The organism is Achromobacter sp. MYb9, assembly GCF_002975275.1.
Classification (GTDB): domain Bacteria; phylum Pseudomonadota; class Gammaproteobacteria; order Burkholderiales; family Burkholderiaceae_B; genus Achromobacter.
In genome coordinates this window covers 114,689-168,843 of sequence record NZ_PCOQ01000007.1, presented here as the reverse complement: position 1 = coordinate 168,843, position 54,155 = coordinate 114,689, and the positions used below count along the sequence as shown (strand labels likewise).

57 protein-coding genes and 1 pseudogene (2 of these 58 running past the window's edge) are annotated in these 54,155 nt (G+C 65.4%); 24 read left to right on the top strand and 34 right to left on the bottom strand.

The annotated features are described in order from the left end of the window. The 3 genes from CQ050_RS13125 to CQ050_RS13115 form a co-directional block, all read right to left on the bottom strand. Positions 1 to 171, bottom strand: the 5' end (the start) of a protein-coding gene (locus CQ050_RS13125; RefSeq protein ID WP_105557262.1) for a hypothetical protein. Its footprint begins 483 nt before the window's first position; 171 of the gene's 654 nt are visible here — the first part of the coding sequence; the start codon lies at positions 169 to 171; the stop codon falls past the left edge of the window. Positions 172 to 175: 4 nt separating this feature from the next. Continuing rightward, on the bottom strand, positions 176 to 1,030 hold the full coding sequence (locus CQ050_RS13120) for a hypothetical protein (RefSeq protein WP_233214015.1): 855 nt from the start codon (positions 1,028 to 1,030) through the stop codon (positions 176 to 178). 118 nt (positions 1,031 to 1,148) lie between these two features. Next, positions 1,149 to 2,363 (bottom strand): alpha-hydroxy acid oxidase, encoded by a 1,215-nt coding sequence (locus CQ050_RS13115; RefSeq protein WP_199196805.1) that lies wholly within the window; start codon positions 2,361 to 2,363, stop codon positions 1,149 to 1,151. Positions 2,364 to 2,509: 146 nt separating this feature from the next. On the opposite strand from CQ050_RS13115, the gene CQ050_RS13110 reads away from it, so the two are divergent. The 3 genes from CQ050_RS13110 (at position 2,510) to CQ050_RS13100 (ending at position 5,684) form a co-directional block, all read left to right on the top strand. Beyond that, positions 2,510 to 3,409 (top strand): LysR family transcriptional regulator, encoded by a 900-nt coding sequence (locus CQ050_RS13110; protein WP_105557260.1) that lies wholly within the window; start codon positions 2,510 to 2,512, stop codon positions 3,407 to 3,409. Between the two features lie 118 nt (positions 3,410 to 3,527). Further along, positions 3,528 to 4,583, top strand: coding sequence for a hydroxyacid dehydrogenase (locus CQ050_RS13105; RefSeq protein WP_105557259.1), 1,056 nt, complete (start codon positions 3,528 to 3,530; stop codon positions 4,581 to 4,583). A gap of 102 nt (positions 4,584 to 4,685) precedes the next feature. After that, on the top strand, positions 4,686 to 5,684 hold the full coding sequence (locus CQ050_RS13100) for a tripartite tricarboxylate transporter substrate binding protein (protein ID WP_105557258.1): 999 nt from the start codon (positions 4,686 to 4,688) through the stop codon (positions 5,682 to 5,684). Between the two features lie 45 nt (positions 5,685 to 5,729). Here CQ050_RS13100 and CQ050_RS13095 read toward each other — a convergent pair whose 3' ends face one another. Then, positions 5,730 to 6,539 carry a DUF4189 domain-containing protein gene (locus CQ050_RS13095; RefSeq protein ID WP_233214013.1) on the bottom strand — a complete coding sequence of 270 codons (810 nt, stop codon included), beginning with the start codon at positions 6,537 to 6,539 and terminating at the stop codon, positions 5,730 to 5,732. Between the two features lie 316 nt (positions 6,540 to 6,855). Between CQ050_RS13095 and CQ050_RS13090 the strand changes: the two genes are divergently transcribed. Continuing rightward, the gene (locus CQ050_RS13090; RefSeq protein ID WP_105557256.1) at positions 6,856 to 7,428 is read left to right on the top strand and encodes a hypothetical protein; all 573 of its coding nucleotides are present in this window, start codon (positions 6,856 to 6,858) and stop codon (positions 7,426 to 7,428) included. 16 nt (positions 7,429 to 7,444) lie between these two features. Here CQ050_RS13090 and CQ050_RS13085 read toward each other — a convergent pair whose 3' ends face one another. Next, complete coding sequence (locus CQ050_RS13085) at positions 7,445 to 7,843, bottom strand: RidA family protein (RefSeq protein WP_105557255.1); 399 nt, start codon at positions 7,841 to 7,843, stop codon at positions 7,445 to 7,447. Between the two features lie 152 nt (positions 7,844 to 7,995). Between CQ050_RS13085 and CQ050_RS13080 the strand changes: the two genes are divergently transcribed. Further along, positions 7,996 to 8,943 (top strand): LysR family transcriptional regulator, encoded by a 948-nt coding sequence (locus CQ050_RS13080; RefSeq protein WP_105557254.1) that lies wholly within the window; start codon positions 7,996 to 7,998, stop codon positions 8,941 to 8,943. A 67-nt stretch (positions 8,944 to 9,010) separates the two neighbouring features. On the opposite strand, the pseudogene CQ050_RS13075 reads toward CQ050_RS13080, so the two are convergent. Further along, positions 9,011 to 9,316: pseudogene (locus CQ050_RS13075) on the bottom strand (sulfite exporter TauE/SafE family protein); the annotation flags it as partial. Between the two features lie 226 nt (positions 9,317 to 9,542). Here CQ050_RS13075 and CQ050_RS13070 point away from each other — a divergent pair. The 5 genes from CQ050_RS13070 to CQ050_RS13050 all read left to right on the top strand — a co-directional run bounded on the left by CQ050_RS13070 (position 9,543) and on the right by CQ050_RS13050 (position 11,885). After that, positions 9,543 to 10,109, top strand: coding sequence for a GNAT family N-acetyltransferase (locus CQ050_RS13070; RefSeq protein ID WP_105557253.1), 567 nt, complete (start codon positions 9,543 to 9,545; stop codon positions 10,107 to 10,109). A gap of 14 nt (positions 10,110 to 10,123) precedes the next feature. Then, positions 10,124 to 10,483, top strand: coding sequence for an AraC family ligand binding domain-containing protein (locus CQ050_RS13065; protein WP_105557252.1), 360 nt, complete (start codon positions 10,124 to 10,126; stop codon positions 10,481 to 10,483). Positions 10,484 to 10,694: 211 nt separating this feature from the next. After that, entirely contained in the window at positions 10,695 to 11,138 is a 444-nt protein-coding gene (locus CQ050_RS13060) for an Hsp20/alpha crystallin family protein (RefSeq protein ID WP_105557251.1), read from the top strand. Positions 11,139 to 11,172: 34 nt separating this feature from the next. Continuing rightward, a complete protein-coding gene (locus tag CQ050_RS13055; protein ID WP_105557250.1) occupies positions 11,173 to 11,559 on the top strand; it encodes an Hsp20/alpha crystallin family protein in 387 nt (128 codons plus the stop codon). A gap of 56 nt (positions 11,560 to 11,615) precedes the next feature. Beyond that, positions 11,616 to 11,885, top strand: a complete 270-nt coding sequence (locus tag CQ050_RS13050) for a hypothetical protein (RefSeq protein WP_105557249.1) — start codon at positions 11,616 to 11,618, stop codon at positions 11,883 to 11,885. Positions 11,886 to 12,058: 173 nt separating this feature from the next. Here the strand turns inward: CQ050_RS13050 and CQ050_RS13045 are convergent, their stop codons facing one another. After that, on the bottom strand, positions 12,059 to 12,484 hold the full coding sequence (locus tag CQ050_RS13045; protein ID WP_105557248.1) for a bleomycin resistance family protein: 426 nt from the start codon (positions 12,482 to 12,484) through the stop codon (positions 12,059 to 12,061). 291 nt (positions 12,485 to 12,775) lie between these two features. Here CQ050_RS13045 and CQ050_RS13040 point away from each other — a divergent pair, with 291 nt between their 5' ends. From CQ050_RS13040 to CQ050_RS13025, 4 genes are all read left to right on the top strand, one after another. Next, positions 12,776 to 14,119 (top strand): MFS transporter, encoded by a 1,344-nt coding sequence (locus CQ050_RS13040; protein WP_105557349.1) that lies wholly within the window; start codon positions 12,776 to 12,778, stop codon positions 14,117 to 14,119. Positions 14,120 to 14,351: 232 nt separating this feature from the next. Next, positions 14,352 to 15,257, top strand: coding sequence for a hypothetical protein (locus CQ050_RS13035; RefSeq protein ID WP_199196804.1), 906 nt, complete (start codon positions 14,352 to 14,354; stop codon positions 15,255 to 15,257). Positions 15,258 to 15,299: 42 nt separating this feature from the next. Then, positions 15,300 to 15,803, top strand: coding sequence for a hypothetical protein (locus CQ050_RS13030; protein WP_105557247.1), 504 nt, complete (start codon positions 15,300 to 15,302; stop codon positions 15,801 to 15,803). A 152-nt stretch (positions 15,804 to 15,955) separates the two neighbouring features. Beyond that, positions 15,956 to 17,134 (top strand): hypothetical protein, encoded by a 1,179-nt coding sequence (locus tag CQ050_RS13025; RefSeq protein WP_105557246.1) that lies wholly within the window; start codon positions 15,956 to 15,958, stop codon positions 17,132 to 17,134. Positions 17,135 to 17,171: 37 nt separating this feature from the next. Here CQ050_RS13025 and CQ050_RS13020 read toward each other — a convergent pair whose 3' ends face one another. Further along, entirely contained in the window at positions 17,172 to 18,053 is an 882-nt protein-coding gene (locus CQ050_RS13020) for a LysR family transcriptional regulator (RefSeq protein WP_105557245.1), read from the bottom strand. Between the two features lie 245 nt (positions 18,054 to 18,298). Here CQ050_RS13020 and CQ050_RS13015 point away from each other — a divergent pair, with 245 nt between their 5' ends. Next, positions 18,299 to 19,285 (top strand): tripartite tricarboxylate transporter substrate binding protein, encoded by a 987-nt coding sequence (locus CQ050_RS13015; protein WP_105557244.1) that lies wholly within the window; start codon positions 18,299 to 18,301, stop codon positions 19,283 to 19,285. Positions 19,286 to 19,315: 30 nt separating this feature from the next. Here the strand turns inward: CQ050_RS13015 and CQ050_RS13010 are convergent, their stop codons facing one another. After that, complete coding sequence (locus CQ050_RS13010) at positions 19,316 to 20,041, bottom strand: GntR family transcriptional regulator (protein ID WP_105557243.1); 726 nt, start codon at positions 20,039 to 20,041, stop codon at positions 19,316 to 19,318. A gap of 282 nt (positions 20,042 to 20,323) precedes the next feature. On the opposite strand from CQ050_RS13010, the gene CQ050_RS13005 reads away from it, so the two are divergent. Both CQ050_RS13005 and CQ050_RS13000 read left to right on the top strand, forming a co-directional pair. Beyond that, positions 20,324 to 21,226, top strand: coding sequence for a dihydrodipicolinate synthase family protein (locus CQ050_RS13005; RefSeq protein WP_105557242.1), 903 nt, complete (start codon positions 20,324 to 20,326; stop codon positions 21,224 to 21,226). A gap of 23 nt (positions 21,227 to 21,249) precedes the next feature. Beyond that, the gene (locus CQ050_RS13000) at positions 21,250 to 22,206 is read left to right on the top strand and encodes a tripartite tricarboxylate transporter substrate binding protein (RefSeq protein ID WP_105557241.1); all 957 of its coding nucleotides are present in this window, start codon (positions 21,250 to 21,252) and stop codon (positions 22,204 to 22,206) included. Between the two features lie 22 nt (positions 22,207 to 22,228). Here the strand turns inward: CQ050_RS13000 and CQ050_RS12995 are convergent, their stop codons facing one another. The 3 genes from CQ050_RS12995 to araD all read right to left on the bottom strand — a co-directional run bounded on the left by CQ050_RS12995 (position 22,229) and on the right by araD (position 25,795). Beyond that, complete coding sequence (locus tag CQ050_RS12995) at positions 22,229 to 23,218, bottom strand: tripartite tricarboxylate transporter substrate binding protein (protein ID WP_105557240.1); 990 nt, start codon at positions 23,216 to 23,218, stop codon at positions 22,229 to 22,231. 59 nt (positions 23,219 to 23,277) lie between these two features. After that, positions 23,278 to 23,988 (bottom strand): ribonuclease activity regulator RraA, encoded by a 711-nt coding sequence (locus CQ050_RS12990; RefSeq protein ID WP_105557239.1) that lies wholly within the window; start codon positions 23,986 to 23,988, stop codon positions 23,278 to 23,280. Positions 23,989 to 24,064: 76 nt separating this feature from the next. Beyond that, entirely contained in the window at positions 24,065 to 25,795 is a 1,731-nt protein-coding gene (gene araD, locus CQ050_RS12985) for an L-arabinonate dehydratase (protein WP_105557238.1), read from the bottom strand. A 125-nt stretch (positions 25,796 to 25,920) separates the two neighbouring features. On the opposite strand from araD, the gene CQ050_RS12980 reads away from it, so the two are divergent. Continuing rightward, on the top strand, positions 25,921 to 26,610 hold the full coding sequence (locus CQ050_RS12980) for a GntR family transcriptional regulator (RefSeq protein ID WP_105557237.1): 690 nt from the start codon (positions 25,921 to 25,923) through the stop codon (positions 26,608 to 26,610). On the opposite strand, the gene CQ050_RS31315 is transcribed toward CQ050_RS12980, so the two are convergent. Next, the gene (locus CQ050_RS31315) at positions 26,555 to 26,833 is read right to left on the bottom strand and encodes a hypothetical protein (RefSeq protein WP_199196803.1); all 279 of its coding nucleotides are present in this window, start codon (positions 26,831 to 26,833) and stop codon (positions 26,555 to 26,557) included. The two genes, CQ050_RS12980 and CQ050_RS31315, sit on opposite strands and share 56 nt — an antisense overlap. A gap of 102 nt (positions 26,834 to 26,935) precedes the next feature. Here CQ050_RS31315 and CQ050_RS12970 point away from each other — a divergent pair, with 102 nt between their 5' ends. Both CQ050_RS12970 and CQ050_RS12965 read left to right on the top strand, forming a co-directional pair. Next, entirely contained in the window at positions 26,936 to 27,943 is a 1,008-nt protein-coding gene (locus CQ050_RS12970; protein ID WP_105557236.1) for a TerC family protein, read from the top strand. Next, positions 27,940 to 28,359 (top strand): universal stress protein, encoded by a 420-nt coding sequence (locus tag CQ050_RS12965; protein WP_105557235.1) that lies wholly within the window; start codon positions 27,940 to 27,942, stop codon positions 28,357 to 28,359. The genes CQ050_RS12970 and CQ050_RS12965 overlap by 4 nt, the downstream gene beginning before the upstream one ends. Before the next feature lie 76 nt (positions 28,360 to 28,435). On the opposite strand, the gene CQ050_RS12960 is transcribed toward CQ050_RS12965, so the two are convergent. Continuing rightward, complete coding sequence (locus CQ050_RS12960; RefSeq protein ID WP_105557234.1) at positions 28,436 to 29,755, bottom strand: hypothetical protein; 1,320 nt, start codon at positions 29,753 to 29,755, stop codon at positions 28,436 to 28,438. Positions 29,756 to 29,901: 146 nt separating this feature from the next. On the opposite strand from CQ050_RS12960, the gene CQ050_RS12955 reads away from it, so the two are divergent. Then, the gene (locus CQ050_RS12955; protein WP_105557233.1) at positions 29,902 to 30,471 is read left to right on the top strand and encodes a surface-adhesin E family protein; all 570 of its coding nucleotides are present in this window, start codon (positions 29,902 to 29,904) and stop codon (positions 30,469 to 30,471) included. A gap of 10 nt (positions 30,472 to 30,481) precedes the next feature. Here the strand turns inward: CQ050_RS12955 and CQ050_RS12950 are convergent, their stop codons facing one another. The 5 genes from CQ050_RS12950 to CQ050_RS12930 are packed head-to-tail and all read right to left on the bottom strand — an operon-like array spanning position 30,482 to position 35,053. After that, positions 30,482 to 31,357 (bottom strand): ABC transporter permease, encoded by an 876-nt coding sequence (locus tag CQ050_RS12950; RefSeq protein WP_199196802.1) that lies wholly within the window; start codon positions 31,355 to 31,357, stop codon positions 30,482 to 30,484. Beyond that, positions 31,354 to 32,544, bottom strand: a complete 1,191-nt coding sequence (locus tag CQ050_RS12945) for an ABC transporter substrate-binding protein (protein ID WP_105557232.1) — start codon at positions 32,542 to 32,544, stop codon at positions 31,354 to 31,356. The genes CQ050_RS12950 and CQ050_RS12945 overlap by 4 nt, the downstream gene beginning before the upstream one ends. Before the next feature lie 30 nt (positions 32,545 to 32,574). Beyond that, a complete protein-coding gene (locus CQ050_RS12940) occupies positions 32,575 to 33,372 on the bottom strand; it encodes an ABC transporter ATP-binding protein (RefSeq protein WP_105557231.1) in 798 nt (265 codons plus the stop codon). Further along, a complete protein-coding gene (locus tag CQ050_RS12935) occupies positions 33,369 to 34,499 on the bottom strand; it encodes an acyl-CoA dehydrogenase family protein (RefSeq protein WP_105557230.1) in 1,131 nt (376 codons plus the stop codon). The genes CQ050_RS12940 and CQ050_RS12935 overlap by 4 nt, the downstream gene beginning before the upstream one ends. Further along, positions 34,499 to 35,053: a carboxymuconolactone decarboxylase family protein gene (locus CQ050_RS12930; RefSeq protein ID WP_105557229.1), complete on the bottom strand. Its 555-nt coding sequence runs from the start codon at positions 35,051 to 35,053 to the stop codon at positions 34,499 to 34,501. The genes CQ050_RS12935 and CQ050_RS12930 overlap by 1 nt, the downstream gene beginning before the upstream one ends. Before the next feature lie 211 nt (positions 35,054 to 35,264). On the opposite strand from CQ050_RS12930, the gene CQ050_RS12925 reads away from it, so the two are divergent. Beyond that, complete coding sequence (locus tag CQ050_RS12925; RefSeq protein WP_233214011.1) at positions 35,265 to 36,188, top strand: AraC family transcriptional regulator; 924 nt, start codon at positions 35,265 to 35,267, stop codon at positions 36,186 to 36,188. A gap of 22 nt (positions 36,189 to 36,210) precedes the next feature. Here CQ050_RS12925 and CQ050_RS12920 read toward each other — a convergent pair whose 3' ends face one another. After that, positions 36,211 to 37,506: an O-acetylhomoserine aminocarboxypropyltransferase/cysteine synthase family protein gene (locus CQ050_RS12920; RefSeq protein WP_105557227.1), complete on the bottom strand. Its 1,296-nt coding sequence runs from the start codon at positions 37,504 to 37,506 to the stop codon at positions 36,211 to 36,213. Positions 37,507 to 37,542: 36 nt separating this feature from the next. Beyond that, positions 37,543 to 38,682, bottom strand: coding sequence for an aminotransferase class V-fold PLP-dependent enzyme (locus CQ050_RS12915; RefSeq protein ID WP_105557226.1), 1,140 nt, complete (start codon positions 38,680 to 38,682; stop codon positions 37,543 to 37,545). 169 nt (positions 38,683 to 38,851) lie between these two features. Between CQ050_RS12915 and CQ050_RS12910 the strand changes: the two genes are divergently transcribed. Next, a complete protein-coding gene (locus tag CQ050_RS12910; RefSeq protein ID WP_105557225.1) occupies positions 38,852 to 39,874 on the top strand; it encodes an amino acid ABC transporter substrate-binding protein in 1,023 nt (340 codons plus the stop codon). 60 nt (positions 39,875 to 39,934) lie between these two features. Further along, positions 39,935 to 42,163, top strand: a complete 2,229-nt coding sequence (locus tag CQ050_RS12905; RefSeq protein ID WP_233214009.1) for an ABC transporter permease subunit — start codon at positions 39,935 to 39,937, stop codon at positions 42,161 to 42,163. Here the strand turns inward: CQ050_RS12905 and CQ050_RS12900 are convergent. From CQ050_RS12900 to narI, 13 genes are all read right to left on the bottom strand, one after another. Beyond that, complete coding sequence (locus tag CQ050_RS12900) at positions 42,084 to 43,067, bottom strand: LysR family transcriptional regulator (protein WP_105557345.1); 984 nt, start codon at positions 43,065 to 43,067, stop codon at positions 42,084 to 42,086. The two genes, CQ050_RS12905 and CQ050_RS12900, sit on opposite strands and share 80 nt — an antisense overlap. 65 nt (positions 43,068 to 43,132) lie before the next feature. Further along, complete coding sequence (locus CQ050_RS12895; RefSeq protein WP_105557224.1) at positions 43,133 to 44,152, bottom strand: histone deacetylase family protein; 1,020 nt, start codon at positions 44,150 to 44,152, stop codon at positions 43,133 to 43,135. Next, positions 44,149 to 45,501: an MFS transporter gene (locus tag CQ050_RS12890; protein ID WP_105557223.1), complete on the bottom strand. Its 1,353-nt coding sequence runs from the start codon at positions 45,499 to 45,501 to the stop codon at positions 44,149 to 44,151. The genes CQ050_RS12895 and CQ050_RS12890 overlap by 4 nt, the downstream gene beginning before the upstream one ends. Positions 45,502 to 45,655: 154 nt before the next feature. Beyond that, on the bottom strand, positions 45,656 to 46,093 hold the full coding sequence (locus tag CQ050_RS12885) for an SCP2 domain-containing protein (protein WP_233214007.1): 438 nt from the start codon (positions 46,091 to 46,093) through the stop codon (positions 45,656 to 45,658). Next, entirely contained in the window at positions 46,090 to 46,983 is an 894-nt protein-coding gene (locus CQ050_RS12880; RefSeq protein ID WP_105557344.1) for a U32 family peptidase, read from the bottom strand. The genes CQ050_RS12885 and CQ050_RS12880 overlap by 4 nt, the downstream gene beginning before the upstream one ends. Next, entirely contained in the window at positions 46,980 to 47,996 is a 1,017-nt protein-coding gene (locus CQ050_RS12875) for a peptidase U32 family protein (RefSeq protein ID WP_105557221.1), read from the bottom strand. Before CQ050_RS12875 ends, CQ050_RS12880 begins: the two co-directional genes overlap by 4 nt. Positions 47,997 to 48,078: 82 nt before the next feature. Then, the gene (locus tag CQ050_RS12870) at positions 48,079 to 48,741 is read right to left on the bottom strand and encodes a response regulator transcription factor (protein WP_105557220.1); all 663 of its coding nucleotides are present in this window, start codon (positions 48,739 to 48,741) and stop codon (positions 48,079 to 48,081) included. 12 nt (positions 48,742 to 48,753) lie between these two features. Beyond that, positions 48,754 to 50,691, bottom strand: a complete 1,938-nt coding sequence (locus CQ050_RS12865) for a type IV pili methyl-accepting chemotaxis transducer N-terminal domain-containing protein (protein WP_105557219.1) — start codon at positions 50,689 to 50,691, stop codon at positions 48,754 to 48,756. A 46-nt stretch (positions 50,692 to 50,737) separates the two neighbouring features. Further along, a complete protein-coding gene (gene mobB / locus CQ050_RS12860; protein WP_105557218.1) occupies positions 50,738 to 51,235 on the bottom strand; it encodes a molybdopterin-guanine dinucleotide biosynthesis protein B in 498 nt (165 codons plus the stop codon). Next, positions 51,232 to 51,891, bottom strand: coding sequence for a carbonic anhydrase (locus tag CQ050_RS12855; protein WP_105557217.1), 660 nt, complete (start codon positions 51,889 to 51,891; stop codon positions 51,232 to 51,234). Before CQ050_RS12855 ends, mobB begins: the two co-directional genes overlap by 4 nt. Before the next feature lies 1 nt (position 51,892). Continuing rightward, on the bottom strand, positions 51,893 to 52,891 hold the full coding sequence (gene moaA, locus CQ050_RS12850; RefSeq protein ID WP_105557216.1) for a GTP 3',8-cyclase MoaA: 999 nt from the start codon (positions 52,889 to 52,891) through the stop codon (positions 51,893 to 51,895). Further along, positions 52,888 to 53,652 (bottom strand): peptidylprolyl isomerase, encoded by a 765-nt coding sequence (locus tag CQ050_RS12845; RefSeq protein WP_105557215.1) that lies wholly within the window; start codon positions 53,650 to 53,652, stop codon positions 52,888 to 52,890. Before CQ050_RS12845 ends, moaA begins: the two co-directional genes overlap by 4 nt. A gap of 25 nt (positions 53,653 to 53,677) precedes the next feature. Further along, positions 53,678 to 54,155, bottom strand: the 3' portion of a protein-coding gene (gene narI / locus CQ050_RS12840; RefSeq protein WP_105557214.1) for a respiratory nitrate reductase subunit gamma. 206 nt of this gene lie beyond the right edge of the window; 478 of the gene's 684 nt are visible here — the last part of the coding sequence; its start codon lies off the right edge, out of view; it ends in the stop codon at positions 53,678 to 53,680.

The window sequence follows — 54,155 nt, the reverse complement described above, 5'->3', positions numbered from 1 at the left end:
CTCGTAATCGGGGGCTTGCGCAAACGCGACGTCAAGCGTCAACGCCACATCGGCCGGGTTGGCGTCTTCGGCGCGGACGTGTTTCTCGTAGACATCGGCGCGGCCCGCGCACCCCGCAAGCAACAACATGCAGGCAAGCGCCAAGCCGCGCAATCCTTGAAATAGGGGCATCACGTCATCGCTCCTGACGGGGTTTGCCGGCAAGCGCGACGGGCTTCAGGCCCTGCCCGATGAACTGCCAGCCGTCCTGCGTTTGCTGCCATCGAAAATTCCGGTTGACCCACTCCGCCTTCAGATTGGCGTAGAGGCGGCGCTGGTCGATACGCTTGCCTTCGTGCAGCGCCTGTTTGGCCTGTGCATAGCTCTGGTCCCATGCCGCCTTGAACGCGTTCTGTTGCATCGCCTTGGTGAACGGCACGCTGGCATACGGGCCTTTGTCGGACACGCTCAGCCGGATCTCGTTGTCCAGCAGCAATGCGCCATGGCGGTTGTCCGGCGACACCGACACCAGGAGCGGAATGGAATGCACATATTCCTTGGGCAATGCGTGCTCGAACCACAGCACCTGCCCCGTGGACGTGACCAACGCGCGCGACCCCGCCGTGAACAGCAGCAGGTCCTGCCGCCCCGGCTGCGCCAGCCCCATGTCGGGGTCGCGGATATCGACGGTCGGGCTCAACACGCGCGCAAGCGGCGTGTCGTTCTGCACGGCGATCAGTATCGTGCCCACCCCCATGAAGTCGTTGGACACCGCCAACAGCATCGGCTGGCCGCCTTGCATCGGGCCCAGTGCCTTGACATAAATGAACTCGTACGCGTTCAGGGGCCGGTAGACCTTGCCGCGATACTTGATTTGCCGCAGGTTGGATTCGGGATAGCCTTCCAGCTCGAAGGCGCCGCCAAGCGGCTCGGTGGTCTTCAGGTAAGTCGGCGCGGGCGCCGCTGCCTGCGCATGCGCGGCCGTTGGCATCAACAAGGCCCATCCCAGCACGACGCCGGCGCACGCCCAGGCGCCGCGGCGATGCGCCAACACAGTTCTACGTAGATAAGGCAAGGCATCCTTGGCGGACAGCGCCGCATGAACGAGGTGCCCGCATTCTAGGCCAGGCCGGCGGGCGACGCAGGCGGCTACGCGCCAGACAGCCGCATCACGTAATCCGCATCACGCAATCCGCATCCAGCGCCTTGAGATCCACCACGCCCAGCAACCCCATATTGCGACGGACCTCTTCCACGATCAGGCCAATGGCATGCGCCACGCCGCGCTGCCCCGCCACCGTCGCCGCGTAGTTGAAGGGCCGCCCCACGAAGACGCAGCGCGCGCCCAGCGCCATCGCCTTCAAGACGTCCGACCCGCGCCGCACGCCGCTATCCAGCATCACATCCATGCCGCCCGCGGCGTCCACGATCGCCGGCAACGCCTGCAGCGGCGACAGGCTGCCGTCCAACTGACGCCCCCCATGATTCGACACGATCACGCCGTCCATGCCCTGCGCACGCGCCGTCCGCGCATCGTCGGGATGCAGAATGCCCTTGATCACCATCCGCCCCGCCCAGCGGCGCCGGATGGCCGCCACGTGCCGCCAATTCAGATGGCCCCGATCCGAGAAGTCGCGAAGCACATTGGCGGATAGGATCGGCGCGCCGCGCGTGGCATAGTTGTTCTCGAAATGCGGCATACCGTGGCGCCATAGCGTGCGCAAGAATGTGCCGAACAACCAGCGCGGGTGCGTCAACCCCTGCCATGCCAGCCCGGCGCTGGGACGCAGCGGCGTCGAAAATCCCGCGCGCACATTGTTTTCGCGATTGGCGGCAACCGGCGTGTCAACCGTCAGCACCAGCGTCGTCACCCCGGCCGCCGCCACGCGGTCGATCAACGCGGCGATCTGCGCGTCGTCGCCGGGCAGGTAGGCCTGGAACCAGGTGCCGGGCGCCGCCTGCATCACTTCCTCCAGCCGGATCAGCGACGATCCGCTCATGATGCAGGGCACGTCCGCATCGGCCGCGGCGCGGGCCAGCACAATATCGCCGCGATAGCTGGACAAGGCCGAAATGCCCATGGGCGCCACGCCTACCGGCGCGGCGTACTCGCGGCCCAAGACCGTGGCGCGCGTGCTGCGCCGGGACACGTCCACCAGCACTTTCGGCCGGAAACCGTACTGGGAAAACGCGTGCCGGTTGCCACGTTCGGATTGGCCGTCTTCCACGGCCCCGGACACATAGGCGTAGATCGGCTTGGGCAAGCGCTTCTTCGCGGCCGCCTCGAAATCGTGCAGGCTCAGCAGGTGGCGCAAGGGGTCGGGCATGGCATGGGCTCCGTGCGGGGGTCGGCCGGCCATGGCTGGGGCCGCCGCGTTGGTCATGGGATGGCGGATGACTATAGGCGGGGCGCCACTTTGAATAAAGTGACTTTATCGATATTGGTTATTACACTTTTATTCGCCCTAGCTATCGGCCGCCACCGTCTTTGCAGCCTTTTGCCCACCCGGACATCCACCCGACACCCGCCATGACGCTAAAGCAACTTGAAGCCTTCTACTGGGCCGCCACCTGCAAGAACTTCGCCATCGCCGCCAACCGGCTGAATATCTCGGTGTCGTCGCTGTCCAAGCGCATCGGGGAATTGGAAACCTCCATCGGCGCGGACCTGTTCAGCCGCAGCGCACGCAGCGCCACGCTAACTGCGCTGGGCGAGCAACTGGTGCCGCACGCCAAAGACCTGCTGCGCAACGCCGACCAGTTCATGCAGCAGGCCAGCAACAACCTTACGTATTCCGGGCGCTGCCGGTTTGGCGCGGGCGAACTCACGTCAATCACCTGGATGCCGCGCCTGATCGAGGAAATCCAGCGGGCGCATCCGAATCTGCTGGTGGAGCCCTACGTGGGTGTCGGCGAACTGGTGGAGCGCGGGCTGGAAGACGGCGACCTGGATTTCGCCGTGATCGCCGGCCCGTCGTCGCGCGCGTCCATCGCGTCGCACCTGATCGGCAGCGCGGACTTTGAATGGGTGGCGTCATCCCGCGCCGTGCCCGACCCCGCCGCCGTCACGCCCGCCGACCTGCCCGGGCTGACCCTGATCACGCAGCCGCAAAGCTCGGGCGTGATCCGCATGCTGGACGACTGGTTGACCGAACAAGGCGTGTCCCCGGGCCGCACCCAATGCTGCAACAGCTGGGGCGCCATCGCCGGCATGCTGCGCCAGGGCCTGGGGCTGGGTTTCCTGCCCACCGCCTGGGCGCGCATCCTGATCCAGCGCGGCGACCTGCACCGCTTGCCCGGCATGGCGCCGTTGCGTCCCCTGCCCTACACCTTCCAATGGCGGCGGGACGATACGCGACCCATGCTGGAAAGCCTGCGCACGTTGGCGCAAGACACGCTGGACTTCGACGCGCCGGCCGGCATGGTCTGACGGCGCTATCGTTTACTAAATTTCGCCCTTGGCTTAGAAAATTATTCGCTTTATCTCCGGTTTTGGCGCGCGTAGAGTCGCCTCGACACCCTACGCCCCTAGACGGAGACGACGCGCAATGCCGGATATCGGTTCCCCCCCGCAAGACTTCCCCAAACGCCTTTGCCGGCTGGACCTGTGGCTGAACCCCGTGTTCGACCAGCTCATTGGTGCGGCGCCCGGCATCGGCTTGTCGGTGCTGCCGGCGCGCGGCGACGATGCGCGCACGCTGGCAGGCCTGAAGACGGCCCACGCCTATCACGTGTCCGCCGCAAAAGACGAACTGCCGCCCCAATGGTTCGTGAACGCCGCGCTGATCGCCCAGTGTCCCGATCTGGTTTGCGTGTCGTCCGGCGGCGCGGGGTACGACACGGTGGACGTGCCGGCCTGCACGGCGGCCGGCATCGCCGTGGTGAACCAGGCGGGCGGCAACGCCGCATCCGTCGCCGAACACACCTACGCGCTGCTGCTGGCCGTGCAGCGCCGCGTGGTCGAATCCCACCAGCGCCTGCGCCACGACACCGGCTTTTCCCGTGAAGACCTGATGGGTCACGAGATCCACGGCACGGTGATCGGCCTGGTGGGGATCGGACAGATCGGGTCGCGGGTCGCGCGCATCGCGCAAGGCTTCGGCATGCGGGTAATCGCGCACGATCCGCTGCTGGATGCCGACACCATCCGCCAGCGCGGCGCCGAACCCGTGTCGCTTGCCGACCTGCTGGCGCAATCCGATGTCGTATCGCTGCATTGTCCACTGGACGCGACCACGCGCGGCCTGATCGATGCGCGCGCGTTCGCCGCCATGAAACCGGGCGCCGTATTCCTCTCGACCGCGCGCGGCGGCATCCATGACGAAGCGGCGCTGTACGACGCCTTGCACGGCGGCCATCTGCGCGGCGCGGGCCTGGACGTCTGGCAGCAAGAGCCGCCCCCGCGCGACGCGCCGCTGCTGGGCTTGCCCAATGTGGTCGCTACGTTCCATACCGCGGGCGTCACCCACGAGGCCCGTCGCAATGTCGCGCAGTCGTCCGCCACGCAACTGATCGCGATGCTGCGCGGCGAACGCCCCCCGCAACTGGTCAACCCCGAAGTCTGGCCGATCGCGGCCGCACGCATCGCCGCACTGAAGCCGTAGCCCCACTGAAATCGTGCAGTCCCCGCCGCGCCTTCCCCGCGTTGCGGCCCCTGATAAAACAGCGCGGCATCAAGCCGCCGACCCATCCCTTGAGGAGACAACATGCAACAACCCAACAAGCGCCGCACGCTGCGCGTCCTGGCGGCGTCCGCCGCCCTCCTGTCGGGCGCCGCGATCTTTGGCGGCACGGCCATCGCCGCCGGCTACCCGGAACGCCCCATCAACCTGATCGTGTCCTATGGGCCCGGCGGCGGCACGGACCTGGTGGCGCGCATGATGGCGCCGTTCCTGCAGAAGTACCTGGGCAACGATGCCCGCATCGTGGTGTTGAACCGCCCCGGCGCCGGCGGCGCCATTGGTTTCACGGAGTTGGCCCGCGCGCAGCCTGACGGCTACACCATCGGCTTCATCAACACGCCCAACATGCTGACCATCCCCATCGAGCGCAAGTCCAATTTCACATGGCAAAGCTACGACTTGCTGGGCAACCTGATCGACGATCCGGGCGCCTTCACCGTGCGCAGCGACAACGAGATGAAGACGCTGGCCGATCTGTCGGCCTATGCCAAGAAGAATCCGGGCAAAGTCACGGTGGGCACGACCGGCACGGGGTCGGACGACCATCTGGCCATGCTGCGTTTCGAGCGCGCCTCGGGCGTGAAGCTCAGCCACATCCCGTACAAGGGCGCCGGCGAAGTGCGCGGCGCCTTGGCGGGCGGAGAAATCACCATCGGCGCGATCAATGTCGGCGAGGCGCTGCAATATCAGAAAGGCGGTACCCCGCTGCGTTTCCTTGGCCAGATGGGCAAGGCGCGCTCAGCGGCGCTGCCGGATGTGCCCACCTTCAAGGAACAGGGGTACGACGTTGAACTGGCATCCCTGCGGGGCCTGGCCGCGCCCAAGGGCTTGCCGGCGGAAGTGCGGGGCAAGCTGGTGGACGCCGTCAAGCGCACGCTGGACGATCCGGAGTTCCAGACCAAGGCCCGGGACATGTTCGCGCCGCTGCGCTACCTGCCCCCTGCCGACTACGCCCGGGAACTTGCCGCGGGCGAAGCAGAATTCCAGACGTTGTGGAAGCAGGCGCCCTGGCTGGACAAATAAGCGGGGCCGCAGGCCGGCGCAGAGGCCGGCTTGCCCCGCAGACCCTTATTGCGACTTGGCGTCCTGGCCCTTGTAGCCGTCCATATAGGCACGGCCCGAGCACCGCACCATCGCCACGCAGGCAGGCGCGCCGGTCTTGGCCGTGCAGGTCTCGCGGGACGCTTCGCGCGCCGAAACGGAGTCGGGGTTCAACGCGGTAAAGCGCGTACCCCGGCCTTCGCTGCCCTTGATCCAGGCGATGCCGACGCAGGTGTCCTTATAAGTCAGGAGCTTGCGGCAGTCCTTGCAGTCTTCCCACTTCAGCAACGTATTGATCGCCTCGTCCTCGGAGGGATAACCATCCGAATAGACCGCCCCGCCATCAGCGTTTTCCGCCACGGCGCCCCAGTAGGCGCGGCTGTCCAGCTTGGCGGACAGCGCCTCTATGTCAGCGGGTTTGGCCCGCTTGGCGGCCGCCAGGTCTTCGGCGCTATAGCCCGGGCCCGCGCACACCGGCAGGGAAGTCAACCGGCAGTTGCCGTCCGGGCTGCCGGCCGTGCAACGGCGCATGGCCTTCTTGGCCGCCATTTCGGGCGCCACGCTATTGCCCGGGAACAGATCCTGGCGCGAATTGCGCGCATAAACCATGCAGCTGTCCCAGAAGGTGGTCAGCGTCTTGCACCCTTTTCCCCCCGCGCGCTTGCACTCCGCGATGGCCGCCATTTCGGCCCATTGCTTGTTTTTTTCCGGCGCCACCGAGTAGACCTTGGTGTGGTCGCCGTCTGTCGCCATACCGCCATAGGCGTTTTGCGCCTGCGCCGAGGCGGAGGCCAGGCCCGCCACCAAAGCAAGAGCAGCGAATGCAGCGCGGATCAAAGGAAAAAATCGAGCAGGCATCATCGTCGGTGTAAGGGGTCGAGTGGAGAGCGGGGACGATCTTAGCAAGAAGCCCTTGTGGTCCGTCCCCCTGGGAATCTCCCCAGTCGGCATATTACGTAACAAATTTCACACAGATCAAGGGCGATACTGGCCCCGATTTCCGGTAAAAATGTCGAACTTTTCGTAAGCGCGCCATCAACGTCCGTCCCCTGCACTCCCGGGCGTGCGCCGCAGACGGGCCAGAAGCCTGTCACGAAAAGAAACAAAACGCGTTGAGCCACCTTGACCTGCCACGGAGCATCGACAGCACGCCATGAAGTCGTCCCAGCCCTCTCCAACCCGCCGCACGCCGCTCTGGCTGCCGGCCAGCCTGATTGCCGCTGCGGCCGCGCTCTCGGGATGCGCGCCGATGCCCACCGGCGGCAGTTCCTCGCTTCCTTCGCTAGGCAATGTGTTCAAGTCGGGCCTGTCGTTCTCGCCCAGCGTGAACGTGGCCAAGAACATGGAAGGCCGCTCGATCAATGACGCCATCGCCGCATTGGGCGAGCCGTCGAAGACGCGCGTCGTGGGCAACGAAGTGGAGCTGGAGTGGTCCGACTATCAGACCGCCCCCTACACGGAATGGGTCACCACCGGCTCCAGCCAGCAGGTGGTCGGCATGATTCCCGCCACCAACACCAGCGCCGCCACGCCCGTTTTCCAGACCAACACCACCGGCCACTACCAGAACCGTTCGCGGGTCTACGAATGCACCGTGCTGATGCGGATGCAGAACAGCGTCATCGTCAGTTCCAGCGTCGACGGCAACGTATGCCCGGAGTTCATCGCATCGCTGCGCAAGTGGGCGGGCGAAAACGAAGCGAACAACTACGTGGTGAAGAAGTAAACGCGGCGGGTCAGCGCTACGCCGGCTCTGGCAATTTCGCGATCACCTTGATCTCGAAGTCGAACCCGTACAGCCACGTCACGCCCACCGCGGTCAAGGCCGGATACGGCGCCTGGCCCCAGTATTCCGGCACCACTTGCCAGAGCGTTTCAAACTTGGACTGCGGGTCGACCATGAAGACCGTCACGTCGACCACATCGTCGAACGTGCAGCCTGCCGCCTTCAAGACGGCGTTCAGGTTTTCAAACGCCCGCCTCGCCTGCGTTTGAAGCTCGGGTTCCGGCGAGCCGTCTTCGCGGCTGCCTACCTGCCCCGAGACAAACAGGAAGCCATTGGACCGGATCGCCGGCGAATAGCGGTTACGTTCATAAAGCGCCTGGCGGCCAGGCGGAAAAACGACGTCGCGGGTTGCCATCGGTCATCTCCATCAATGGGCCGGAAGCGGCCCGTGGTTAACGATGGGTTCACTGTAGAGATCCGCCGGGCGCCGATAAACGGGCAATACTGTCCATCACTGTTTGTAGAATCCAAACAGTCCGCAACCCCGCGCCACCTCCTGGAGCCGCTATGGACCGATTCGATGCGATGCAGGCATTCGCCCGCGTGGTGGAAGCCGGCAGCTTCACCAAGGCGGCGCAAACGCTGCACATGAGCAAGACCAGCGTCACGCAACTGGTGCAGCAGCTGGAAGCCCGCCTGCGCGTCAAACTGCTGAACCGCACGACGCGTCGCGTCGCCGTCACCGCGGACGGCGCCGCGTATTACGAACGCGTCGTCAAATTGCTGGCCGACATGGATGATGCCGAAACCGGCCTGTCCGCCGCGTCGGCCGCGCCGCGGGGCCGTTTGCGCGTGGACGTGCCCAGTCCGCTGGCGCGCATGATCCTGATCCCCGCCCTGCCCGCGTTCCACGCGCGCTATCCCGACATCCAACTGGACATGGGCGTCAGCGACCGCATCGTGGATATCCTTGGCGAGAACGTGGATTGCGTGGTGCGCGGCGGCGAGATCACCGACCGGTCGCTGATGGCGCGCCGCGTTGCCGATCTGCGGCTGGGCGTCTACGCCGCCCCCGCCTATCTCGAGCGCGCCGGTCTGCCGGCGCACCCGCAAGAACTGGAAGACACGCACCACCGCATCGTCGGCTATCTATGGTCGCGTCTGGGCCGCGCCTTTCCCTACGCCATGCACCGCGGTGACGAAAGCGTGAACGTGCACGGCCGCTATGTGCTGGCGGTGGATGACGGTAACGCCTACCTGGCAGCCGGGCTGGCGGGATTGGGCGTACTGTGGCTGCCGCATTACATGGCCGAGCCCTACCTGACACGCAGCGCGTTGGTGCCGCTGTTCGAGGACTGGCGCCTGGACCCGATGCCGCTGACCATCGCGTTTCCACCGAACCGGCACGTCAGCGCCAAGCTGCGCCTGTTCATCGATTGGGTCACGGAATTGATGGGGCCTTATGCACCCGCATCGACCGACGCCGTGACGGCGCAAGCGCCCGCAGCGCGATAACGCCGTCACGCCGGCGCCACGATGGCGAACATCGGTAGCATGTCCCGCGTCACGATCCCCGTCGCCCGCCCAGCAACGCCTTGAACCCGTCCATGTCCAGATGGGGCAGCACCGCCACGCCCAGTGGAATACCGGCCAGGCCGCCCAACACGAAAGGCAGCAGCAATTTCAAGTTGAACCCGCGCCGGACCGTAACGGCCGCCAACACCTGACCCACCAACGCGCCGAACACCGCAAGCGTGGCCGCCAGGCGCGGCTCCAACGCCCACGCCCAGAACGACATGGCCACCAGCCCGAAGGCAAACCCCGACAATCCCTGGACGAAACCGGCGACCACCGCGCCCAGCGCCACCACCAGATACACCGATTCCATCGTCGTCCTCTTCTGTTCTGTTTCCAGCTTCGCCCAGGCTTTGGGGCGGCCGGTATGAATTGTGGTTCATACCTATAAGAGAAAAACTCCGTTTCTTGATGGCCGAATAATGGTTTGCTTATGACCAGCCCGGGCCGGCGCCGCCCGGAACCGGGCGTCAGATGCTAACGTTCACCGCACCCCCGTCAAAACCCCGAACCGGCTCTCGGCCGCAGCAACACATGCCATGACCGCAACACCGCCCGCATTACCCAGCGCACTCGCAGCCTATTTACGGCCGCTTCAAATCCATGACGCTGCGGCGTGGTCGGCGTACCTGAATCGTCCCGGCGTTATTGCACATACCAGTTGGGGCGATATCAGCCCGGCGGCGCTCGCAACGCTAATCAACGGTTATGTCGAAGGCGGTGAAGGCCTCCGCTGGGCCATTGTGGAGGCAAATGGCAGCCTTTTAGGCACGGTGGGTTTAAACGAAATAGCTCGCGCGCATGGAAGAGCTGAACTAGCCTATGACCTTGACCCGCGTTACCAAGGCCGCGGCCTGGCAACGCACGCCGCGCGTGCCGTCGTGAATTGGGCGCACGATGCCATGGACCTCCAACGCATCCAGGCCACCGTCCTTGACAGCAATGCCTCGTCCATCGCCGTCCTGGAACGAATAGGAATGCAGTGCGAAGGCGTGCTGCATCAGTACCGCAAGGTGCGCGGCCAGGCGCGTGATTACTGGATGTACGCAGCGGTCCAGGCCCGTCAAGGCACAGCGCCCCCCCGACCAGCACATGAGGCAACCTGACTCCGGAGTCCCATATGGCACTGAAGCACGCGAACCCGCTGGAAGTCATCGACCTGTTTCATCGGCCAAGCCAGGAACCTGCCCCGCCCGTCAGCGTCAGTCTGCTGCGTACGACAGAACTGCAGATCATCCGGCTCGTGTTGCCCGCGGGGCACCGGATGCCCTCGCATCACGTCCAAGGTGTCGTGACGCTCCAGTGCCTGAATGGACGGGTCGACATCGATGCATCAGCGGGCCGGTGCACCCTGGCCGAAGGCCAACTGGTCACCCTTCCCGGCGACGAACCCCACAGCCTGCATGCAGAGGCCCCAGCTATCGTCCTCCTGACGTTGATACACCCTCTTCCGGGAAAATGGCGCCCTAGAGACGAATAGGGCCTCCCGCCGCGCCGTACGAAGGCGCAGACCCGGCATCGTTTTAAAAATCTATAGCATCCCGGACGGCCATTTTAAAAATCAAAGCATGCCGGCCTTGAATCAGCGCGGTTGGCTCCTATATCCGCATTGAAGCGATCGAGTGTGCGGGTCGCTCTTGCGGTGACGTAGCTCGGTCTCGATCCTTCCGGACAATTCTTTGGAGGTAATTATGGCCAACTACCCTTTCAGCGATAGCGGAGTCGATTCTCTCTTTGACGCGGTCCAGGAGCAGATGGACCGGATCTTTCGTAGCGCGGGCCTGCCGGCCACATTGCGGACGGTGCCACGCGGGCGCTTCCCTGCCGTCAACATTGGGGTTTCCGACGACGCCGCCGTCGTCGTCGGCTTCATTCCCGGCATCGATCCCGACACCTTGAAAGTGTCCATGGAGAAGGGGCTGCTCACCATCAGCGGCACGCGCAACATGCCGCCCTTGCCCGAAAACGGCCGCTACTACGCGCGGGAACGTGCCGAAGGCGAATTCACCCGCGTTATCGAGTTGCCCGGGGACGTCGATCCCGACAACGTCGAGGCGAAATACATCGACGGTTGCCTCTTGATATCCATCAAGAAAAAAGAATCGTCGAAACCGCGTCTTATCGCAATCCAGTAATGCAAGCGTCAAGCACGACTCAGGAGAAACGATCATGAATGAGCGTAACGAACTCGTTGTTGAACCGGGCGGCCGTTCAAAAGAGCAACGCCCCGCCAACCTGCCGGCGGTCGACATTTTTGAAGACGCAACCGGTGTCACCGTGGTGGCCGACCTGCCCGGCGTCACGAAAGACACGTTGAACATTAAAGTGGAATCGGAGGTGCTGGTCATCGAAGGACAGGCGTCGGTGCCGGTTCCCGCCGATGTTCGGCTGATCCACTGCGAACTGCGCGAACCACTGTTTCGCCGCTCGTTCAGGTTGGGGCCGGAGTTCGACAAGGACGCCATCAGCGCCAGCCTGAAGCACGGTGTGCTAACCCTGCAAGTTCCGCGCATCCGCGAGGCGCAGCCGCGTCAGATTCCGGTGACGGTGATGTGACCGTACAGCCCGTGCCGCAGCGGCGTAGCGCCGCTGCGGCGTGTCGGAGCCCATCCATGAACGATCTCGTCCTTACCGAACACAAAGGATTTCGCCTAGGGGTCCGTGCCGTGCCGTTGCGCTGCCTGGAGCAATTCGGCACGCTGCCCGAAGGGTTCCTGCCACTGGTTCAGGTCACATACTCAACGCTGGTGCTCCTGGATTGGTGCATTCCCTGCCCGCTGACGCCACGCGACACGCCCGCCCGCGCGATTTCCGAGGGCACGGCCTATTTGAAGCTGTTCATCGACTCGGGCAAGATCAATCAATACCTGCCCAGGTCGTAAGGCCGCCCTGGCAACGAAACGGCAACGGGCCATTCCCCGCCGCTCGCGACATTTCGTACTGCAAGCGAAGCCGACATCAATATCCAGGGCGAACTGCGCACAATGCAGGAACTGACGCAGGTCGGCTGCGGCAATGTCGCGAAGTGGGCGGATTGCCACTTACCTTGTGCCCCTCACCCGACCTGCCGCTCGCCCGTCCGCTCGGAAAACCGGATGAGATAGCCATCGGGGTCCTGTACCAGAAACTCCCGAACTCCTATTTCAGTATCACCACTTCGATACCATTTCTCTTCGGGCGCCTGGAACAGGGGCCGGCCCGCTGCCGCCAGCGCCGCCAGCAAAGGCGCGGCCGAAAGCACTTTGATTTCGAGATTCATGCCCCGCCCCAGCGGGGGATCCAGCGGCGCCGTTACCCAATAGCCCTCCCCGCGCACTTCCACCAGCATCACTTGCGCGCCGGCCAGATCCAGATAATAGAACCCCTCGCTTTCCCGGCTGTACATCACAGCAAACCCGCAGATCCCCACCCAGAACTCCAGGCTGGCCGAGATGTCGGTGACAAGCAGTTCAGGCACAAGCTGCGCTCGTTGGTGTTCCACGTACGGGTCTCCTTGTCGTTATTGGAATCGCGGAGAATCATACCCACGATCCGTTCCGCCGGCGATGCACCGGTATTCCTTCCCAGCAAGCCGTCTCAGCGCCATTCCTCCCCGGAACAGCCCGCCCGATGAACGGCGCTACAATCCCCGCCGGTTTTCGCCCTTGGGCACCCCTTCCCTCAGAAAAAACCACGGCGGGCCCGCCACGGCGCCGGTTGTGATTTCCCCTGACTTTTCATAGCAGTAATCCGGCCAGGCCGGATGGTTTCCGCTTTCGCGATCGAGGATGTCATGTCTCGGCAGTTGTTGGCCTTAGTCCTGGGGCCGCTTCTTGGCTTGTTCGTTGTCTGCATCGGCAACGCTTTCATTTCTTCCCTTACCACCTTGCGCCTGGATGCCGCCGGAGAGTCCGCCACCGTCATCGGCCTGATTTCGTCATCGTATTTCATCGGCCTGACGCTGGGCGCCATCTTCAATGACCGGCTGATCGTGCGCATCGGCCATATCCGCGCCTATAGCAGTTTCGCCTCGCTGATCGCGGTCACGGTGCTGCTGCAAGGGCTGATCTTCGGCGCCGAGGCATGGTTCGTGCTGCGGCTGATCAACGGATGGGCAAGCGTCGGGGTGTTCCTGGTGGTGGAAAGCTGGCTGCTGCTGGCGGGCGACCCGAAGATGCGCGGACGCTTGCTGGCGTTCTATATGATTTCCCTGTACGGCTCCGGCATGCTGGGCCAGATTCAGCTGGGCGCCCTGACGCAATTGGGCGACATGGCGCCTTTCATGGTGGCCGGGCTGCTGGCCTCGCTGTCAGTGATGCCGATGGTCATCATTCCGCGCATTTCCCCGCTGGTCGAGCGCGTCGAACCGTTGATGCCGCACCACCTGATCCGGATGACGCCCACCGGTGTCATGGGCTGCTTCGGTTCGGGAGTCGCTATCGCGGCGGTCTATACCCTGCTGCCGCTTTACCTGCAACGGATCGGGCTGGATGTGGCCGAAGTGGGCAAGATGATGGGCGCGGTGATCCTGGGCGCCATGGTGCTGCAGTATCCCGTTGGCCGCTGGTCGGATCTGCGCGACCGTCAGGTCGTGCTTATCGCGTTGGCCGTTTTCTGTACGGTGCTCAGCCTCTTGATCCTGCTGCTGCCCACCGGATCGCCGCTGCTGATCGTTCTGCTGTTCCTGCTGGGCGGCGGCGTGTTCGCCATCTATCCGGTCGCGGTGAGCCACGCCGCGGATCGGGCGCCCGCCGACGCCCTGGTGCGCATGATCCAAGGCCTGCTGCTGATCAATTCGCTGGGGTCGGCGTTGAGTCCGCTGGCGATCTCGCAAGTGATGGCCAAGTACGGCGCAGCCGGGCTGTTCTGGTGTTTTGCGGTGCTGAATGTCAGCTTGATGGCCTTCTTCATGTGGCGCCGCGGCGAACGCCCCGCGCCGTCGCCCGTCGCGCCGTTTGCCGCGGCCGCGCAGATGTCGCCCGTCGGCGTGGAGCTGCGCGTGACCGAAGACCTGGTTCAAGGCGCGTTGGACCACGAAATGACCGAAGACCTGACGAATGTCGTGCCCGGCACGGACGCGGCGGAACCGGTGCTGTCGGCCGCACAGGAAACGCCGCCCGCTTCCAGCGGTGGGTAAAGCGCCCATGACGGAACCCCGAGTCGAACCGGGCATATGTAACAGGCCAGCAATACCTGCAATATCGTGAAGCCTGGACGATAAATAGGGCCCGTATACTCGCTCCGCATCCCGAATCCGCCGGGCCGTGATGGCGTTTGCATGGCAGCCCGCGCCGGAAGATCGACCGTTCTATACCTACATCAACAATCAAAACGCTTTTATAGATATTCGACAGGACGTTTCCTAACTCATGAGAACCCTTATGAAGGTCAGCCCGAGTTTGCGCCGCTGGTGCGCCCGCAGCGCCATGGCAGGCCTGATTGCCGCGACTTTTGCTGCCTACAGCCACCCGACGCCCGCGCTCGCCGCCACGGACAGCGCACCTGCAATCCAAAGGTCCGCTGCCGCCGCCGTGAAGCCCCCGGATGCCGCCACGGTGATGTATTTCATCTATCAGATCGACGGCAAAGGCGAGACGTCGTATGAAGTGGCAAACGGCAGCATCGCCACGTATTGGTTCGGCCATGCCTTCGAATCCGAAGGCCAGCACTACTACACCGGCTTTGTGTGGAAAACCGCGCAACGGTACGGCAAACCGGGCGAAGACCAGGTCGGGCCCGGAACGCAGGTCAATATCGCCGAATCCACATTCGTGCTGAACGACCCGGCGTCCGAACGCCCCTGGAAATTCCTGGGCATGGAACCCGCCATCGGCGAATTCGGCGCATACGAAAGAGCCCCGGAGGTCGACACCCGCCGCAAGCCGGTCGAATACCGCACGCCCGCTGGCAAGCTGTTGCTTGCCGTGCCCGATACAAGCTTCGACAACGGCATCAATAGCGACGGCTATACCCTGCTGGTGTTCGATCCGCAACAGCTCAAGCCCGAGTCGGACAACAACGTCTGGACCTACGTCGGCAGCATCCTGACCGGCGAAGACAATAGCGCCGCGTGCTCGGACGGCGAAGTCATGCCGTGCACCAGCAGCGCCGGCGAACTGGTGTTCACGGCGGCCACAGGCAACGACATGCCGCGCGTGACGGTCAAGCCCAGCGGCACCACGATCTCGGGACCGAACAAGACCCGCCAGCTTGGGGCCGCCGACGTCACGCATTACACGTTCGACGCCAAGACCAAGCGGTACGTCAGCCAGTAACGTTGCGCCGCTACGCAAGTAGCGGCATTCAATTCTTGCGCCATGAACCTGCTCCTGCTCGTCCTTATCGCGCTGCTCGCCGCGGCAAGCGTCGTCTATCGGTGCATGCGCCAGCAGCCTGACGACACCGGCCGGTCGATCACGCGCAAGGTCGTGGGCGGCGCGTTGGCCTACGGGTTGATCGGCCCGGCGATCGGTTTGCCGGTCGTGATGGGCACGATGACGCTTCCGGCCAGCCTGTACAGCTTCGACGGATTACGCGCCGCGTATCTATTCGGCGCGGCGCCCGCCGTGCTGTGCGGCGTGATGGCCGGCGCGCTCAAGCTTGCGCACGCTTCCTGGCCCCGCATGGCGTGGGTATGCGCCGCCGGTACCGCATACGGATTTCTGTTCATGCTGGCGGTGTTCGGAACGGCGCGAATGGCGTATGTGATCGACGCCGTCAAAGTGGGCGCGTTGCCCAGCCTGGTCGCGGCCGTGGTCTGCACGCTGCTGTTCCACGGCGTGCCCGGGCGGCCGTTTGCAACGCCTTCGCAACAACCATGAAAGTCGCTTGAAACCACGCTGAAATACGGCTGAAAAATCACCTGAAAACGCTGGGAAACCCGCTAAATCATGCGGTTTCTCGACGGCTGCTTAAAGCTGATATTAAGCCTGCATGACTACAATTTCCGGATCGTATTCCCGGTTCGTCTGTCATGCCGTTCACTCAGTTTTCACCGATGCATCCGGACCGGGGCGGCGTTCGTATTGCACCGCCCGAGACACGCCAGACGGCCTGCCCGCTGCATGCCATTCAGGACTATCTTTCCGCGTTGGGCCTACGCGATGTGGCGAACAGTTCCGGCGTGGCCGGCGCGGCGCCAGGTGCGCAGGCATGGCTTAAGACCGCCTTCGCGGCCGCCTGCATGCCGGGCCACGACACCACCGGCGTCGCCCGCGCATTGAACCTGCGCACGGATGCCTACGACATCGATCTGGACCGCGAGATCGTGCTGGCGATGCTGGCCAGCCCGGTCGCGTTCACGTTTCCCAGCATCGCGGAACTGGAATCGGCGGTGCGCATCCGCCGCTACATCGTCCAGGCCGCGCGCAAGACCGCGCTGGCGTTCGACACCGAACATGCCGAGCGGCCGTCGGACTACTGGACTTACGACGAGGCGCGGGGCTTTACCGTGCGGCCAGGGCGATCGCTGATCGAAGGTTTGCGCAAAGCCACTCAACCCGAGGCGTCGGGCCAGTTGTATGCGTTCTCGTGCTATCGGGCGACCGAGTATGTGACGGTCCTTGGCATTGCGCAGGAGCTGCAACACGCCAACCCGGAGCTGGGCCGCCGCCTGCAACGCCAATGGGAAACGCGCGCGGTGATGTCCGGCCGCTTCCACGAAGCCTTCCTGCACGAATACGGTTCCCTTGCCGCCCCCCTCCCCCATCATTTCTACGTGCCGGGCGACCGGCTGTGGTTCCGCAACCCGGACGCGGCCTCGTCCGACGTCGAAGGGTATGAAGGTTCCTGGGTGTTCTATCTGGGTAGCGGCCAGTTCAACAACTTCTGGGAACGCGGCGCCCCGTTCACGCTGACGACGAAGTGCGTGGAGATCTTCCATTGGCGCCACGGCCTTCGAGTAAACGCCGCCGGTCAATCCTTCATCGACGAACAGATCGTCAAGGCGCGCGTGCGCCAGACCTTGGCCAGCCCCAAGGCGACCGCCGACGTGCTGGCGCGCATGTCGCGGATTCGCGACCCACAAGGCATTTACGACCAGGGCGGCTGCATCGACGCCACGCGCGAGCGGGTACGCTGGGTGTGCCCCGGGCATACGGACATCGCGCTGCCCGACGTGCCCGAGCAACCTCGGTGGTCCATCGCGGCCTGACCGCCCTGCCAATGCAACCTTGGGTGCACGCGCGGCGTCACTCGGCAAGCCCTGCCGCCAACGCCAACGCCCGCGCCAGGAACGGCGACTGATCGTCCTTGCGGTAACTCGCGATCACCGGCGACACGAACGCATCGGCCTCGATTCGCACATGGGCAACATCCTGCCGTTGCAAGCGCTGCACCGAGGCCGGCACCACCGACACGCCCAGCCCCGCCGCCACCAGGCCGATCGCGGTCTGCAGCTCGTTGGCTTCCTGCACGATCTGCGGCGCATGGCCCGCCGCGCGGAATAGCCCCAGCACATGGTCCGCGAAGTTGGGCCGCGGCCTGGCGGGATACAGCACGAAAGGCTCTTGCGCCAGGCGCTCTACCGACACGCCGCTCATCGCCGCCAGGGGATGCCGCAACGGTACGGCGGCCATCAGCGGTTCGGTCATCAGCACCCGGCGTTCGATCGCGGGATCATCCAGCAGGATCCGGCCGATTCCCAGGTCAATGCGCCCCGCCTTCAGGGCTTCGAGTTGCGGCAGCGTTGTCATTTCCGTCAGACCAACTTCCACCTGCGGGTCCGCGGTGCGCAATTGGCGGATCAGTTCCGGCACGAATCCGTACAGGGTCGACGGCACGAATCCGATGCCAAACCAACGCCGCTGCGTCTGCCCAAGACGACGCGTGCCTTCCAGCACTTCGTCCAGGCGCGCGGTCAGCAGCCGTGATTGCTCAAGCAGGAAGCGTCCGGCTTCGGTCAGCCGCAGGGCCCGGGTGGTGCGTTCAAACAATTGCACGCCCAGCGCTTCCTCGAATTGGCGGATCTGCCGGCTCAAGGGGGGTTGCGCCATGTGCAGTCGGGCGGCGGCGCGAGTAAAGCTGCCCTCTTCCGCCACGGCCTGGAAATATCGCAGCTGTCTGAATTGCATGGTTATTTAGACGATATGGGTATAGATAAGAACCCATATAGTCTTGGACCACAATGGAAAGCGCAAGCCATACTCGACGAATCTAGACACTTTCGGCAAGAAAAGTATGAATCTGGCAAACGTCTTTCCATGGGTCGGCCTGCTGACAGGCATGTAGGCGCGCCCATCGCATTACGCGACACGACACCGGCCGCGCCCGCCTTGAAGGGCGCACCCACAATAATTCAAGCACCACGGAGACAACCATGCACATGCGCCATGTACTCAAACCCTTTGCCCGCGCCGTCCTGGCGTTCTCGATGCTGAGCGGCGCGTCCGCCGCGCTGGCGGACAGCTATCCCGACCGTCCGGTCAAATGGGTCGTGCCCTTCCCGCCCGGCGGCGCGATGGACAGCATCGCCCGCACGCTGGGCGAATCCATGGGCAGGCAGTTGAACACGTCGTTCATCGTCGAGAACCGCGCCGGCGCGGGCGGCAACATCGGCGCGGCCACGGTTGCGCGGTCCAAGCCCGACGGCTACACGATCCTGATCGTCGCCAACGGCATGGCCGTCAATCCCGCGTTGTACGCCGATCTGAACTACGACCCCATCAAGGACTTCGCGCCGATTTCGCTCTTGGCCGTGGTGCCCAATGTGCTGGTCACCAACCCCGCCCGCACCGGCGCCACCAGCGTGCAGGACGTGATCGGCAAGGCGAAGGCCCAGCCCAACCATTACACCTACGCCTCGGCCGGCGTGGGCACGTCGATCCATTTGGCGGGCGAACTCTTCGTCTCGATGACCGGCGTCGAGATGCTGCATGTGCCGTATAAGGGCAGCGGCCCGGCCGTGGCCGATCTGCTGGGCGGCCAGGTCGACTACATGTTCGACAGCATCACGTCCGCCAAGCCGCACATCGCCACCGGCAAGCTGCGCGCGCTGGCGGTCACCACCGCCAAGCGCTCCGCCGCCCTGCCCGACGTGCCGACGCTGCAGGAAGCCGGCGTGCCTGGCTACGAGCTGATGCCCTGGTTCGCGGCCTTCGCCCCCGTCGGCACCCCGCCGGAAGTGGTCGCCAAGCTGAACGAAGCCATGCGCACCGCGCTGGCCGAGCCGAAAGTGAAGGCGACCCTGGATTCGATCGGAGCCGAATCGATCGGAAGCAGCCCGGACGCGTTGCGCGACCATCTGGCCAAAGAAACCGAACAGTGGAAGGCCCTGGTCAAGGCACGCAACATCAAGATCAACTGATGCGTCGGGGCGGCCTTGCCGCCCCGAGTCTCAGGCGGGCGAAAGGGTTGCCGAGGCATCCAGCAGGTGGTCGACGATGGCCAGGATCTGTTCGGCAGCCAGCCCGATGTGCTGCTCCAACGCAGCCTCTGCCTTCTCGGCCTGCCCCTGGCGGCTAAGCGCGATCAATTCCTTGTGCTCGTCATGGGCCTGCTGGCGGATCGGCGCGTTGACGATCTGAAAACGGAAATAGCGTTCGGATTTTTCGTGCAGCGCGCGCACCATGCCCAGCGCCGCCGGCCGTTGCGCGGATCGGTACAGCAACTCGTGAAGCTGCCAATTCAACCGCCCCCATTGCTCGGGCGCCGCCGTGTCCATCTGCGCCACCACCGCTTCGGCCCGGTCCAGATCGCCGTCGTCATGCTGCTGCACGGCAAGCCGGAACAGCCAGGGTTCCAGCCGCATGCGGATATCAAAGAACTCCTGCACCTCGGTGCGCGACAGCATCGACACGTAGGCGCCCCGGTGCGGGATCATGTCGATCAACCCTTCGGCGCTAAGCTGGCGGATGGCTTCGCGCACCGGCAGCCGGCTCACGCCCAGCTCTTCCGCGAACAATTCCTGGCGCAGCGCGGACCCCGGCGGGATCACCCCCGACAGGATGCGGTCGCGCAGTTCGTCCACCACCAGATCGACGGCAGTCTTGCGGACAAGCCGGCCGGCGGTTCCGGTCGAGGGACGGATCGGAGAAGCGGAAAGCGGCGAATTCTGGGACACGTGAGACCTGCCTGGTTAGGCCGCCCGGCAAACACCCGGCGGCATGGAGATGCCGGCGCCGGGTCTGGCGTGCCCAGGAAAACCCCGAGAGACAGCCGGACCCCGATGCCCGTTTAATGCAAGTATATTGGATCCATGATCCAGTAGGTAACAGCCACCGTGACACGCAGTACCCCGAGGCCAGCCGCCTCGATTTTTAAAGCCCTTATTTTTGGATCCAATATCCAATAACCAATATCCGCCTGTTGATGATGCAGGCGGGCACGCACCAGGAGCCGCAGCATGAGCATTCAATGGCAAGGCGTTTTCCCCGCCGTGACCACCAAACTGAACCCGGATTTCTCGCTGGATCTGGACGCCTTGCGCCAGGGCCTGGAACGGCTGATCGTCAACGGCGTGGGTGGCGTCGTGATGATGGGCATGGTGGGCGAAAACGCCCAACTGTCGCCCGACGAGAAGCTGACCGTCCTGCGCACGGCCGTGGAAACCGTGCGCGGGCGGGTGCCGGTGATCTCCGGCGTGGCTGAAACCGGTACCGCCCGCGCCGCCGCGTTCGCACAGGAAGCGGCCAAGATCGGCGTGAATGGCCTGATGGTGTTTCCCGGGCTGACCTACAAGTCGGACAATCGGGAAACGGTGGCTTTCTATCGGACGGTGGCGCAGGCCAGCCCCCTGCCCATCCTGCTTTACAACAACCCGCGCGGCTACGGCGTCGACCTGACGCCAGACCTGGTGGCCGAATTGCTGGAAGAACCGACCATCGTGGCCATCAAGGAAGAGTCTTACGACACCACCCGCGTGACCGACCTGATCACCCGTTTCGGTGACCGCCTGGCCGTCGTGTGCGGCGTGGACGACCTGATCCTGGAAAGCGCCGCCCTGGGCGTGACCGCCTGGGTATCGGGCATGGCCAACGCCGTTCCGAAGGCATCGGTCGACTTGCTGCGGCTGGCCGCAGAGGGCGATTTCGTGCGCGCCCGCAAACTGTACGCGGCATTGACGTCGCTGTTCCACCTGGACACCGTGGTCAAGCTGGTGCAGCACATCAAGCTGGCCGAGCACCTGATCACCGGCAGCGCCGAAACCGTCAAGCCGCCGCGCCTGGACCTTGCCGGCGCGGAACGCGAACGCACCATCGCCATCACCAAACAGACGCTCGCGGACCTGTCCGCCCTGGGCTACTGATCCCTGATTCCGGAACCGCCATCATGCGACTCATCCGCCTGCCCGCGCTGATTGTCAGCGCCCTGATTGCCCAGTCCGCCGCGCATGCCGCGGACTATCCCGCCCGCTCCATGGAACTGGTAGTCGCCTACCAGCCTGGCGGCGGCAGCGACAACACCGCCCGCGCCATCGCCGAAGCCGTGCGCCCGCCGCTGCTGGCGCAGCCCACCGTCGTAATCAACAAGCCCGGCGCAAGCGGTTCCATCGGTTGGTCGTATGTGGCCAACGCCCAGCCCGACGGCTACAAGCTTGTCCTGATGACGCCGGAAATGCTGGTCGTGCCGCTGATGGGCATCGGCAAGACAACGGTGAACGACTTCCTGCCCATCGCGCGCTTCACGGACGATCCGTCTTCGGTGACGGTGCGTGCCGATGCGCCATGGAAAACCGTGCAGGAGTTTCTGGAATATGCCAAGAAGAACCCGGAGCGGGTAGCGGTGTCCAACGCGGGCATCGGCACCGTGCCGCACATGGCGGCCGCGGCGCTGGGCGAGCAAACTGGCGTGAAGTTCGTGCACGTGCCCTATCAAGGGTCGGCGCCGGCCATCATGGGCCTGCTGGCGGGCGACGTGCAAGCCACGACGGTCGCCTATGCCGAACTGCAGCAGCACGTCGAAACCGGCAAGCTGCGCACGCTTGCCGTGATGGCGCCCCAACGGCTGGAAAACCTGCCTGCGGTGCCCACCATGAAGGAGCTTGGCGCCGACCTGCAATTCAGCGTGTGGCGCGGCATCGGCCTGCCCAAGTCCGCCCCTGCGGATGCCGTGGCGAAATGGCGTGCCGCCGCCAGCCACGTCGCGCAATCCAAGGAATTCCAGAGCCTCATGCGCAAGCAGAACCTGACGCCGTCCTATGCCGACCAACCGCAGTTCGCGGCTGACGTAGCCCGCCAGGAACAGGCCTTCAACACGCTGGTGCCCAAGCTGAACCTCAAACCGTAGGTTCAGCCGGGGCGCCCGCGCGTTACTCCACCGTTGCGCCGGACCGCTTCACCACTTCGGCCCAACGGGGGATCTCGGTGGCCATCAGCGCGCGCAGTTCGTCGGGCGTGCTGCCCACCAGTTCCATACCCATGGTCTTGCCCAGCTTTTCCTGGACGTCGGGCTCTTTCAGGATGATCGCGATCTCCTGGGCCAGCTTGTCCAGGATTGGCTTGGGCGTGCCCTTGGGCGCATAGACGGCCTGCCACGAAGCCATCTGGAACCCGGCCACGCCGGCTTCCTGCATGGTCGGCACGTTGGGCGCCAGCGAGATGCGGTCCTTCGTGGTGACGGCCAGCAGCTTCAGCTTGCCCGTCTGCAACAGCGGCAAGGCCGCCGTCATCTGATCGAACATGAAGGTCACGGCGCCGGACGACACGTCCACCATCGCGGGCGGCGTGCCCTTGTACGGCACGTGCGTCAGCGGCACGCCGATCATGCTTGAAAACAGTTCGCCCGCCAGGTGCGTCGACGTGCCCGCGCCCGACGATGCGAACGTGCGCTTGTTCGGATCGCGCTTGAGCAACGCGATCAGGTCGGCCACCGAATTCACGCCCAGGTTGGGATCCACCAGCAGCACGTTGGGCAGGTAGGCGATCAGCGACACCGGCTCGAAGTCCTTCACGGGGTCGTACTTCAGGTTCTTGTACAGGCTGGCGTTGATGGCGTGGGTGCTGATGGTGCCGCCGAACAGCGTGTAGCCGTCGGGCGGCGCCTTGGCGACATAGGTCGCGCCGATGCCGCCGGCCGCGCCGGGCTTGTTCTCGACGATGACGTTCTGGTGCAGGCGGTCGCCCAGCTTCTGGGCCAGCACCCGGCCCACCACGTCGGTCGAACCGCCGACGGTGAACGGCACCACGTAGGAAATCGGCTTTTGGGCGGGCCAATCGGCCGCGCTGGCCGGCATGGCCGCGAGGCCAAGGGCGGCGCCGGCCAGCAGCGCACCCAACGCACTGCGTCGTTGTGGGTTCATGTTGTCTCCTGCCTTGTTTTATGGGTATGGGTCGCCGGCCGGACGGCCGGCGGCAAGGCTCAACGGCCCTGTTCTTTGCGCCAGGCGGCGAATTTGTCTTTGGTGCCCGGATCGGTGGGCGGATACAGGCCCAGGATGGACGCGCCCTGCTGCACCTGGCTGGTCACGAAGTCTTCGAAGGCGGTCATTTCCACGGCCTCGACCGAGATCTCGTCGGCCAGATGCGCGGGAATCACCACGACGCCCTCGCGGTCGCCCACCACGATGTCGCCCGGCCACACGGCCACGTCGCCGCAACCGATGGGCGCATTGATGTCCAGCGCCTGATGCAGCGTCAGGTTGGTCGGCGCCGACGGCCGCTGGTGATACGCGGCAAAGCCCAGTTCGGCGATTTCGGGCGAATCGCGAAAGCCGCCATCGGTGACGACGCCAGCCACGCCGCGCTTCATCAGCCGCGTGACAAGGATGGAACCCGCCGACGCGGCGCGCGCGTCCTTGCGGCTGTCCATGACCAGCACCGCGCCTTCCGGGCAGGTCTCGACCGCGACGCGCTGCGGGTGCGAACGGTCTTCGAACACCTTGATGGTGTTCAGGTCTTCACGGGCGGGGATATAGCGCAGCGTGAACGCCGGCCCGACCATATTGGGCAGATTGGCGTTCAGCGGGCGCACATCCTGGATGAACTGATTGCGCAGGCCGCGCTTGAACAGGGCCGTGCAAAGCGTGGCCGTGCTGATGCCGGCCAGGCGGGCGCGGGTTTCGGGATTCATTTGGGACACGATGACTCCGGGGGTCGATACTCGATAAAAAAAGGCAAGCGCCAGGCGGGCCGCGCCCGCCCGGCATTTAGAAGATTTCGGGTTCGGGCACGGGCGCGCCGAATCCGGTTTCCAGGAAATCGAAATCGCAGCCGTCATTGGCTTGCAGGATGTGTTGGGAATACATCCAGCCGTAGCCGCGCTCGTAGCGCTTGGGCGGCGGCGTCCAGGCGGCGCGACGCGCGGCAAGCTCCTCGTCGCTGATGTTCAGGTGGATGCTGCGGGCCGGCACGTCCACCGTGATCATGTCGCCCGTCTTGACCAGCGCCAACGGACCGCCGATATAGGCTTCGGGCGCCGCGTGCAGAATGCAGGCGCCATAGCTGGTGCCGCTCATGCGGGCATCCGACAGGCGCAGCATGTCGCGCACGCCTTGCTTCACCAGCTTGGTCGGAATGGGCAGCATGCCCCATTCCGGCATGCCGGGGCCGCCTTGCGGGCCAGCGTTGCGCAAGATCATGATGTGTTCGGGCGTGACGTCCAGGTCCTCGTCGTCGACCGCGGCCTTCATGCTGGGGTAGTCGTCGAACACCAGCGCCGGGCCGGTATGTTGCAGGAACTGCGGTGCGCACGCGCTGGGCTTGATCACGCAGCCGTCCGGCGCGATATTGCCGCGCAGCACGGCCAGCGCGCCTTCGTCGTAGATGGCGGTGTCCAGTTTGCGGATCACGTCGTCGTTATAGACCTCGGCGCCCGCAATGTTCTCGCCCAGCGTCTTGCCCGTGACGGTCATCGCCGTGGGATCCAGATGATCTTGCAAGCGCGACATCAGCGCGGGCAGGCCGCCCGCGTAATAGAAGTCTTCCATCAGGTAGGTGTCGCCGCTGGGCCGGATGTTGGCAATGACCGGCACCTTGCGGCTGGCGGCGTCGAAGTCGTCCAGGCCAACCGCATGGCCGGCACGGCGCGACATCGCGACCAGGTGCACGATGGCATTGGTGGAACAGCCCATCGCCATGGCGACGTTGATGGCATTCTTGAACGACGCCAGGCTCAGGATGCGCTTGGGGCTAAGGTCTTCCCAGACCATCTCCACCACGCGGCGGCCGCACTCGGCGGACATGCGCATGTGGTTGACGTCCGCCGCCGGAATCGAGGATGCGCCCGGCAGCGTCATGCCAATGGCTTCCGCGATGGCCGTCATGGTGCTGGCCGTGCCCATCGTCATGCAGGTGCCGTAGCTACGGGCGATACCGCCCTCCACTTCGGTCCATTGTTCTTGCGTGATCTTGCCCGCGCGGCGCTCGTCCCACAGCTTCCAGGCATCCGAGCCCGATCCCAGGATCTTGCCCTTCCAGTTGCCGCGCAGCATCGGGCCCGCGGGCACGTACACGCACGGCAACCCGGCGCTGATGGCGCCCATGAGCAAACCCGGCGTCGTCTTGTCGCAACCGCCCATCAACACGGCGCCGTCGACCGGATGACTGCGCAGCAGCTCTTCCGTTTCCATCGCCAGGAAGTTGCGATACAGCATGGTCGTCGGCTTGACGAACGATTCCGACACCGAAATGGCCGGCAACTCCACCGGAAAACCGCCCGCCTGGAACACGCCGCGCTTCACGTCTTCGACGCGTTGCTTGAAATGGCTGTGACAGGGATTCAGGTCCGACCACGTGTTGATGATGGCGATGATGGGACGGCCGACCCAGTCGTCGGGGCCATAGCCCATTTGCATCATGCGGGAACGGTGGCCGAACGAACGCAGGTCATCCTTGGCCATCCAGGCGGCGCTGCGCAGACTTTCGTAGGTACGTTTCATAGGGGAATAGGGAGTGAAGCGTGGTAGGGATGGGATCATTTAAACACTAATACATTAGTGCGTCAGCTAGGTAAAAACCCGCTACACTGCGGGCTTCGACCACCGTACTCCCGACACGCCTTCGGATGCAAAGCCAGAAGCTCAGACTGGACCGTTCGCGCCACGCGGCGCCCCAGGTCTTTGAACACTTACGCGAACAGATCGTATCGCTGGAGCTCGCCCCGGGTACCGCGTTATCGCGCGTCACGCTGGCCGAAACCTACGGCCTGAGCCAGACGCCCATCCGCGACGCCCTGATGCGCCTGGCCGAAGAAGCGCTGGTCGAGATCTACCCGCAGCACACCACCGTCGTCAGCCGCATCGACATCCCCGCCGCCCGGCAGGCCCACTTCCTGCGCCAATCGCTGGAACTGGAAATCGTGCACCAGCTGGCGCAACGGCCCGACCCGATGCTGCACAAGCGCCTGCAAGCCAGCATCGACCTGCAACGCGTCAGCCATGCCAATGGCGAATACCAGCAGTTCATCGACGCCGACCAGGCTTTTCACCGCGACATGCATGCCGCGGCGGGCGTGACCAGCCTGTGGCAACTGGAGCAACGCTACAGCGGCCACCTGGATCGCCTGCGCCGCCTCCATCTGCCGGAAGCCGGCAAGGCCGAACGCATCATGGACGATCACCAACGCCTGTTGGATGCCATCGTGGCGCAAGCGCCGGAACGCGCGCAGCACGTGCTGCGCGAGCACCTGTCCGGAACACTCAGCCAGGTCGCCGAGATCTGCAAGCGCTACCCCGAGTACGTGCTGGCGGAGTAACGTCGCCCTGCCCGGAGATATCCTCCTGCGCGGCCTTGTTGAGCGCGATGATGGCGGGGTGCGCGGGCCGGTTGCGCAGATCGTCCAGCAATTCGTCGCCTAGGGTGAAGATGCGATCCGCATACTGCAGCGTGCGCTGCAATTGCTGCGCCGCACGGGCAATGCTGCCCGCCTTGGCGACCCTCCAGAAATAGCGCAGATGTTTGTAATTGAGAGAGACCATCGCGGATCCATCCAAAAAATCTGACTATCACTTCATGATATGCGAATTGTCCGAAGAATAAGCCTGTTCTAGACTGGCCTTGTACCTTGCAGGAGGCGGCAAATGGGTCAGATCGAGACTTTTGCCACAACGCCGATGTGGGTGGGATTCATCGGCTTCGTGCTGGCGGTGCTGGCGCTTGATTTATATGCGCTGGGCGGCCGTCGCGCGCACCGGGTGTCGTCCCGGGAAGCGCTGGGCTGGGTGCTGGCCTGGGCCACGCTGGCAACGTTGTTCGGGCTGTCGATGTGGGCGTTTCTCGACGCCAGCGCCGGCCGGGCCGTGGCCAACCAGAAAACCCTGGAGTACTTCACCGGGTACCTCATCGAACTGTCGCTGTCCGCGGACAACATGTTCGTCTTTTCCCTGATATTCACGTACTTCGCGGTGCCCCCCGAACTACAGCGGCGAGTGTTGCTCTACGGCGTGCTGGGCGCCATCGTGATGCGCATCGGGATGATTCTTGCCGGCGTCTGGCTGCTGTCGAAATTCGTCTGGCTGTTCTACGTGCTTGGCGTCTTCCTGATACTGAGCGGCGCCAGGATGCTGGCCACGGCCGCACGCCAACCCGACATCGCCCGGAACCCGCTGGTCCGCTTCATGCAGGCAAGGATGCGCATCACCCCCGACTATCACGGACAGTCGTTCTTCGTCCGCATCGACGGACTGCGCTACGCCACGCCCTTGTTCGTCGTCCTGCTGGTGATCGAAGCCACGGATGTGGTCTTTGCCGTCGACAGCATCCCGGCGATCTTCGCCGTCACGCGCGACCCCTTCCTTGTCTTCACCTCGAATATCTTCGCCATCATGGGCCTGCGGGCGCTGTATTTCCTGCTGGCGGACATGGTGGGCCGCTTCCACTATCTGAAGTATGGGCTGGCGATCGTGCTGATCGTCATTGGCGGCAAGATGCTGGCGGCGCAGTGGGTCCATGTGCCGGTGCACTGGTCGCTTGGCGTGGTCGGCCTGGTATTGGCCGCATCCATCGGCGCCAGCTTGCTGTTGCCCAGGCGGAAGGCTTCGACCGCCCGCCACAACGTGAAGAAGGCACACACCAAGGAGCTGCCATGAACACGATCATTCTCGCTACCGACGGATCGACATACAGCGATGAAGCCGCCCGCTACCTGGTCGCGAGCCCATTGCTGAACCGCGATTTCATCGTGCATGTGGTCCATTGCGAACCTCAGGTGTCGGGGGATGTCGAGTCGTTCATCGGCAAGGCCGACGTCGACGCCTGGCACCACGAAGAAAGCGGCAAGGCAATGCGCTCGGTGGTGGACATCCTGCGCAGCGGAAACGTCAACTACGAATGCCACGAACTGACCGGGTTCACGCCCGAAAAAATCGTCAATTACGCGGCCAGCGTCAACGCCACGGCGATCGTGCTGGGATCGCATCACCGCAGCCCGGTGGTCAACGCCTTGATGGGGTCGGTCAGCGGACGGATTTTGGCGCATGCGCCATGTCCGGTGCTGGTGGTTTAAATCGATCACCCAAGGTAATGCGAAGGAAGTCCTGCCTGTTTGCCTTGATTCCAGCGGGAAAAATCGTCCTGCCAGCTCAATCCAGAGGATACCGCCGGATCACCGTCTTTCCGTCCCGTTCGGCCAGCGACAGCAAGGCTTCCCCCGAGGCGTCCATGCCCAGTAGCCCGTTCTCCACGTCCTGCGGCATTTGGAATGGGCGCCACGTTTTGCCTTGGTCGCGCGTGGCGAAATAGGTTTTGGTGTATTCGCTGAACGAAAACAGATGGTCCGCGTAGGTCTTGATCACCCAAACTTTGCGGCCAAACCAGGCTTTGCCTATCCAGGTGGGTTCGCCGCGCACGGGGGGCGACGCCGAACGCCGATGCCATGTCCGTTCGGTCTTGTCCAATTCATAGATGGCGTTGCCCAACGTTTCGAACACGCGTTCGTCCCGGGTATAACGCGCGTCGGGCGCGGGCGCCGGGACGGACGACGCGTGGGGGGTGATGCGGAACGCAGGAGGCGCGCCGCTCTGAAGCTCCACTTCAAAGCGCCGGGTTTCCAGCACTTCGTTTTTTTCCGCCGCGTTCAAGCTGATCCGCGTGCGCCAACTCCAGCCCACGGCCCGCCTGTCGTCCAGGGGAAATAGCGACCAGTCGTAGGCCAATTGGCTGCCGTCCTTGCCCGCCTTTTCCTGGAAAGCGCGATCGAAGGCTTGCGCGTCGGGCCAGACCTGCTCATCAAGCAAGGTGGCCGACCAATGCCGGGCGCCGTCTTCACTGACCAATAGGCGTTGGCCAGCGTCGTGCCGTTCCAGCGCGATCACGCGGTCTTGCGTCAGGAACACGGTGTATTGCAACGGCGGACCCAGGACGGCGTCCGGATCATACGTCCAGGTCTTGCCCTGGTCGTCGGAGCGCAGCGTTTCCCAGGCGGCGGGCGGATCGCCGCCCCCGTTCTGGATGCCCGGGCTACGTGGCGTGCCCGTGACCAGGTACAGCGTGCGGCCTTCGGGGGAACCGATCAGCGTGACGCCGGTGTCGCCGCTGATGGACCCCAGCAGCTTGAATACGCCCGTGCCCTGCCCGCCGTAGATCAGGTTGCGCGTGTCGGCCAGTTGCCATGGATTCTGGGGCCGCGTGCCCAGGGCAGGCACCAGGGCGTCAAGCAGCGGCGCTTGTTCCAGGCCCGCCAGGTCTTTGCCGGTGACGAGGCGTTGCCCGACCAGCAATTGGCGTTCGCCGAACCGTTGCAGCGACACCCGGGAAGACGAGGCCAGCGGCGGGCCATTGAGTTCGCCGATGAGCTCGTTGCGCGCAAGCGGCTTGCCCATCGGCACCAGCTGATAGAGGCCATAGCCGATCACCCCCGCGACCACGATCGCGGCGCCGCTGGCAAGCAGTCTAAGGTTCATGGCTGCAGAGCATCCTGATGCATGGGCGCCCGCCATCCGGTCGGCGACTGTTGGGGAATAGGCGAAACTATAGCGTGTTGCGCGACGTTCTCTATACTGGCGTGACATACTCTCACGCTTCAACCGGCGCCACACGGAAACCCGACATGATCGCAAGGCACGCTCGCTTCGCTCTGGCCCTGGCTTTGCTGGGGGCAGCTGGCTGGATGCCACCCGCCTTGGCCGCGCCGCCCGACGTTTGCCAGGCGGTGACCGTGCGCGAAGGCGACCCGATTCCGCCGGACGCTTGCGCCGTGAATATCGTACCCCGCGACCTGGACGTGTCGCGCATCGTGTTTGGCGACGGCCCGGCCTGGACGCCGCTGGATCCCCGCGCCATGCCCGGCGTGTTCTACGACACCTCGTCCATTGCGCCAGTATCCGAAAGGCCGGTGGTGATGGCGGTGACGGTCGCGTGGTTCTATGCGCAACCCCGCGTGTCGGAGACGAACGGGCAGCCTTATGGATCGGTATCGCAGCCGGTGACGCTGAACTGCGGCGCCAACACCTATACGGTCACCGAGACCCGGCACTACGCCGGCAACGACGCGACCGGCGCGCTGGTGGAGTCGATTCCCGTGGCGGGCATCCACGATGCGCCGGTCGCGCGCGACCCGGTCCAGCGCAAGCTGCGTGCCATGGTGTGCCCGCCGCCGGGCAAGACCGTGCGCAAGTAGGCGCGGCGCCCTACCCGCGCCAATAGCGATACAGCGCCCGCGCCGCCGCATCCAGCAAGAAGCCCAGTACGCCGATCATCAGCACCATGGCCATCAGTTCGGAATAGGCCAGCCGGTCGCGTGTATCCAGGATGAAGTACCCCATCCCGGCCGACACGCCCAGCATTTCGCAGGGCACCAGCACAATCCACAGGATGCCGATCGCCAGCCGCACCCCGGTCAGAATGTGCCCCAGCACGCCGGGCAGGATGACGCTGCGCAAGGTTTCCCAACGGGTGGCGGCCACGCTTTGGGCCAGTTGCAGCCAGCGCGGATCCAGCTGCTGCACGCCTGCCGCGGTATTCAGCACGATGGGCCAGACGGCGGCGAACGTCAGCAGGAAATAGACGGGATCATCCCCCACACCGAACACCATGACGGCAATGGGCATCCAGGACAGCGGCGAGATCATCCGCAAGAACTGCATGGCGGGCGATACGGCGGCCTCAAGGCGGCGCCAGCTGCCGATCGCCAGCCCCAGCGGCACGCCGATCAACAGTGCAAACCCCAGCCCCACGGCAATGCGCCGCAGACTGACCAGGATATGCATGGGCAAGTCCGATGCGGTCAGCAATTCCGCCAGGCTCACGAAGGTGGCGCCCGGCGAAAAACGCCGCGCCATGCCGCCTGCTGGCGACAGGACGTCGGTGCCCAGCCACCATAACGCCAGCAAGGCCGCCAACCCGCCCAGCCCCAACAGGCAACGCCGCCCCAGGCCCAAGCCGCCGTTGCCCGGGCGGCGGACCGGCTTGGCGCTTGATCCGGCCGGATCGGCGCTTCCGGCGGATCCGCCAGGCGCGGCCGCTGCGGGCGCTTGCGAACCGGCAAATGACTCGCGTGCCGTCACGCCTGCACCATTTCAGTCCGCGTATAGGCGTCCGGGAAGCCAAAGCGGTTCAGACCGCCCACGGATTCGATGGCACGCTTGACGTAGCGGTCATCGACGAGCTCACGGGCCGCGCGCGCCGGGTCCAGGTCGGCCAGGAAACCCCGATCGGCCTCGATCACCGTATCGCGCAAGCGGCGCACCAGTTCCTCGGTGTAGCTGGGGAACGGATAAGGCTGGAAGTCGATGCGGCGCTCGTCCCAGTCGGCGTGGCGGATGGCGCCGCTGCCCAGGTAGCCTTCGCGGTCGGCGGCGGGCGGCGCCAGCACCTTGGTCAAGGCCGGCAAGCCGTGCGGCGTGTAGCGGTTGATGCCTTCCTTGGACAATAGCTGGGCCGTTTCGGCCCGGTGATCACGTATCCACAGCTGGGCCTGCACGATGGCATCGACCACCTTCTGCGACCACGCGGGACGCTGTTCAAGGTCGCGCTCATGCATGAAGACGACGCAGCAGGCATGGTTGCGCCAGATGTCGCCGGTGAAGCGCAGCACCTTGCCCACGCCCAGCGTTTCGGCGACGGCATTGAAGGGCTCGGCCACGATGTAACCGGCGATGCGGTTCTGCGCCAGGGCCGGCGGCATGTCGGACGGCGCCATGACGATCAGGTTGACCTCATTCGCGCCGACCGAGCCGTCCTTGCGCGCCACCGGCGTCAAGCCGTTTTCGCGCAGCAAATACTGCAGCATGACGTTGTGGATGGAATACCAGAATGGGATGGCAACCGTCTTGCCGCCCAGTTCCTTGACGCTATTGATGGCGGGGGCCACCGTCAGGCCCGATCCGCCCACGTGGTTCCAGGCCACGACCTTGGCCGGCACCTTGCTGCCGAAGCGCGCCCATACCGTCATGGGCGACAGCAGGTGCACTACGTTCACCTGGCCGGAAATGAAGGCTTCGATTACCTGCGCCCAGCTGCGCAGCAGCGTGGGCTTTTCCGCTTTGACGCCGGCCTTGTCGAACAAGCCATTGTTATGCGCCACCAGCAGCGGCGCGGCGTCCGTGATGGGCAGGTAGCCGATCCGTACCGGCGCGTCCGGCTCGCTTTGGGCGCGGGCGTTGAACGCCGACAGCAACGTGCTTGCGCCGCCTGCCGTCAGCAGGGCCGAGAGTTTCAACCAGTCGCGACGCGACATGTGTTCCAGGCACATCTATGAGCTCCTTGGTGGACGAACGTCCGTTCAAACCAGCGCGGGATCGCCGCGCACGACCCGCAGCGCGGCGCGCAGACGGGTCAGGATTTCCAAACGCAGCACGCCCATTTCGGGCAGCAGGTCGGCGCGTGGATGCGGCAGATCCACCTGCCATTGGCCCAGGATGCGCCCGGGCACGCCGCCCAGCAGGACGATCCGGTCGGCCAGCACCAGCGCTTCATCGATATCGTGCGTGATCAGGACGGCGGCGGTCCGGAAATCGGCCACCACTTTGCGCAGCAGCGTCTGCATGTCGCTGCGCGTGACTTCGTCCAGCGCGCCGAAGGGTTCGTCCAGCAGCAGCACCGACGGCTGACGCGCCAGGCAGCGTGCCAGCGCGGTGCGCTGCGCCATGCCGCCGGACAACTGAGACGGACGCAGGTGCCGGGCATGCGACAGGCCGACTTCATCAATGGCCTGATCAATCCGCATCCGGCGCTGGTCGTCCGTCAGCACGGGTTGATGGGTGAAATCCAGACCGAACGCGACATTGCGTTCCAGCGACAGCCAAGGCAGCAGGCTGGGATCCTGGAAAGCGACGGCCACGCGGGGGTGCACGCCGGTCAACGGCGCGCCTTCCATCAATAGCGACCCGGCCGTGGCCGACTGCAAGCCCGCCAGCACGCGCAGCAGGCTGGACTTGCCTGCCCCACTGGCGCCCAGCACCGCCACGACTTCACCGCGCGCCAGATCCAGATCCACGTCATGGAAAACGGGGCTGGCCGCGCCGGCGTAGCGCAGCGCCAGGCCGCGCGCCTGCAGAACCGGCGGCGCGCCGGCCGTCATGCGGCAGCCTCGGCAGCCAGTCTGGCTTGGCGTTTGGCCAGTTCGGTCTTCAACTGGACCAGGCTGGGCGTGACGATCGGCAGGAAGGCGGCTTCGCGCCAGCGCCGCGCGAAGCCGGCGCCGGCGGGCTTCAGATACGCCGCGCCGCCACTGGCCTGCAATTCCAGCTGCACCGCCTGATTCGCGGCTTCAGCCAGCGCGATGCGGATCTCGAACAGCGCCCACGGTTCGGCCACGAAGCGTTCGCTGCGCACGCCGGCGATCAGGCTGGCAGCCAGGGTATCGACCTGCTGGCGCAGCGCTTGCAGGGGTTCACCCAGGATGCCGCGCGACGCCTGGCCCTGGCCGGTTTGCGTTGCGGCTTGCAGCGCACGGCGGGCCAGCCCGATGGACAGGCCGCATTGCAGGCCGGCGAAGGCCGGACGTGCGCCGGGCAGGTACTGCCGGGCATCGGGATGGATCAGCCATTCCGGGCCGATGCGCACACCCTGCACGGTCAACGCCGCGGTGTTGCTGGATTGCAGGGCCAGCAGGGACAGGTCCGGACTGCGGACGAGGCCCGCGATGTCGTGCGGCAGCGCCACCACGGCGGGCGTGCCGTCCGGGGCGGTAACGGCAGCCGCGACCAGAAACCCCTGCGGCCGCAGGTTCGTCACCCACGGCATGCGGCCGTCCAACACCCATTCGCCGCCAGCGTCGCGGGCGCCGATCTGCAACGATTCGATGCCCGACAGGAATTTCATGGCGTTCGATAGCGCGGTGGCGCCGGCCTGTTCGCCCGCCAGCAGCCGCGCCATCCAGGCATCAGCCAGCCCGGTGTTCGGGCTGCGCAACAGGTATTCGATGAAGACGCGCTGGCTCCAGACCACGAAGGCGCTGGCAACCGAGCGTTCGGCCACCTGCGAGACGGCTTCGATCGCGTCGCCGATGTCGGTGCCGCGCAAGCCGCCCTGGGCCGCCGGCACGCCAATGCGGAACAGCCCGGCGTCAGCCAGCCGGGGCAGCACGGTGGCGGCGTCCAGGCTGCCGTCGTCCAGCGCGTCGGCGTGCTGATCCAGCCACGCCGCCAGATCCTGGGGCAAAGCCCAGCCTGCGGCGCGTCCTGCGCCGAGCGGTTGCCCCGCCATCACGCACCGCTCCAGGCGTAGTCGCGCAATTGATCGTTCAACGGCGTCTGGGCCAGGTTGTTGCCGAAGTTGCAGATCGTGGCCAGCCCGACGCCCACGATGACTTCCAGCGCATTGCCATCCGAATACCCGGCGTCGCGCAACGCCTGCAAGGCGTCGTCGCTGACGCGGCCACGCGTCTGGATGACGGCCTCCGTGAAGGCGGCCAGGGCCTGCAAACGTTCATCGGGCAGCACGCCCTGGGCGCGCAGCGCGTCCACCACTTCGGGCGAAAGCCGGGCCTTGTTGCGCGCAAGCGCCGTATGCCCGGCCACGCAGAACGTGCAGCCATGACGCGTCCCGGCCACCAGCTGGACCACTTCGCGCTCTTGCAAGGTCAGGCCCGCGCGGGCATTGATCTGCGATAGCGTCTGATACGCTTCCAGCGCGACCGGCGCGTTAGCCAGGACTCCCAGCAGATTGGACAGGTATCCCGAGGCCTGTTCCGCGGCGGCCAGCGCGGGACGCGTGGATTCGGGAGCGCTTTGCGCGGTATGGACGGGCAAACGAGCCATGAAGATCTCCTGGGGTATCGTAGAAAACCATATTGTGCGGGTGGCCGGCCGCAAGCGACAATGCACGAAGATCGCAACTTGATGCTAGATCTTATCGACTTTCAGCTATGCGCTTATAACCGGATTCGATCCGCGATCATCCTCCTAAACTGCACCGGCTTGCTGACCGGATCAGTTTCATGCCATCACCGCCTGCCTAATCACCTTGCCCTTGCATCCCGATCATACCGACCAGGCCGCCGTCGACGCGCTGCTGCTGTCCAGCCTGGAAGTCCAATCCAGCCTGTATCACCTGGGGCAGTACTGCGGCAATTGGTCCGCCAGCACCAGCGGGCGGGCGCGCGCCAGCTTTCATCTGATTCTGCACGGCCGCTGCCGGGTCGACCTGGGCGAAGACGAAGCGCCTTTGACATTGGGCGCCGGCGACGGCGTCTTCTTCCTGCGCGACATCCCGCATGCCTTGACGCCGCTGGACCCGCCCGCGCCGGGCGCCGCCCTGTGCACCGCCATGGAACCGCTGCTGCCACGGCAGGCTGACAGCACGGGCCTTGCCTGCGGGTTTTTCCAGTTTCGCCCCGGGTTGGCGGACCTGCTGGCCGATACCCTGCCCGACTACCTGGTGCTGCGCGCCGACGATGAACACTTCCGCACGGCGCGGGGCGTCTTTGAATTGATATTGGGCGAAACGGCGCGCGAACCCGGCGCGTCGCCCGTCGTGCTGGAACGGCTGACCGACCTGCTCATCTTCTTCATGCTGCGCCATCTGGCCATCCACGACCGGCAGGCCTATGGCCTGTTCGTGCTGGCACGGGATCCGGCCATGGCGGGCCTGCTCCAAGCCATTCTGGAAGCCCCCGCCGCCGCCTGGAGCATGCAGGACATGGCGGACCGCCTGCATATGTCCAAGGCAACGTTCCATCGGCGCTTCACACTGCAAAGCGGCACGACCCCTGCGCATCTGCTGCAACGGTTGCGCATGCGCGTGGCGCGACGCCTGTTGAGCCAGGGCGTAGGCATCCAGGACGCCGCCGAACGCGTGGGGTACCAATCCCAGGCCGCGTTCAGCCGCGTGTTCCAGCGCACAGAGGGCGTGGCGCCTTCGGCCTGGCGCAAACGCCGCGCGGCGCAAGGCTGAACGCGCAAGCGCCCCGCGAGGGTCACACCTGCGCCAGCGCCTGTTCCAGGTCGGCGATCAGGTCGTCGATGTGTTCGATGCCGATCGACAGGCGCACGGTCTCTTCGCGCACGCCGGCCTTTTGCAGCTCTTCCGGATTCAGTTGGCGGTGCGTGGTGGAGGCCGGGTGCGTGGCCAGCGACTTCGAATCGCCGATGTTGACCAGGCGCGTGAACAGCTGCAGGGCATCCTGGAAACGTGCGCCGGCGTCGCGGCCGCCCTTCACGCCGAAGGTGAACAGGCCCGGCACCTTGCCGCCCAGGTACTTCTTTGCCAGCGCGTGGTCGGGGTGGTCCGGCAGGCCGGCGTAGTTGACCCATTCCACCTTCGGATGCTCGCGCAGGTAGCTGGCCACCTTGACGGCGTTCTCAACGATGCGGTCGACGCGCAGCGCCAGCGTTTCGATGCCCTGCAGGATCTGGAAGGAATTGAACGGCGAAATCGCCGCGCCCGTATTGCGCAACGGCACGACCCGCGCACGGCCGATGTACGCAGCGGCGCCGAAGGCTTCGGTATAGACCACGCCGTGATAGCTGACGTCGGGTTCGCTCAGGCGCTTGAAGCGTGCCTTGTGCTGGGCCCACGGGAACTTGCCGGAATCGATGATGGCGCCGCCCAGGCTGGTGCCGTGGCCGCCCAGGTACTTGGTCAGCGACTGCACGACGATGTCGGCGCCGTGCTCGATCGGGCGCAGCAGGTATGGCGACGGCACGGTGTTGTCCACGATCAGCGGCAAACCATGGCGGTGGGCCACGTCGGCCAGCGCGGCGATGTCGGTGATGTTGCCCAGCGGATTGCCCACCGATTCCGCGAAGATGGCCTTGGTGCGGTCGTCGATCAGCGCTTCGAAAGCGGCCACGTCGCTGGGGTTGGCGAAGCGCGTGGTGATGCCGTACTGCGGCAACGTGTGCGCCAGCAGATTGTAGGTGCCGCCGTACAGCGTGCTGGACGACACGATGTTGTCGCCCGCTTCCGCGATGGTCAGGATGGAATAGGTGACGGCGGCCTGGCCCGAGGCCAGCGCCAGCGCGGCGATGCCGCCTTCCAGCGCCGCCACGCGCTGCTCCAGCACGTCGGTCGTGGGGTTCATAATGCGGGTGTAGATATTGCCCGGCACCTTCAGGTCGAACAGGTCGGCGCCATGCTGCGTGTCGTCGAACGCGTAGGCAACCGTTTGATAGATGGGCACGGCCACCGCGCGCGTGGTGGGATCAGGCCGGTAGCCGCCATGCACGGCAATGGTTTCCAAGCGCCAATTGGGCTGCTTCGGTTCAGTCATGTGTCTCTCCTGGAGATGCGTTATTGATGATTCAGGTCAGACGCCAAGCGCGCGCACGGCGCGCAAGATGCGTTCCACGTCTGCATGATTGTTATAGGCGCCGACGGACAAGCGTACGTAACCATACTCCACTACGCTGGCGATCACGCCGGCCTGATTCAGATGCGCCAGGGCAGCGGCGGGATCGGGCACGCGCAATGCCGTGGTCGTGCTGCGCAACGCGGCGTCAGGCGGCGACACCACCTGCGCGCCCAACGCACGCAGGCCGTCGCCAAGCGCCTGCGACAGTTCCAGCACCCAAGGTTCGATGCGCTCGGGTTCGGCGCCTTCGATCAAATCCAACGCCCCCGCCCAGCCGGCAATGCCGGGGTAGTTCAGATTGCCGGATTCCAGCCGGCGGGCGTCGCCCGCGTCGGAGACCCCCACCTGCCATTGCAGGCCGGACTTGTCCAGGGTAGTCACGCCAGACGGGCCGATATAAAGCGGGTCCAACGCGTCCAGCAGCTTGGGAGACACGTGCAAGAATCCCACGCCCAACGGGCCAAGCAGACCTTTGTGCGCGCCGCATGCGAAGGCATCCACCTGCCATGCGTCGACCTGGGCGCGCAACAGGCCTGCGCCCTGGATGCCGTCGACAATCAGCCAGATGCCGCGCGCCGCGCAACGGCGGCCCAGCTCGGCAATGTCGGTGCGCAAGCCCGTTCCGTACTGCACCCAGGACACCGCGATCAAGCGGGTGCGGGCATCCACGTGGCGCCATAGATCATCCACCGTGTAGCGGTGCGCGTCCGCCTTCGCCACCCGCACCTGCACACCGCGGCGGCGCAGATTCAGCCAGGGCAAAGCGTTCGTGGGATGCTCCTGGTCGTCGACGATCAGGTTGTCGCCGTCTTGCCATGCAAGGCCTTGCGCAACGGTATTCAAGCCTTCGGTGGTGTTCTTCGTGAAGGCCAGCCGGCGCGAGTCTCCGCCGATCAAGCGAGCCAGCCGAACGCGTAATGCGTCCGCATCGCGCAGCCATTGCGGCTTGTCGCTGCGGGCATGCGTGATGCCATCGAAGAAGGCGGCGACAGCGTCCGCCACCTTGGGCGACAGCGGGCTGGTGTACGCGATGTTGGCGTAGGCCTTGTCACGCGTGATGGGAAACAACTGCCTGAATTCGTCCTGCCAGCTCATGCGCGACCTTCCCTGTCATTCCAACTTGGTATGCCGGAATTCTAGGTATATGACGCGTATCTGGATAAGGCTTAGTTCTTATATTGATATGACCATATAGTCGCTCGAAAACCGCGGGCGCCCGCCCATAATTCATGCCTTTCTTGCATACAAACGATACGGGAACGGCATGCGACTGACTCAACTACTCAACGTGGCGGGCGTGGCGGCGGCGCTGACGATCGCCGGCGCGGCCCACGCCGGCACGGTAGACACCATCAAGAAACGCGGTGAACTGGTGTGCGGCGTCAGCCAGGGGTCGGCGGGCTTGTCGATCGCCGACAAACAGGGCCGCTGGACCGGCCTGGACGCAGACCTGTGCCGCGCGCTGGCCGCCGCCGTGCTGGGCGACGCCGAGAAAACGCGCTTCGTCCCGCTCAGTTCGCAACAGCGGTTTCCCGCGTTGCAGTCCGGCGAGATCGACGTGCTGAACCGCAACACGACCATCACGTCCAGCCGCGACGCGGGGTTAGGGATCGTGTCCGCCGGCATCGTCTTCTATGACGGCCAGGGCTTTCTGGTGCCGCGCAAGCTGGGCGTCAAAAGCGCCACCGAACTGGACGGCGCGCAGGTCTGCGTGCAGCCCGGCACGGTCAACGAACAGAACCTAGTCGACTACTTCAAGAAGCACAAGCTCACGTATCGCCCGGTGGTGATCGAAAACCTGGTGGAGTTGGAACAGGCCTTCTATGCCGGCCGCTGCGACGTCTACCTGTCTGACGCCTCCACGCTGGCGGCCAGCCGCGCCGCGCGGGCCGGCAAGCCGGACGACTTCGTGATCTTGCCCGAGCGGATCAACAAGTCGCCGCTGGGCCCCTTCGTGCGGCAGGACGACGCCAACTGGGCGGCCATCGTGCGCTGGACCGTCAACGCGCTGGTCGCCGCTGAAGAGCTAGGCATCACGGCAAAGAATGCCGACAGCCAGGCACAAAGCAGCGATGCGCAAGTCCGCCGCCTGTTGGGCGTGGATGCGGGCATCGGCAAAAGCTTCGGCCTGGACGAGAGCTGGGCGAAGAACGCCATCAAGGCCGTCGGCAACTATGGCGAAGTGTGGGACCGTAACCTGGGCGCCGCCACCCCGCTGAAGCTGGACCGCGGCCTGAACGCGCAATGGAACCAGGGCGGCCTGCTGTATTCGCCGCCGTTCCAATGACCATGACCTTCTGAACGCGGCGGGCGGGCCCATGGCCCGCCTTTTGCATTGCCACCTGCCATGATGACTGTAACGACCCCTCCCTTCCGTTCTCCCGGCTCGCTGGGCCGCTGGCTGCCATCGCTGGCCTGGATCCTCGCGCTGGGCGGCATGGCATCCGTCTTGCTGGGGCATATCGAATCGGTGCAGGCCATGCGTGGCATCCAGGGCGGGTTCGGATTCCTGCTTCAGCCCGCCGGCTTCCGGATTTCGGAAAGCCTGCTCGCCGTCGCGCCGGAAGACCCTTACTGGATGTCGATCGCGGCGGGCCTGGTCAATACACTGACCGTGGCGGCCGTGGCAATTCCGCTTGCGACCGCGCTTGGCATCGCGCTGGGCCTCATGCGCTTGTCGCCCCATCCGCTGGCCGCGCGTTGCGCCGCCGCCATCATCGCGCCGTTGCGCAACACGCCCGTGCTGCTGCAATTGTTCCTCTGGTACGGATTGCTGCTACGCCTGCCGGACGTGCGGCAGGCGTGGTCGCCATTGCCGTCGGTGCTGCTGTCCAACCGCGGGCTGGCTTTGCCCGCCGTGCAGGGCGCGTTGCCCTATGCCGCCCTCGCGCTACTGGCCGTGACGTTGGCTTGGCAGGCAAAACGCCGCTGGGGCAACGGCGCCGCCATCGCCGCATTGGCCATCGCCGCATTCGCCGCGTACTGGCTGCCCGCCATGCGGATAGACCTGCCCATCAAGCGCGGGCTGGGTCTGCAAGGAGGCTGGCAGCCCAGCATCGAATTCGCGGCGCTGCTGATCGGCCTGGTGGTCTTCCATGCGGCCTACATCGCCGACATCGTGCGGGCCTCGGTACGCGCCGTGCCCGTCGGGCTGGTCGAGGCCGGCCAGGCCATGGGCCTGACGCCTTGGGCCGTGCTGCGCAAGGTGATCACCCCCTACGCCACGCGCGTCGCCCTGCCCCCTTATGCCAACCAATGCCTGGCGCTGGTCAAGAACAGCACGCTGGCGATCGCCATCGGCTACCAGGAACTGATGGCCGTCATCAACACCGCCATCACGCAAACGGGTCTTGCGCTGGAAGGGATTGCCCTGGCCGTGGCGGTCTACCTGGCGCTGGCGCTAGCGCTGGGCGGCGGCTTGTCGGCCTGGAACGCGCGCAATACCCGCCATGGCCCGGGCGACACGCACGGCGCAAGGCTGGGAGACCGCCCGTTATGGCGCGCAGCCGGCCGCGACGCGCGCCCGTGGCGTCGCAACGCGGTGTCGGTAGCCTTGACCGTGCTACTGGCCGCCGTCGCCTGGGCGCTGCTGGACTGGGCCGTGTTGCGGGCCGTCTGGCGGGGCGACCCCGCAGCGTGCGCCGACGCTGTCGGCGCCTGCTGGGCTGCCGTGGGCGAAAACCTGCCGCTGCTGTTCTTCGGCACCATGACGCCGGCCGACCGCTATCCCGGCGCCGTCGCCTGCGTGGCGTTGCTGGGCGGGATCGCACTGGCGCTGGGCGGGCAGCGCGTGCCTGCCCGGGCGCGCGCCGCCGCGTTGGCCGCGCTGCTACTGATCGTCGTTGGCGCGTTGACGGGCTGGCCATGGGGCGGCGCCTTGATCGGTCCGCAACGCTGGGGCGGGCTGCTGGTGACGCTGATACTCGCCATCGCCGCCTTGGCCGCCGCCGTGCCGCTGGCCTTTGCTTTGGCGCTGATACGCCGGTCCGGCAGCCGCGCGGGCGCGCTGGCCGCGGCCTGCCTGATCGAAGCCGTGCGCGGCATTCCCCTGGTGACGCAGTTGCTGTTCGCGTCTTTCGTGCTGCCGATGCTGCTGGGCGGCGGCATGTCGAAGTTCAATATGGCGCTGGCGGCGCTGACGCTGCATACCGCCTGCCTGCTTGCCGAAGTGCTGCGCGGGGCGTTGCAGGCTATCCCGCCAGGTCAGATGATGGCGGCGCGCGCGCTGGGCATGCGCCCCGCCACGGCCTATGCCACGGTGATCTGGCCGCAGGCCCGCCGCATCGCCGCCCCCGCCGCGCTGGGCGTCTTCGTCGGCGCCGTCAAGGACACGTCGCTGGTCAGCATCATCGGCGTGTTCGACGTGCTGGGCGCGGCCAAGGCGGTGGTTGCCGGCACCGATTGGCGGCCCTACCACGTCGAGGTCTATCTGGCCGTGGCGTTGTTGTATTTCGCGGCAAGCCTGGCGCTGTCGCGGGTGGCCAGGCGAATGGAAATCAGCCCGCGCGCGACGCCAGCGGCGTGCGGCTTAAAAAGCGATCGAAGGCATTCAGGTACGCCACTTCCACCGCCGTAAGCTTGCGCTGCTTGTGCCAGGTCAGGAACACATCGATTTCAGCCACGGACTCGGCGGGCGGCAGGCGCCGCAGTTCGCCGCTAAGGACATCCTGGCGAATCAGGTGTTCGGGCAGGAAGCTCAGCCCGATGCCGGCCACCACCATGCGCCGCACCTCTTCGATATTGGGCGACGTGCCCACGATTCGGCCCGTGAAGCCTTGCTGGTCACGGAAGATGGTCAGCGGGGACAGCGTGTCGCCGATCTGATCACTGGCGAAGCACACGAAGTTCTGGTCCATCAGGTCTTCGATGCTGACCCGCTGTTTCGAGAACAGCGGATGGTGCCGGCCGCAGACCACCGCGTAATGGTGCCTCAGGAACAGGCGCCGCTCCAAGGCATCGACGGGCTTGCGGCACAGGCAGATGCCCAACGCCGGCACCCGCTTGGCAAGCGCGTCCAGGATGGCCGCGCTGGGCAGCACGTCCATGTGGAATTCGATCTTGGGATAGCGGCGATGGAACTGCGCCAGGAAGTCGTCGTATGCCGGGCTTTGCACCTTGCTCATCACCAGCAGCCGCAGCGTGCCGGCGATCTCTGCCTTGTCCTGGGTGGCGGCGTTCTCGATGCGCGCCATCGTGCCGTACATGTCGCGGGCGATCGCGTAGATCTCGTCGCCCAGGCCCGTCAAACGGAATTCGCCGTTGCGCCGATGCAGCAGCAAGCCGCCCACCGCCTCTTCCAGCCGCTTGAGCGCCTGGCTGACGGCCGGCTGGCTCAGATGCAGCGCCTGCGCCGCCCGGCCCACCCCGCGCTCTTGCACCACGAACATGAAGGTGCGCAACAGGTTCCAGTCCATGCGTTCGGGCGCAAGCGTCAGCGCGGTAGGCGGCGAAGTCGGTTTTCGGGCGGGCGGCTGGGGCATGGCATCGCGGAAGGGATCGAAAAAAAGGCTGTCGAACCCCGCTGGCCATGCCGGCGCCGCGCGCTTCAAACGCCGGACAGCCCCGCGAAAAACCGCGACGCGTTGGATTCCAACCCTTCGATATAGTAGCCGCCTTCCTGCACGATCACGGTCGGCAGCCGCAAGCTGCCGACTTCCCGGCCCAGGCGTTCGAAGCCGTCTTCCGTGACGGCGACCATGGCTTGCGGGTCTTTTTCGAAGATGTCGAAACCCAGCGACAGGACCAGCGCGTCCGGCTGGAACAGGTCGATCGCCCGGCGCGCCTGGGCCAGCCGGTCGAAGAACACCGACTCGGGGGAACCGTGCGGCATGGGCAGGTTGATGTTGTAGCCATAGCCCTCGCCGGCCCCGCGCTCGTCCTCGAAGCCCGCGACAACGGGGTAGAAGTTCTCGGGGTCACCGTGGATCGACACGTACAGCACGTCGTTGCGCTCGTAGAAAATCTCCTGGATGCCCTGGCCGTGGTGCATGTCGGTATCCAGAATCGCCACGCGGCCGAATGCCGATCGGAGCCGTTGGGCCGCGATGGCGGCGTTGTTCAGATAGCAGAAGCCGCCCGCGGCGTCGCGACGGGCATGATGGCCGGGCGGACGGCAGATCGCGTAGGCGTGGCGGTCGCCCGCCAGCACGGCCTCGGCGCCGGCAACCGCGCACTGTGCGGCCCAGTACGCCGACTGCCAGGTGTGCGGACCCACCGGGCAACTGCCATCGGCCAGGTAGCGGCCCGCCTTGGCCAGCACGCCCCGCAGGGCGTTGGGTTCGCGTACAAATACGTTGGACACGACTTCGCCGCCCCAATCGCCCGGCAGCTTCATCCAGTCTTCATGGGCGCTTTGCAGGAATTGCAGATAGTCCAGGGAATGCACGGCCGACAAGGCTCCCGCCCCATGATCGGCCGGCGCCTGCACGTCGAATCCCAGCTTGCGCGCCGCCTGGACCAGGCCATCCAGCCGCGCCGGCACCTCCTGGGGCGTGCGCATCTTGCCGCGCGAAAAATAGGTCTGCGGGTGGTGCAGCTTTTGGTCGTCGTGGAAAAATGCCTTCATGCTTGCTGATCCTTCAGTTGGAATTGCTCGGTGCGCTGGCCGGCATTGCCCAGCAGCAGGACGGAAACCAGGGAAAGCAACGATATCGCCGAAAACAACAACGCCAGCGGCCACCACTGGCCTTTGAAGTTCTCGGCCAGCACGGTGCCCAGCAACGGCGTCAAACCGCCGAAGATGGCGCCCGACAGCTGATAGGCCATGGAGATGCCGGTGTAGCGGATGCGGGTCGGAAAGCTGTCGCTGACGTAACCTGCGATCACCGCGTAGTAGGCGCCCATGAAGAATACCGCCACGCCAACGCCCAGGGTAATACTGGTAAGCGAGCCCTGGTCGACCAGGTTGAACATAACGTAGGGCGTGAACATCGATACGAACGCCATGGCGCCCAGGAACCGCAGGTTGCCGACACGGCTGGCTACGTAGGCGGCCAGCGGCGTGATGAAGAACTGCATGATCGACACGACCAGCAGGCAGTCCAGGATCACCGCGCGGTTCAGGCCCACGTACTGCGTGGTATAGGCGATCATGAACGTGTTGGTGAAGTAGAAGCCCGCGATACCCAGCACATTGGCCCCAACCGCCAGCATCAACAGGCGGGGCGCGCCGCGCAGCACCTGGGCAAGCGGCGCCTGCACGGGCGCGGCGGATGGGGTGGCCGAGGCGGACTTGGCGCGATCGGCCTGTGCCTGCTTCTCGGCCAGGAAATCGGGCGATTCGTTGACGCTCAGCCGGATCACGAAACCCACGATCAACAGCACGGCCGAAAACAGGAACGGCACGCGCCAGCCCCAGCTCAGGAACGCGCCATCGTCCAGGCCCGTCACCAGCTTGAACATCAGCATCGACAAAATCAGCCCGGCGGGGCTGCCCAATTGCGCAAAAGACGCGAAGAAAGTGCGCTTGCTCTGGTCCGGCGAATGCTCGCCGGCCATCAACACCGCCCCGCCCCATTCGCCACCCACCGCGATGCCCTGCACGATGCGCAACACCACCAGCAGCACCGGCGCCCAGAAGCCGATGGAAGCATAGGTGGGCAACAGGCCGATCAATACGGTCACCGAGCCCATCATCACCAATGTGATCACCAGCGATTTCTTGCGCCCGATCTTGTCACCGATATGGCCGAAGATCGCGCCGCCCAGCGGGCGGGCGAAGAAGCCCACCGCGAACGTGCCCAACGCGGCCAGGGTGCCGTAGAAGCCGGAGGCCGACGGGAAGAAGAGCTTGCCGAACACCAGCGCCGCGGCAGTGGCGTAGATGTAGAAGTCGTACCACTCGATCATGGTACCGACGAAAGCGGCGGTCGACGCGCGCACCGGCTGGTGCCCTGTCGCAGGTTTTCCCCTCATGTTTATCTCTCTTACGGTAGGTTGAGGTCTGTCAGCCCGCTGTTATAGCCCTGGCCCCACCATAAGAAAAATTCTTATTTCTTATCCGCCGTATTACTTTGTCTAATGAGTAAAAACCCTTATTTTGCAGCGGCTTGGCGCTGTCGCGGCCGCGTCAGCCCCCTGCCCCGCGCAGCCGCTCCAGCCACGCTGGCCGGGGCGCGGCATCCAGCCAGTTCTTCACGATCAGGCCAAGTTCGGTGTCCCCTGAAATCCGCAGGCGACGTTGGAAGAACAGCGTGTCGGCGTCGGTTTGCCCCCGCACCAGGCTGATCAGGTCGGCCAGTTTGGCGCCCAGTTCCAGGTCACACGTGGCGCGGTCCCAGGCGGGCCGGAATGCGCCGCCACGCACCGTGAAGGCGCTGCGCAGGCCCAGGTCTTCAATGGTGATCGCGAAACTGCGGCCGTCCAGTTCCGCTGGCGGCTGTAGCCAATTGAGGCGTCGCGACAACTCCAGGCCGGCGACGAAGTGCAACGACACGAATGGCGCGGGCAGGCGCCGGCCCACGCGGGCAAGCCACGCCGGCGGACCAAGGTTCAAGGCGGAACTCACGCCGTGGCCTCCAGCAGTTCGATACCGGAGCGGCCGTGGTAATAGCCGTTGCATCGGCCCACGCCGGCAGGCGGAGAAACCGCCATGGGCGCGCCGCCGTCACGGATCGCATCCAGCGCCGCCACGGCATCCAGGGTACCGGATGACTGCGGGCTGACGCGCAGGACGTCGACGCCCATGCGGGCAAGTTCGGACGCCTGGGCCAGCAAGTCCAGGCAGGCAGCGGACTGCACCTGAATGCCATTGATGCCCAGGAACTCGCGGGACTCGCGCGTGCGCATGTCCAACCCGTCGGGATGTTCGATGCAACGGAAACCGCAATCGTCCTTCTTCAGCCGGAAGTGCCGGGCGGTAAAGCAGCGCGCCGAAAAGGCCAGCGCCATGCGGCCCCACACCATCACTTCGGCCGCCATGTCGGTCGGGCGCTCTTCGAGCAGGCGGGCCAGCGTGGCGCCGTCCATTTCCAGCGGCGCCACGAAGCGCACCGCCCCCTGGCTGCCCAGCCAGCGCAGCGTGCCGCCGTGATAGGCGTTCACATGCGGGCCCGCCACGAAGGCGCGGCCCGTCAGATGCCGCATCGCGCCCAGTTCACCCGCCTCGACCATGAAGTCGTCCTGGTCGCAGAGCTTCTTCAAGGCGTGCGCCTCCGCGCCGGTTTCGATCAAGGTGCGGCTGGACAGCACCACGGTTTTGCCCGCATCCCGGAGATCACGGGCAAGGTCCAGCCAGTCGTCCGCGCGCAGTTCGTGGCGGCGGCTACAGACCGTTTCGCCAATGTAGAGGATGTCGGCCGGGCTGTCGGCCAGCTCGGCGTAGAAGTCCAGCGTGCGCTGGCGCGGCCAGTAATACAATAGCGGGCCGACGGATATCTGGAATGGGTTCGGTTTCATTTCCATGGACGTTCGAATGCGCCTTGGGTGACTTGGGATCCTTCCGCATGGCGCGCCAGCAAGGCGTTCCATTCGGGCCGCGGGGAAAAGCGCGCAGCGTCGGCATGCACGCTGTCCAGCGCCGCACGCAGTGTGGACACCACCTGCGTGACATAGGCCGGGCTGCGCTGGCGGCCCTCGATCTTGATGGCGGACACACCCATTTCGGCCAGGCGCGGCAACAGGCCGATGGCGTTCAGGCTGGTGGGCTCTTCCAAAGCGTGATCGGCCACGCCGTCGACGTCGAAGCGGCCTTTGCACAACGTGGGATAGGCGGCTGGCTCGCCGGGTTCGTAGCGGTCGATGAGAATGCCGGACAAGCGCGCGTCCATGCGCCCGTTCTCTTCTACCCAGCGCACGGCGTGGGCGGGCGAACACACGCCTTTGTTGTTGGGGGAATCGCCGGTGGCATAGGACGACAGCAGGCATCGGCCTTCCGCCATGACGCACAGGCTGCCGAAGCCGAAGACTTCGACTTCCACGCTGACGTTCGCACAAATGCGGGCGACTTCGGCCAGGGTCAGCACGCGCGGCAGCACCACGCGGCGGATGCCGAATTGCGCTTTCATCAGTTCAATGGCGTCGGCGTGCGTGGCGGAGCCCTGCACGGATAGATGCAAGCGCAAGTCGGGATAGCGATCGCTGGCGTAGGCCAAGAGGCCGGGATCGGCCATGATGACCGCATCCGCGCCCAGCCCGTGGGCGGCATCCACCGCGTCGTGCCATTCTTGCGAGCGGCCCGCCTGCACAAACGTATTGATGGCGAACAGCACCTGCCGGCCCTTGCGGTGCGCCAGGTCGACGCCGGCCCGGATGTCGTTTTCGGTGAAATTGAGCCCGGCGAAATTGCGGGCGTTGGTGGCGTTCTTGAGCCCGAGATAGACGGTATCGGCGCCCGCCTCGATTGCGGCTTTCAAGGCAGCCAGGCTGCCGGCGGGGGCCACGAGCTCTATAGGAGAGGTTCGAGTTTGCATGCCGGCCAGTCTAGGGTCCGGCCGCCATCCGGGCCTTGTCGCAGATCAAACCCGGCTGCGCCCGCGCCGTGAAAACGGGGCGCTATTCTTCGGAATGCAGCCCGTGTTCCACGGCGTACACCGCGACCTGCACGCGGCTGGTCAGGTTCAGCTTTTTCAACACGTTCTGCACGTGGATCTTGACCGTGCTTTCGCTGACGTCAAGCTCACGCGCGATGACCTTGTTGCTGGCGCCGCGCGCCAGGCATTGGACAATCTGCGTTTCGCGCGCCGTCAGCCGGTGGCGTTCGGCGTTGCCGGGCGTCTGCGCCGCCAGCGTGGCCTGCCCGCGAAACTGGTCGACCAGCTTGGCGGTCATGCTTTCGGCGATGACCGATTCACCGGCCGCCGCGCGGCGGATGGCCGTGGTCAGCACTTCGGCGTCGATGTTCTTCACCAGATAGCCGCGCGCGCCATCGCGCAGCGCCTGGCCCAGCTCGTCGGCCTCTTCCGAGACCGTCAGGATGATGACCGCACAGGACGGCAGATCCTGCGTCAGCAGTTGCAGCGTTTCCAGGCCGGACAGGCCAGGCAGGTTCAAGTCCAGCAGCACCACGTCGGGCTTGAGTTCCTTGGCGCGTTTGATGCCCTCGACGCCGTCCCCCGCCTCGGCCACCACTTCAAAATCAGGCTGGCGTTGCAGCAGCAGGCGCACGCCGGAACGGAACAGCGTGTGGTCATCGACGAGCAGGATACGGATAGGCATGTTGGGAACGTGTCAGGCGGCCTGGCGTTCGCTGCCAGGCAAGGTCAGCGCGACGCGCGTGCCGGCGCCGGGCTGGGATTCGAGTTTTATCACGGCGCGCATCCGCGCGGCGCGCTCTTGCATGATGTGCAGGCCAACATGGGATTCGCCGCGTTCGGCCACTTCGGCAGCGTCGTAACCCTGTCCGTTATCGCGGATCAACAGCGAGAAGTCGCGCTCGTTGCTTACCGATATCTGCACCTGGCTGGCTTCGGAGTGCTTGCGCACATTGGATAGCGCCTCTTGCAGGATGAACAGCACCTGTAGCTGCTGCTCGGGCGGCAGCGGCCCGCCTTCGTCCCCGCCGAAGCGCAGGTCGGTGTCGATGCCGGTCTGGCGGCGGAAGCGGTCCACGGTGGATTCGATGGCGGCCCGCAGATCCCCCTGCCCCAGCTTGCTGCGGAAGTTGGTCAACAGTTCGCGCACGTCCTGGTAGCTTTCGTCCACGCCCGTGCGCAGCAACGGCAGGATCTCGGTGATTTCTTCCTGGTCGCCACGCTTGACCGCGCCGTCCAGCATCTGCAATTGCAGGTTCAAGAAATTCAGGCCCTGCGCCAGGCTGTCGTGCAGGCCCTGCGCGACCAGCCCGCGTTCCTGCACCACCGCCAGTTGCCGGGCCTGCGCGCTTAGGCGCCGGTTGTCCAGCGCCACGCCCAGGTGCTGGCCCAGGGTCTCCAGCAACTGCGAATCAGACGGCGCCAAACGGCGTTGCTGGCGGAAATGCAGTGAATACGATCCCAGCACCTCGTCGCGAGTCACGATGCGAAACACCGCCACGCTGGCAAAGCCCTCTCGCTGGCAGTTCAGGTCCAGTTCGGGCGACGAATGGCGGAAATCCTGGATGACGATGACACCCGCCTGCCGTGTCGCGACGCCGCAGTAGCAATCGCCGACCTTCATGCAGTGTTCGGATTCCACGAGTTCGTCGGACAAGCCCACCGACACCACCAGATTCAGCTTTTCGTTGGTGGGATCCAGCGCCCGGATGCTGCCCCCTTCCGCGTCGAACTGCAACATGACGCGGCGCAAAAAGCCGTCGCACATGGCCTCGATCTCGTTCGGCTGGTTCAAGAAGGCCGCCATGTCGTACAGCGCGCCGATGTCGCGGTTCTGCGCGGCCAACTGCGCGGTCTTTTGCTCTACCCGCTGTTCCAGGCCGGTGTACAGGTCTTGCAGTTCGTCCGCCATGCGGTTGTAGCCACTGGCCAGCAGACCGAATTCGTCCTGGCTTTCCACCGGCAGACGCGTGCTGAATTCGCGCTCGGCCATGCGCTTCAAGCCGTCGCGCAAACGCAGCACGGGCGCGATGATCCATAAGTACAGCAGATAGATCATCGCCAGCGTGCCGGCGCTGGCGATCGCGGCCAGAATGCCCTGCGACAACCGCAACGACGTGGTCTTGCCAGCGTTGTCCTGTTCGATCATTCCCACCAGGGTATCGGCGCGCGAGACGAATTCAGGCAGGGTCTGCAGATACGTCGCGGCGTCGGGCTGCGCGATGCTGCGCAGCGCGGCCGGTTTCATGACGTCTTGCCAGTAACTGGCCACGTCGTGCCATTGCGCGCGGATCTCGGCATTGCTGGGAATGAAGAGCGGACGGGCCGGGTTGCCCCGCGCCAGCCGCGCGATGGTTTCGTCCAGCACCGCGATCTGCTCCTGGGTGCGGACTTCGCGGCCGGCCTGCGGCCGCATCAGTTCGACCGCCACGCGGTTGGCGCGCATGCGCAGGCTGCCCGTGTCGTTGATGGCCGCGCCCGCACCTTCCAGTTGCCAGGACAGCCATAGCGTCCAACTGATCATCGACAGCACCACCACCAGCGCCGCCAGTGAACTGGCGATGATGCGCGTGGACAGGCGATGCCGCGGCGAAGGCAGGCCATCAAGTCCGGCGATGGGTGAGGAAGGCGTCATGACGATCGGTGCAGGCAGCGCGGTACGGCTGACAGTGTAGACGCCTTCATTCCAGGCCCAGCGCGCCGCACAGGAAATCCACCACCCGCGCCGGGTCGTTCAACGGCAGGCAGGGCAAGCCCGCGTCCAGCGGCGCGTCGGTCGCGACCGCCAGGAAACTGCTGTCTTGCGCATGCAGCGGCGGTTTGCCCAGCGCGGGCCGAAAGACCTCGATGCGCGGGATCGCCGCCTGCTTGAAGCCTTCGACCAGCACCAGATCGGCCGGCGACAGGCGGGCCAGCTGTTGCGCCAGCGAGGGCTCCGGCGCATCCCGCAGCTCGTGGACGATGGCGTAGCGGTAAGGCGACGCCACCATCACTTCCTGCGCGCCGGCCAGCCGGAAGCGCGCGCTGTCCTTGCCCGGCGGCTCCATCTGGAAATCGTGGTGGCTGTGCTTGATGACGTTCACGCGCAGGCCCCGCGCCGCCAGCAACGGCAACATCGCTTCGATCAGGGTGGTCTTGCCGCTGCCGGACCGGCCGGCAATACCGAAAACTGGGGTCATGCATGCTCCGTAAACAAGGGACAGACTACGGGCAGAAACGCGTCTGCCCGCGGCGAGTATGCCAGCAATGCCCCGGCCACCAGATCGAAGTACCAGCCGTGCAGCGTCAGGTCGCCCGCCTGGACGGCGCGGCGCACGAAAGGAAGGTCCTCGAGGTTGCGCAGCGAGATCAGGATGGACGCCTGCTCGCAGGCGCGGCGGCGCTCGGCGTCGGTGGCGGCCGGCATCTGCCGCAGCACGCGGTGGCGGGCCGGTTCCGCGATGTCCATCCAGCGCTCCAGATAGTCGGTTTCGCCATCGCTGCGGGTGCGCCGTTCCATCAGCGCCCGGATGCCGCCGCAATGCGCGTGTCCCAGCACGATCACGCGGCTGACCCGCAATTGCTCCACCGCGAACTGTATCGCCGCCAGCACGCCCTGCAGACCGCGATCGGCGCTGGCGGGCGGCACCAGGTTGGCCACGTTGCGCACAGCAAAAATGTCGCCGGGGTCGCAGCCCAGCATCATGGCGGGGTCCACCCGGGAATCGCAGCAGCCGATCAGCAGCGTGCTGGGGTGCTGGCCGTCGCGCAGATTACGGTACAGCGCGGGCGCCTGCTCGTAGTATTGCTGTTGAAACCGCTGGAAGCCGTCGACGAACCGTTCGATATCTCGCATGTCAGCCCCCCGTCTGCGCCATGAACCGGACGATGCGCTCGGGGCGGGTCACGAAATCGTGCCGTTCCGGCTTGGCGGCGATGCCCGCCAGAATCGCTCGAGCCAGCTGGGCGTCGCTGGCCCCGCTACGCAGCAGCCGGCCCAGCGGCACCTGGGCTTCCTGCCCCAGACACAGGTATAGCGTGCCGTCCACGCCCAGGCGAACCCGGTTGCACGCCGCGCAGAAATGACGCGACATGGGGGTAATCACGCCCAGCACCGGCGCGCCCTCGCCCGCTGTCCAGTACCGTGCCGGGCCGGTGGCCGACCCGGCCAGCGACGGCACCAGCCCGGCGTCCGCCGCCAGGCGCGTGCCCAGCGCGTTCAAGTCCGTATGCGTGAAGCCCCGGCCGCATTCGCCCATCGGCATGGGCTCGATCAGGCGCAGCACGAACCCTTGTTCGACCGCATAGTCCAGCAAACGCCGAACGTCGTCTTCCGGCGTCGCGGCATGCACGACGCTGTTCAGCTTGATGGGGGAATAGCCCGCTTGCCGCGCCGCGGCCAACCCCGCCAGCACCGAATCCAGGCAATCCCGGCCGGTGATCTGGCTGAAGGCGGCGGCATCCAGTGTGTCCAGGCTGATGTTCAGACGGGTCACGCCAGCGGCGCGCAGCGCTTCGGCATGGCGCACCAGTTGCGTGCCGTTGGTGGAGACGGACAGGTCGGCCAGCCCCGGCATCGCGGCGATGTCTCGCGCCAGATCGGCGACGCCCCGGCGCAGCAGCGGTTCGCCCCCCGTGAGCCGGACCTTGCGGATGCCCAGGCCCACGAACACGCCGACCAGCCGCGCCATTTCGTCAAGGCGCAGCCAGTTGGCCGGCGTCTCGAAGCCCTTGAAATCCTTGGGCAGGCAGTAGCTGCAACGCAAATCGCAGCGGTCGGTGACGGAAACGCGCAGGTAGTCGATCCGGCGTCCGAAGCCGTCTGTCAAAGGTCCGGCAGCGGGCTCGTCCATCATGCGGCGCTCCCGCCGTAGACGCGTTCAGGTTCGCCGCCTGCGGCAAGATCGACACCCTGGACGTCTGCGCGCTCGACCAGCAGCTTGGTGTACTGCCGCCAGGCCGTGTCGCGGCTCATCGAAGTCAGCGCCATGGCGATCTGCTGCGCCACGTGCTCATACGGCAACAGCCGGCCTTCGATGCGGCGCGTCACCCGGACGATGTGCAGGCCGTGCCGGGTTTGCAGCAACTGCGGCAGCAATCCGCCCGAGGGCAGCGCGAAGACGGCGCGCTCGAACTCCGGCACGGTGTCGCCGCGGCCCAGCTGGCCCAGGTTGCCGCCCACCGTCGCCGACGGACAGTTGGACTGCTCGCGCGCCACCTCGGCGAAGCGCGAAGGATCGGCCAGCAATTCCTGCAGCACCACGTTGGCGTGGGCGCGCAGCATGTCCAGGTTTACGCTGGGCGTGACCTGGAACAGGATGTGGTCGGCTTCGACCAGTTCGCCCACCATGAAACGTTGCGGGTGCATCTGATAGAAGCGGCGGCAGGCGGCGTCGTCCGCTTGGGGGGCTGGCGCCTGTGCCGCGAGCAAGGCGCTGATAGCGCCCTCTTCGTCTTCGGCGGCCAGCCCGAGCCGGCCGGCTTCGTCCAGCAGCACCCGCCGCAAGACCAGCGCGGTGACCGCGTGGCGCATCGGATTGTCGGCTTGCGCGTGTAGCGGCAGTTCACGTTCCAGATCTGCGTCGTTCAGTTCGACGCCATTCACAATGACAGGCATGTTCGGCTCCTGGGTGCGTGTCGATTCAGCGCGGACGGACCAACTGCCACGCGCGGCCCAGATAGCCCAGCGAGGCGAAGCCGCTCCAGACGTGCACCAGGCGCGTGAACGGGAAGATCACGAACAGCGTCAGGCCCATGAACAGGTGCATCTTGAACAGCAGCGGCACATCGGCGACATGGCTGGCGGCGTCGCCCTGGAAGGTGACAATGTGCTGCGCCCAGGTCATCAGGCGCACCATCATTTCGCCGTCCATGTGGCCAGCCGAGAGCACGATGGTCGACAGGCCCAGCAGCAAGGTGACAAGGATCCACAACAGCAGCAGCTTGTCGCCGGGACGGGTCGTGCGGGCAATGCGCGGATCGGTCAGGCGGCGGTGGATCAGGATCAACAGCCCGATCAGGCAGAGGCCGCCCATGATGCCGCCAGCCGCCATGGCGACCGCCTGCTTCAGCGTGTGCGAGACGCCCAGGGTGTCCCACACCACGACCGGCGTCAGCAGC

What these genes read in the sequence shown, in the direction of transcription:
- CQ050_RS13115 (WP_199196805.1), bottom strand. Translation starts at nt 2,363, where the DNA reads ATGACCAACGCGGCGGCCCCAGCCATGGCCGGCCGACCCCCGCACGGA.
- CQ050_RS13110 (WP_105557260.1), top strand. Translation starts at nt 2,510, where the DNA reads ATGACGCTAAAGCAACTTGAAGCCTTCTACTGGGCCGCCACCTGCAAG.
- CQ050_RS13105 (WP_105557259.1), top strand. Translation starts at nt 3,528, where the DNA reads ATGCCGGATATCGGTTCCCCCCCGCAAGACTTCCCCAAACGCCTTTGC.
- CQ050_RS13100 (WP_105557258.1), top strand. Translation starts at nt 4,686, where the DNA reads ATGCAACAACCCAACAAGCGCCGCACGCTGCGCGTCCTGGCGGCGTCC.
- CQ050_RS13090 (WP_105557256.1), top strand. Translation starts at nt 6,856, where the DNA reads ATGAAGTCGTCCCAGCCCTCTCCAACCCGCCGCACGCCGCTCTGGCTG.
- CQ050_RS13085 (WP_105557255.1), bottom strand. Translation starts at nt 7,843, where the DNA reads ATGGCAACCCGCGACGTCGTTTTTCCGCCTGGCCGCCAGGCGCTTTAT.
- CQ050_RS13080 (WP_105557254.1), top strand. Translation starts at nt 7,996, where the DNA reads ATGGACCGATTCGATGCGATGCAGGCATTCGCCCGCGTGGTGGAAGCC.
- CQ050_RS13070 (WP_105557253.1), top strand. Translation starts at nt 9,543, where the DNA reads ATGACCGCAACACCGCCCGCATTACCCAGCGCACTCGCAGCCTATTTA.
- CQ050_RS13065 (WP_105557252.1), top strand. Translation starts at nt 10,124, where the DNA reads ATGGCACTGAAGCACGCGAACCCGCTGGAAGTCATCGACCTGTTTCAT.
- CQ050_RS13060 (WP_105557251.1), top strand. Translation starts at nt 10,695, where the DNA reads ATGGCCAACTACCCTTTCAGCGATAGCGGAGTCGATTCTCTCTTTGAC.
- CQ050_RS13055 (WP_105557250.1), top strand. Translation starts at nt 11,173, where the DNA reads ATGAATGAGCGTAACGAACTCGTTGTTGAACCGGGCGGCCGTTCAAAA.
- CQ050_RS13050 (WP_105557249.1), top strand. Translation starts at nt 11,616, where the DNA reads ATGAACGATCTCGTCCTTACCGAACACAAAGGATTTCGCCTAGGGGTC.
- CQ050_RS13040 (WP_105557349.1), top strand. Translation starts at nt 12,776, where the DNA reads ATGTCTCGGCAGTTGTTGGCCTTAGTCCTGGGGCCGCTTCTTGGCTTG.
- CQ050_RS13035 (WP_199196804.1), top strand. Translation starts at nt 14,352, where the DNA reads ATGAGAACCCTTATGAAGGTCAGCCCGAGTTTGCGCCGCTGGTGCGCC.
- CQ050_RS13030 (WP_105557247.1), top strand. Translation starts at nt 15,300, where the DNA reads ATGAACCTGCTCCTGCTCGTCCTTATCGCGCTGCTCGCCGCGGCAAGC.
- CQ050_RS13025 (WP_105557246.1), top strand. Translation starts at nt 15,956, where the DNA reads ATGCCGTTCACTCAGTTTTCACCGATGCATCCGGACCGGGGCGGCGTT.
- CQ050_RS13020 (WP_105557245.1), bottom strand. Translation starts at nt 18,053, where the DNA reads ATGCAATTCAGACAGCTGCGATATTTCCAGGCCGTGGCGGAAGAGGGC.
- CQ050_RS13015 (WP_105557244.1), top strand. Translation starts at nt 18,299, where the DNA reads ATGCACATGCGCCATGTACTCAAACCCTTTGCCCGCGCCGTCCTGGCG.
- CQ050_RS13005 (WP_105557242.1), top strand. Translation starts at nt 20,324, where the DNA reads ATGAGCATTCAATGGCAAGGCGTTTTCCCCGCCGTGACCACCAAACTG.
- CQ050_RS13000 (WP_105557241.1), top strand. Translation starts at nt 21,250, where the DNA reads ATGCGACTCATCCGCCTGCCCGCGCTGATTGTCAGCGCCCTGATTGCC.
- CQ050_RS12995 (WP_105557240.1), bottom strand. Translation starts at nt 23,218, where the DNA reads ATGAACCCACAACGACGCAGTGCGTTGGGTGCGCTGCTGGCCGGCGCC.
- CQ050_RS12990 (WP_105557239.1), bottom strand. Translation starts at nt 23,988, where the DNA reads ATGAATCCCGAAACCCGCGCCCGCCTGGCCGGCATCAGCACGGCCACG.
- araD (WP_105557238.1), bottom strand. Translation starts at nt 25,795, where the DNA reads ATGAAACGTACCTACGAAAGTCTGCGCAGCGCCGCCTGGATGGCCAAG.
- CQ050_RS12980 (WP_105557237.1), top strand. Translation starts at nt 25,921, where the DNA reads ATGCAAAGCCAGAAGCTCAGACTGGACCGTTCGCGCCACGCGGCGCCC.
- CQ050_RS31315 (WP_199196803.1), bottom strand. Translation starts at nt 26,833, where the DNA reads ATGGTCTCTCTCAATTACAAACATCTGCGCTATTTCTGGAGGGTCGCC.
- CQ050_RS12970 (WP_105557236.1), top strand. Translation starts at nt 26,936, where the DNA reads ATGGGTCAGATCGAGACTTTTGCCACAACGCCGATGTGGGTGGGATTC.
- CQ050_RS12965 (WP_105557235.1), top strand. Translation starts at nt 27,940, where the DNA reads ATGAACACGATCATTCTCGCTACCGACGGATCGACATACAGCGATGAA.
- CQ050_RS12960 (WP_105557234.1), bottom strand. Translation starts at nt 29,755, where the DNA reads ATGAACCTTAGACTGCTTGCCAGCGGCGCCGCGATCGTGGTCGCGGGG.
- CQ050_RS12955 (WP_105557233.1), top strand. Translation starts at nt 29,902, where the DNA reads ATGATCGCAAGGCACGCTCGCTTCGCTCTGGCCCTGGCTTTGCTGGGG.
- CQ050_RS12945 (WP_105557232.1), bottom strand. Translation starts at nt 32,544, where the DNA reads ATGTGCCTGGAACACATGTCGCGTCGCGACTGGTTGAAACTCTCGGCC.
- CQ050_RS12940 (WP_105557231.1), bottom strand. Translation starts at nt 33,372, where the DNA reads ATGACGGCCGGCGCGCCGCCGGTTCTGCAGGCGCGCGGCCTGGCGCTG.
- CQ050_RS12935 (WP_105557230.1), bottom strand. Translation starts at nt 34,499, where the DNA reads ATGGCGGGGCAACCGCTCGGCGCAGGACGCGCCGCAGGCTGGGCTTTG.
- CQ050_RS12930 (WP_105557229.1), bottom strand. Translation starts at nt 35,053, where the DNA reads ATGGCTCGTTTGCCCGTCCATACCGCGCAAAGCGCTCCCGAATCCACG.
- CQ050_RS12920 (WP_105557227.1), bottom strand. Translation starts at nt 37,506, where the DNA reads ATGACTGAACCGAAGCAGCCCAATTGGCGCTTGGAAACCATTGCCGTG.
- CQ050_RS12915 (WP_105557226.1), bottom strand. Translation starts at nt 38,682, where the DNA reads ATGAGCTGGCAGGACGAATTCAGGCAGTTGTTTCCCATCACGCGTGAC.
- CQ050_RS12910 (WP_105557225.1), top strand. Translation starts at nt 38,852, where the DNA reads ATGCGACTGACTCAACTACTCAACGTGGCGGGCGTGGCGGCGGCGCTG.
- CQ050_RS12905 (WP_233214009.1), top strand. Translation starts at nt 39,935, where the DNA reads ATGATGACTGTAACGACCCCTCCCTTCCGTTCTCCCGGCTCGCTGGGC.
- CQ050_RS12900 (WP_105557345.1), bottom strand. Translation starts at nt 43,067, where the DNA reads ATGCCCCAGCCGCCCGCCCGAAAACCGACTTCGCCGCCTACCGCGCTG.
- CQ050_RS12895 (WP_105557224.1), bottom strand. Translation starts at nt 44,152, where the DNA reads ATGAAGGCATTTTTCCACGACGACCAAAAGCTGCACCACCCGCAGACC.
- CQ050_RS12890 (WP_105557223.1), bottom strand. Translation starts at nt 45,501, where the DNA reads ATGAGGGGAAAACCTGCGACAGGGCACCAGCCGGTGCGCGCGTCGACC.
- CQ050_RS12880 (WP_105557344.1), bottom strand. Translation starts at nt 46,983, where the DNA reads ATGAAACCGAACCCATTCCAGATATCCGTCGGCCCGCTATTGTATTAC.
- CQ050_RS12875 (WP_105557221.1), bottom strand. Translation starts at nt 47,996, where the DNA reads ATGCAAACTCGAACCTCTCCTATAGAGCTCGTGGCCCCCGCCGGCAGC.
- CQ050_RS12870 (WP_105557220.1), bottom strand. Translation starts at nt 48,741, where the DNA reads ATGCCTATCCGTATCCTGCTCGTCGATGACCACACGCTGTTCCGTTCC.
- CQ050_RS12865 (WP_105557219.1), bottom strand. Translation starts at nt 50,691, where the DNA reads ATGACGCCTTCCTCACCCATCGCCGGACTTGATGGCCTGCCTTCGCCG.
- mobB (WP_105557218.1), bottom strand. Translation starts at nt 51,235, where the DNA reads ATGACCCCAGTTTTCGGTATTGCCGGCCGGTCCGGCAGCGGCAAGACC.
- CQ050_RS12855 (WP_105557217.1), bottom strand. Translation starts at nt 51,891, where the DNA reads ATGCGAGATATCGAACGGTTCGTCGACGGCTTCCAGCGGTTTCAACAG.
- moaA (WP_105557216.1), bottom strand. Translation starts at nt 52,891, where the DNA reads ATGATGGACGAGCCCGCTGCCGGACCTTTGACAGACGGCTTCGGACGC.
- CQ050_RS12845 (WP_105557215.1), bottom strand. Translation starts at nt 53,652, where the DNA reads ATGCCTGTCATTGTGAATGGCGTCGAACTGAACGACGCAGATCTGGAA.